We start from the raw sequence: 56140 nt of genomic DNA, 5'->3' as shown, positions 1-56140 counted from the left end.
ACGAACCTGGGACGCCACCCAGTCGACTTCCTCAGCCAACAGGTCCAGCGCCGCGCCCACCGGCACATACCCGAGTCGACGTGACGCGCTAGTGTCCAGCACGATCGGATGCTTCTGCAGCCAGGGATGCAGCCCGCGGTCCGGGACAGCATCATCAAGAAGCTTCAGTGTCCCCGTCCAGCCCAACTTGGAGCCGATCGCGCGAACAATTTGCTCGGCACCCGGACTGTCAGGGTCCGCACTGTTCAGGATCCGCGCACCCGGCTTCAGCGCAGCCGTCGCGATAAGCGCTGCTGTGTTGCCCGCAGCAGTCAGATGGTCGATCGCATGTCCAAGTGTCAACTCGATACGACCCGTTCCCGCCATCATCGCCTCCACGAACACACGCGTCCTTGGATTCCGCGCCCAACGCCCATGGACCTTGGACGGGCGGATCACCGTGACAGGAAGGCCACTTTCCAATGCCACCTGCTCAGCTGCCACCTTCGACGGCGCGTAGCCCTCCCGGCTGAACGGATCGACGTCGTCGTTCGCGGGTGCCAGCGTCGGCGCATCCTCGACAATCGGTACGTCGAAGCGCGGCGGCTCGTCACTGTTGACGTGCCGGCCCAGTCCGTCCACATACACAGCACGGCTGGAAACCAACACCGGGCTGGCTACCGACGCCATCAGGGGAAGCACCGCTCGGACATCCGAAGCCCGATACGCCAGCAAGTCGACCAACAGGTCTGCACCGTCGCCCACGAGGCCTTCGATCGCCGCGATGTCAGCACGGTCAATCGAGTGGAACCGGACGCCTAACGCGGTCAGTTCGGAAGGCATGAAAGACGCATCGCGTCCCGTGACATCCACTGACCAACCAGCCCCGGCAAGCGTCATAGCCGTAGCTCCACCGATTGCTCCGGTTCCACCAAGTACGACTGCACGCAAGTTCGCTCTCCCTTCAACCAGCTTTGCGCCGGATAGTTACAGCAAGCGGAATGGTCAGAAGTCCAGCAACAACCCCTACAGCGACGAACGTTCCCTGCAACCCGATCCCCGAAGCAACCACACCGCCCAGTAGCGCACCCACCGGCCGCCCACCTCGAGTGATGGTCCGGTACACCGCCGTGACGCGACCGAGCAGTTCCCGCGGAACCGTCGATTGCCGCAGCGTGATCGTCAGTACGTTCCACGTGACGCCCGAAAAACCGCCAATGAACAGGGCCACACCAACTAGGTAGACGTTGGCAGTGATCCCAGGGGCCACGAACCAGACCGCCCAGCCGAGAAGAGACAGAACCAGCAACGTCCGCAGGCTGACCCTCTTCCTCAACCAGCCGGTCGCCAGGGAACCAGTAACACTGCCGGCCGCAAGCACAGCGAGGAAGACACCATAGGCGGCCGGTTCCAGCCCCAGCACCCCGGGATCGACGACGGCGAGAACAAAGATCGCAGTCCAGGCGTACCAACAAACTGTTGCAGCACCACCGATCAGCGCGAGCCAGAGCAAGGACCGGTCCCGCACCAGATACCGGAATCCCTCCCTGATTTGCGGAAGGAACCGGGGCCGGACCGCAGGAACTGGAGGCGCCGACGTCGTAATGGAAAGCAGGATGAACACCCCGGCGAGGTAGCCGACAGCAGACGCGCTGACCGCCCACACCGCTGAAAGTCCAACGAGCAACCCGCCCACAGCCGGACCGATGAATCCGCCCAGGCTTGTGGTGACACCGAACAGGTGACCGTTCTTGCGGGGAAGGTCTTCCTTGTCGACGTATCGGGGCACCACCACCTGGGCGCAGATCTCGTACACGGTTCCAGCGCTTCCAAGGACAAAGGCACCGATATAGAGCAACGGCAAACCGGCCCCGCCCATCAGAACCGCGCCAATCAGCAGTCCAATTCCCGCAAAACGTGTCAGGTTGATGATGCGCATCATCGTCACGGGGTCAAAGCGGTCCACCAGCGGCCCGAACGGAATGCTCACAATCAACCACGGAAGCGAGAAGAACAGCGTGGTTGTGGCCACGGCTGCGGGATCCAGCGTGACAGCTGCCGCCAGGAGCGGCAGCACCGCCCTCAACATGCCGTCGCTCAGGCCCACAGCACCTGCCGCAGCAATGATGCGGTTGATGTAGTTCACCGTGTTCCCCCAAAACGGTCAGTTGGCCTCGAATATCGACCCTACCGGTAGCGCCCTCGGTAAGGTGTTCCCAAAGCGCGGACCGAGCACACAAGGATGCCGTCGAGAGGAAGCCACACATGACTGAAGAGGCCAGCAACCCGGTCGATCCCCGACAGCTGGGAAGAACCGGGCTGACCGCTAGCCCGGTCACGCTCGGCACCTCCTCCCTCGGCGCGGGCACCAAACCCGACGACGACGGCGAGGCCACCGTCGTCGAGCTCGCCACCGCCATGCTGCACGGCCCTTACGCGCTGATCGACACGTCCAACAACTATGCAAAGGGCAGGAGTGAAGCGGTTCTTGGGCTCGCTCTCCGCGGGAACGGCGCAGCGCCGGGCCGGTCAGTGGTCACCAAGGTGGACCAGGATCCGGGAAGCGGCGCATTCGATCGCGCCCGGGTGCGCCGTTCCTTCGAGGAGAGCTGCGAACGTCTCGGCGTAGATCGGATTGAACTGCTGCACCTGCACGATCCCTACTCGGTCACCTTCGAGGAAGCTGCCGCACCAGGGGGCGCCATTGAAGGCATGCTCGAACTGAAGGATCAGGGCCTGGTGGATGCCATCGGTATTGCCGCCGGCACGGTCAGCCTCATGCGGCGCTACGTCGGCACCGGCGTGTTCGACGTGCTGCTCACCCACAACCGGTTCACGCTCGTCGACCGCAGCGCGGCTCAGCTGATCGAAGACGCCGTGGAACGGGGGATGGGAGTCTTCAACGCTGCACCTTTCGGCGGCGGGCTGCTCGCCCGCGGGTCGGCCAGCGGTGCAACCTACGCCTATGCGGACAGCCCGCCGGAGCTCCTGGACTGGGTCGCCCGTGTGGAGAAGCTCTGCACCGAACACGGTATCGACCTCCCGACGGCGGCGCTGCACTTCTCGCTGAGGTCACCGTTGATCGACTCGACAGTGGTCGGAATCTCCTCCACCGGGCGGATCGCCGGACTGGAACGCATGCGCACAACTGAAGTGCCGCCGTCGTTCTGGGACGGACTCGACAGCCTCGGCACGCCACCGTCCACCATCTCCGACTGACCGCGGTGTCTCTAACCGTTCCGTAGACTGATCCGATGGAGTTCGCGGTAGCTGGGGATGGTGCGCGTCTGGCGTGGAAGGCCGAAGGCGCCGGCCACCCGCTGCTGCTCATTTCCGGCCAGGCTACGGATCTGGACGGTTGGGACCCTGTGGTTCCGGAACTGGCATCGAATTTCCGCGTCATCCGCTTCGACCATCGTGGAACCGGCGGCAGCGAGGAAGGCTCCGCCGAGGGCTATAGCACCCGCGGGTTCGCGAAGGATGCCCTGGCGGTGCTGGATGCCGCTGGCGTCGAAAAGGCCCATGTATACGGGCACTCCATGGGCGGGCGAGTGGCCCAGTGGCTGGCCATTGACGCACCGGACCGCGTGGGGGTGCTCATCCTTGCCGCCGCATCCCCAGGCGGTGCCCTTGGTAGCGAACGGGACAGTGAGGCTACCCGTGCGCTGACCAGCGGCGATCCGGATCAGCTCGAACCGTTATTCTTCGCCGCGGACTGGGCGGCTCGAAATCCGGACGCCGTGAAGGCCTTCTTTATCTCGCGCGCCTCGAAACGCGCCAAAGTGCTCCACTTCCGTGCGAGCAAGGAGCACGACGCGCGGGACTCGCTTTCGTCCGTGCGCGCACCGACACTCATCCTCCACGGCACAGATGACGTGCTGACGCCGCTGGAGAATGCGCTTGTCCTCCACGAACTCATTACGGGCTCCACTCTGGTGAAGATCCCGCGGGGAAAACACGGTTTCCACCTCGATCACCCTGAGACACTTGTCTGGATCAGGGACTTCATCCGGAGGAAGAAAAGATAGCCGTGGCGGGATCTTACTGTTCGTTCTAAAAACTGCCATACTGAGTCAATGATCCGCTCCGTGGCCGCCATCGTGCTTCCTCCCGTCGCAGCATTCGAATTCGGGGTCGCCTGCGAAGTTTTCGGGCTCGACCGCTCCGACCGCCAGGACGGTGTACCCAAATTCGATTTCCGGGTCTGCACACCCAAACCAGGAATTCTCCCGGGCAAAACAGGTTTCTCGTTGCAGGTCACAGAGGACCTTTCCGCCACCAAGACCGCAGACCTGGTGATCATGCTGCCCTACAATGTCAACTCACCGAGCCAGCCGGAGGTGCATCAGGCACTTCGGGCTGCCCACGAACGTGGTGCCTGGGTGCTTTCGGTGTGCAGCGGGGCCTTCGCCCTCGCCGAGGCAGGACTGCTCAACGGGCGACGGGCTGCAACGCACTGGATGTACTCCCAACAACTCGCCAGGCAGTACCCGGAAATTTCGGTCGATGAGAACGTGCTCTACGTCCAGGACGGCAACATCATCACCAGCGCCGGAACAGCTGCCGGTATCGACGCATGCCTGCACCTGATCCGAAGCGAACTCGGAGCCGCGGCGGCAACCAGCATCGCGCGGTCCATGGTGGTACCGCCACACCGCGCCGGCGGGCAGGCACAGTACATCGACCGTCCCATCTCCGTGTCCGAGTGCGACACCCTCGAAGACGTCCTCGTCTGGATCGACACCCACCTCAGCGAAGAACATTCCGTGAGCGCGCTCGCCGCACGCGCCCACATGTCCGAACGCACCTTCGCCCGGCGCTTCAAGGCTGAAACGGGTACGACGCCGGCCGCCTGGCTTGCTGCCCAACGTGTCCTACGGGCACAGGGCCTGTTGGAAGAAACCGACCTCAGCATCGAAGCGATCGCGAGGGAAACGGGGTTCGGGCAGGCAGTGCTGCTCCGTCACCACTTCCAGCGCACGCTTGGCACCAGCCCTGCAGCCTACCGGCGCACCTTCCGTGGCGTGACGCCGGCAAAACCAGAATCGACTCCCCAATACATGACCGTTTGAGCGCTCAAACGGTCACCTATTGAAGAGTCGATGCACAGAAAGGAAAGAATGTCCCACCACAATGACCCAACCACCATTCAAAGGCTCCTCACCACGCCTGGCCGGTGGGCCGTCGTCGGGCTTTCCAATAATCCGCTGCGCCCGGCAGTGGGCGTAGCGAAGTTCCTGATCGACCGGCTGGGCATGGATGTTGTCCCCGTAAGCCTGAAGGGCGATGACGTTCACGGCCGGACCGGGTACACGAAGCTGCAGGATGTGCCGGGGGAGATCGACGTCGTCGACTGCTTTGTGAACAGCCAGCGCGTTGGCGCGGTGGTGGACGACGCCATCGCCGTCGGCGCGAAGGCCGTCTGGCTGCAGCTGGGGGTTATCGACGAGGAAGCGGCGCAGCGCGCCGCTGACGCAGGCCTCGACGTCGTGATGGACGCCTGCCCCGCCATCGAGGCGCCGCGGTTAGGCCTGTAGCGGTTGGAGAGAATTTAGCAGGAGTTACATCTTCTCCAACGGCGCCCGCACAATGCTGTAGATCCCGTACGCGATCAGGCCAAGTGCAATGACTCCGAGAATCAACGCACCGAACGGTTGCTCCTGCAGGGACTTCAGCGCGCCGTCGAGCCCGGTGGAATCCTCCGGGTCCGCCCGGACCGTCGCGATAATGAACAGCAGTCCCAGCACCGCGAGCGCCACTCCCTTCGCGCAGTAGCCGACCGCGCCGACAACCTTCACGGCCGTGCCCCACGGACGCCCCGGCACCCGCTGCAGGTCCTCGAGGAACTTCCGCTTGGCACCCTTGTATACGTAGTAGCCGCCGATGCCGATGACTGCGGCACCCAGCACGATCAGCAGTACGGCACCGGCCGGATTGGTCATCATCGTCGAGGTGAACGTGCTCGTGGTTTGCCCGCTGTCGGTCGAGCCGCCGAGCGCGTAGATGCCGAAGGTAACACCGATCGCCGCATACGCGATTGCCTGACCGATCGCCTTGAGCTTCCTGCCCCACTTCTCCTTGCTCTCGCGTCCGTTCCAGGCGAACGCCGCCTCACTGAGCTGGAACAGGGCAAGCGCAACGCAGCCGATGAAACCGAACCAGAGCAGGAAGATCCCTCCGGGTTGCGCGGCCAGCTGACCCATTGCACCGGACTGGTCAGCGCTGCCGCTGCCGCCCATCGCGATCCCCACGGCTATGAATCCGATGACAAGGTGCATGAGTCCGTTGGCGGCGAATCCCAGCCGTGCGGCTGTCTCGAATGCCTTGGAATCCGCTGCTTCCTCCGCCCCGCCAGCAATCTTTCGTGCGTGCCCACCGAGGTCTGCCATTGTGTGCTCCTTGATCGTGATCCCTCTATATTGTCACTGCTTGGCGGTACGCTCGTCGTTGTGGATGCAGCTCAGCTTCGGGATACCTGCCTATCAATGCCGGGCGCTTTCGAGGACTTCCCGTTCGGGCCGGAGGCGTCGGTTTTCAAGGTACGGGCGCCGGCCGGGGCGGGAAAGATGTTCGCCCTCTCGGACCTGAATTCGCCAACCCTTTCCATCAGCCTCAAGTGCGAGCCGGCGCTCGCCGAGCAGCTGCGGTCCGCTCACCCGGAGATCACCGGCGCGTACCACATGAACAAGACCCACTGGAATGGCGTCGATTGCACCGGGAGGCTCCCCGATGACATGCTGCGGGACATGATCGAAGACTCCTATGACCTCGTGGTGGACTCCCTGCCGAAGAAGGACAGGGAGTCGCTTGGATGGACCCGCCTGGCGCGATCCGGTGAGGGCGGCAGCAATGCCTGAGATCACTCACACAGCGGTCGGGTTCACCCGGACCGCCGTGTGGCCGGCCGGGTTCCGTCCGTTCCGTCACCGCATTCAGGTCGGTTCAGGCGAGGATGCGTTCCGTCGCCTCGCTGAGGGGATTCTGGCCTTCGACCTGCACCGCCGTGCCGGACTGCAGGTGGCAGGGCCCTCCCGCGCGGGCGTCGGGGTTGTCGTGGTGCCGCGCTTCGGCGTGGGGCCGGTGCGGTTGAATGCGCCGTGTGAGGTGGTGTGGGTTGAGGACCTGCGCGGCTCCGACAACAACAACAACAACGACGACGGCGGCACCCGCGGTCAGGCGGGCACCGCCCGCCGGTCCGGCTTTGGCTACGCGACACTGCCCGGCCACCCGGAATGCGGGGAAGAGGCGTTCATCGCGGAGCTCGCGGTGGACGGCACCGTCTATTTTGATCTGCGCGCCTACAGCCGGCACTCGAATTGGTTCTATCAGTTGGGCGCACCGGCAGCCCGGTTCTGCCAATGGTGGGTCACCCGGCGATACCTGGCAGCGGCCCGCTCCCTCGCACGCGCAGGATAGCGTGGCCACATGACCCTTTCGCCCGAAGAGTACTCCGAATTCATCCGGTCACACGCTGACGGCGAAGGGCGGTTGCCCGCGCTGACGCCCAAGTGGTCAACGTTTCCGTTCGATGCGGGCATCCTTCCATTGAAACCGTGGCAGGACCCGGTGTTCCCCGAACCGGAGCGGAGCGGGCTGACACCGGACACATGTGACTCCTGCGCGGATCGAGACCAGGGCATTTGGCTGAATGATAACTGGCGGCTCTTCACCCGTGAACCAACTGGGCTGCCGGTGGCGCTGATGCTGCAACCACGGGATCACTATGACTACGCCGACCTTCCGGACGACCTGGCCGCTGAGATGGGCGTGATCCTGCGGCATCTGGCTGCGGCTGTTGAAGGTATGGAGAACATGCAGCAGGTGCATATGGACAGGTGGGGAGCCAGCCATGCGCACCTTCACTGGTTCATCACCGGCCGCCCCACCGGTCAGCTGCAACTGCGGGGCACCTTCTGCGGAATCTGGGAACTGCTTCTCCCACCCCTGCCACAGGACGTCATCGACGCCCACTCCCTCGAAGTCGCAAGACGGCTTCAGGCAAGCTTCGGCGGCTCAATCCCCTCTGAAGTGCAGGTCGAAGCCGCCGCAACAAGCTGAGCAGCTTCCCGGCGAATCACCTGCTCTGCGCCAGCCCTGTCGGCTGCCCGGTGGCCCGTCAAAGCCGATGGTCCCGATCACCGATCCCGAGCAGCGCTCGACAATGCGCCACAGGCCGAAGGGGTATCAGGTCCAGTCTGGCGCTGCGCAGACCTTTCGCGCTGCCCATCTTAGAAGGACACGACTGCCATGCCTACGAGCGCTGCCAGCGGCGGAACGCCTTGAACCAACGCGCCGATCCACAGCGCGCGGATGCTGACAAAAAGTACGACGGCGGCCAGCACCATGGATCCCAGCGCCATTACCATCATCCCGTACCCCACGAGGGTCCCAGAGAGCGCCAGGCCAATGATCACGCCGACGGCGAAGAACAGGTTGTAGAAGCCCTGATTGAAGGCCATTGGCCGGAGGATGTTGGCGTGTTCCTGGGAACGGACGTCGAACTTCCGCCACACTGACGGGTGACGCCAACGGATGGTCTCCAGGACAAAGATGTAGACGTGCAACAGAGCCGCAATCAAAGCAAACAGCGCAATGGGAAGCGGGAATGTCGTCATGAAACAACCCTATCCGCTGGCTGCCCCAAACTTGGTTCCGCCGGGTAACGATCCGATCAGCGGGGTTTAGGCGCTGCAGTCCGGGGACGTGACCGGAACAGTCAGACTCACTTCGGACTCATTATCGGCGCGCAGGCGGAACACCGCACCGTGGGAATCTTCCGACCTGATGTGCATGATTGGTCCGTCCTGTTCCACATCTCCGGGCTCCGCGAACTCGTGATTTTCCAGCACCGTGGTGACGGCGGCGAGGGTTCTCTCCCTGTTCTCCTCCACCAGCAGATGGGCGCTCACCGATGTGCTGGGCATCGCGAGGGTGCACGTGCCGTCGTCCTGCCGGGTGAGTCCGTCGAAACTGTTCGGGGCCGGCTCAAATGCGGCATCAGGGTAGGCGTCACCGAGGGCGGCCTCCACGTCCTCGAGCACCTTCTGGTACCGGACCATGCTTTCATCCACACTCAGGACATCGCGCGGCTCCTGTGCACATCCTGACAAAGCCAGAAGTCCCACCGCTAAAACCGCCGCACGCAAAGTCTTCAAAGTATTGGCCTCCCCTGATCCTGCCTTGAAGCCAGCCTATCGGTGTCCGGACACGGCGCCCGCTGCACTGAAACAGCGGGCGCCACTTCGTTAAAGGTCAGCCGAAGTGCTTCGGCAGCGTAGCCTCATGTGCTTCCTTCAGCTCCGCGAGCGGAAGGGTGAAATGGCCCTGCACATCCAGCGTCTGGTTCTCCGCGTCCACCACGCCGATACGAAGCCGCGGGTAGTTCCGTGCAGTGCACATGTCGTTGAAACGCACCTCTTCGGAGCGCGGAACAGCGACGACGGCGCGGGCCTGGCTCTCGCTGAACAGCGCAGTGAATGGGTCGATTCCGTCGCGCTCACACAGTTCATCGATCCCAATCCGGGCACCGACACCGAAACGCAGCGCCGCTTCGGCCAATGCTGCCGCAAGCCCACCCTCCGAGAGGTCGTGTGCGCCGTCGATCATTCCGTCACGCGATGAGTTCACGAGGATCGCAGCGAGCGTCTTCTCGGCGTCGAGGTCCAGAACCGGAGGCTGGCCTCCAAGGTGCCCACGCAGGTTCGCCCACTCGGATCCGTCGAGTTCGTTACGGGTGGTGCCGAGGAGGTAGATAGCCTGCCCATCTTCGCGCCAGCCCGAAGGTGTGCGGCGGGCGACGTCGTCGAACACACCCAGCACACCGACCACCGGCGTGGGATGGATGGCCACACCGCCGGTCTGGTTGTAGAGCGAAACATTGCCGCCGGTGACTGGAACTCCGAGTTCCTGGCAGGCATCAGCCAACCCGCGGACGGATTCGGCGAACTGCCACATGACCTCGGGGTCCTCGGGGGAGCCGAAGTTGAGGCAGTCGGTGACCGCCATCGGCTTCGCGCCGGAGGTGGCGACATTCCGGTACGCCTCCGCCAGGGCCAACCGGGCGCCGTCGTACGGGTTCAGGTAGGAGTAGCGGCCGTTCGCGTCCGTCGAGAGGGCGATGCCGAGGCCAGTTTCCTCATCGACCCGGACCACACCGGCGTCGTCGGGCATTGCCAGCGCGGTATTGCCCTGCACAAAGCGGTCGTACTGGTTGGTGATCCAGTCCTTGGAGCACATGTTCGGCGAGGCCATCAGCTCAAGCACGGCACCTCGAAGGTCCGCCGGGCGCTCCCCGCTGAAGGAATCAGCCTGCACACCGTCCAGCCACGCGGGGCGATTGTACGGACGCTCGTAGACCGGACCGTCGTGAGCGACCGTGCGGGGATCCACGTCGACAATCTTCTCGCCCGCCCACTCGATGATGAGGCGGCCGGTGTCGGTCACCTCACCGAGCCACGAGTACTCGACATTCCACTTCTCCATGATCGCTTCGAAGGCGGAAACGTTCTCCGGCGTCACGACCGCCATCATGCGTTCCTGCGACTCGGACATCAGGATCTCGCCCGGAGTCAGGGACGGATCACGAAGCAGGACGTTGGTGAGCTCCACATGCATGCCGCCGTCGCCGTTGGATGCGAGCTCGGACGTGGCACAGGAGATGCCGGCCGCCCCGAGATCCTGGATTCCCTCCACCACGGATGCCTTAAACAGCTCGAGGCAGCACTCGATCAGCACCTTCTCGGCGAACGGATCGCCCACCTGGACCGCGGGGCGTTTGGACGGTTTGGAGGAATCGAACGATTCCGACGCAAGCACAGACGCACCGCCAATGCCGTCACCGCCGGTCCGCGCACCGAAAAGCACCACGCGATTGCCGACGCCGGACGCGTTGGCCAGGCGGATGTCCTCGTGCCGCAGTACACCGACGGCCAGCGCATTCACCAGCGGGTTGCCCTGGTACACCGAATCGAACACCACTTCGCCGCCGATGTTCGGCAGTCCAAGGGAGTTCCCGTACCCGCCGATGCCCGCCACGATGCCGTGAACCAGACGTGCGGTGTCCGGGTGGTCGATTGCCCCGAACCGCAGTGGGTCCATGACGGCCACCGGGCGGGCACCCATCGATATGATGTCACGGACAATGCCGCCGACGCCCGTTGCAGCACCCTGGTAGGGCTCCACGAAGGACGGGTGGTTGTGGGACTCGACCTTGAAGGTCACCGCCCAGCCGTCACCGATATCGACGACGCCGGCGTTCTCGCCGATGCCGACCAGGAGATGCTCCTTCATGGGTTCGGTAACTTTGTCGCCGAACTGGCGCAGGTGCACCTTGGAGGACTTGTAGGAGCAGTGCTCGCTCCACATCACCGAGTACATGGCGAGTTCAGCGGCGGTTGGTCGGCGGCCGAGGATTTCGACCACGCGCTGGTACTCGTTTTCCTTCAGGCCCAACTCAGCCCAGGGCAGGTCCTGCTCCGGCGTCTGCTCGGCGTGCTCGACCGTGTCGATGTTGAACTTCTTGGACGTTGTTCCTGTGGTCACTTGTTAACCAGTTTCTGCAGTACCGAAGTGAAAATGCCGAGCCCGTCGACGCCCCCGCGGACATCAACCGCACCGAACGCTGAGGAATCAGGGCCGAAGCCTGCTTCCACCGCGTGTTCAGGGTGGGGCATGAGCCCTACGACGTTGCCGTGCTCGTTTGTGATGCCCGCGATGTCGCGGCGCGAGCCGTTCGGGTTGCCGCCCACGTAGCGGAACACCACGCGGCCTTCGCCCTCAAGTTCGTCCAGCGTGCGCTCATCGGCGACAAACTGCCCGTCCTGGTTCTTCATGGGGATGACAACTTCGCTGCCTTCGGAGTACGACGACGTCCACGCCGTCGTACTGTTTTCCACCGCCAGGCGCTGGTCGCGGCACAGGAAGTGCAGGTGGTTGTTCTTGATCATCGAACCGGGCAGCAGATGCGCCTCGGTGAGGACCTGGAAACCGTTGCAGATGCCCAGCACGGGAAGCGATCCACCGGAAGCTGCTGCAGTGATCTGCTCCATGAGCGGCGCAAACCGCGAAATGGCGCCTGCACGCAGGTAGTCGCCGTAGGAGAAACCACCTGGAATGATGACGGCGTCCACGTCCTTGAGGTCGTGGTCCGCATGCCAGAGCGCGACGCCGGTGCCGCCTGCCAGCCGGACGGCACGGAGCGCGTCGCGGTCATCGAGGGAACCGGGGAAAGTAACGACGCCGACGCGGATGCCGGAGAGGTTGGAATCAACAGCGTCGACGTCCGTCAGCGAACCGATCAACGGAACTTCAACGCTCACTGGGCGTCCTCAATGACCTCGACCCGGGTCACGTCCTCGATCACCGGGTTGGACAGCAGTGTGGCCGCGGCGCTGCGCGCGTGTTCAAGGACTTCCTCGGTGATGTCGCCCTCAACGGTCAATTCGAACCGCTTGCCCTGGCGGACTTCGGCGAATCCGGTGAATCCGAGCCGGGGGAGGGCGCCAGCGATGGCCTTGCCCTGCGGATCGAGGATTTCAGGTTTTGGCATGACGTCAACAACGATCCGGGGCATCCGGCAACTCCTGTTAAGTAAGAACAGCGCTTTTAATGCGGTTGCCCGACGGGTGCCGTCTCACGCTCGGAAAATGAGCGACCCAGATGGAATCCGGGGCGCGATCCAGCGCTCCGCGAGCTTGCTGTCCCATTCTACCGGCCGATCGAAGGCTCCCGTGACCCCGCATTCGGCACCGTAACATGAGCGCCTAGCGTGCTCCGGACGTTCCGAGGATGGATTCGAGTGCGTTCCACCGGCCGATCTCGCAGCCATCGGTGGCCGAGAAAGACGCCGAGACCCGCTTACCGTCCACAGTGCCTTTGACCGTTGCCGTCTGCGGGCCGCCGTATTGCTGCGTACACATCCGGTTGGGGTCGGGTTTGGCGGTGAAGAACGCTGCACCCAATTCCTTCACGGCCGCGCACGCTGCCTCCGGATTGGGCAGGGTGGTGGCTTCTCCAACGCCATCCGGGGTGCACTCCAACACGTACTGCGTAGCCTCGGAGTCCGGATTCTGCTTGATGCTTATGTTCAGCATCGCGGTACCGACGGCGGCGGGATCGCTGGGAAGCGTAGGGCTTGGTTTCGGTGAATCTGTTGGCATGGCGCTCTCTGAGTCGGTGGGGGAGCCGGACGCAGATTCTGCAGGATCCGTTGGCTCCGTGGATGAGTCGGTCGAGTCAGTGGGTGCGGGCGTCAGGTCAGCACCGGGATTGCTCCCCGGCGAGCCGCACCCCGCCAACAGCACAGCGAGTACGGCGCCTGCCAGTAGACCTGTGCTTCTGGTGGTGGCGCTGCTTGTGGCGTTGCCTATAGATCTCATGGGAAACCTCCTTGTTGCCCTCAACGTCTCGCGGCCGGTTGAGTTCCTGGCCGGATCACGGCCCGAACTGTGGGTCCGGCGTCAGTTGTTCCAAGTACTTCTTCAACTGTGCACGCAGTTGCTGGGATTCAGCCGAGAATGCGCGCTGTGCGCGCACATAGTCCACCTTCCCCGCCGCGGTTTCGATGGGGATCGGCGGATAACCCCACTCCTGGAGATCGTACGGAGAAGCCCGCATATCCATGGCCCGGATCCGCCAGGAGTGTTCGAAACAGTCCATGACGAGTTCGCTGGGCAACGCCGGCGTGAGCTTATAGGCCCACTTGTACAGGTCCATGTTGGCGTGGAGGCAGCCGGGTTGCTCCAGCTCGCGCTGGCTTTCCCGGGTGGGCTGAAGTTCATTGAGCGGTGCAGCCTGGGGCGCGTAGAACCGGAAGGCATCGAAGTGAGTGCATCTGATCCGGTTCTCCTCAACCACCTGGTCCGTTCCGCGGGCACCAAGGCGCAACTTCAAGTACTGGTGTCGCACCGGGTTCTGCACCGAGCGGTACGCCATGGCCCACTCGTGCAGCCCGAAGCAGCCGAACTGTGCCGGGCGGGCTATGGTGCGGGAAATGATGATATCCGCGAACTGTACGGCCTCTGCCCGCGTTTCAAGGAAAGCGGCATGATCGAAGGTGACGGCGCCGTCGTCGTCGGTCTTGAGGTTTTCCTGTTCCTGCGTGGTGAGCGGGCGGTAGAACTTCCAGTCCGCGCGCTCAAGGGCAGCGGGCCCGGTCAGGACGGTATGGGCCCCGGGATGCCACCGCAGAAGCTGCGCCGGTTTCTGGGTGTAGTAAGTGAACAGGAAATCCTCGACCGGATGCCTGCGCTGTTCAGCACGCCTGCGTAGATAAGGCTCGGTGTAGGTGCGAACCCGCTCAGCGTGGGCCGAGGCGCGCGGCACCCACTGGTCCTGGGTAAGTACGAGGGGAGAAGGCACGCTCCATTATCTCCTGCGCCTATCGAGCTCGCTTTCTTTACCAGGCTCGCGGAAAATGTCAATGAACGATCGTTATAAGAACTGTTTTTTGCGCGAGAACCCGGTTAAAGGGCAGGTGACGCCAAGCTCGGTCGACTAATGGTCGACGGCGCGGGGTAGCCTATTCGAGGCTCGGTTGTGATTCAGGGCACAACACCCAAAGTGCACTGGGCTACTTTCAGATCGGTCCGTCCGATCGCGTTTTCCGATGAAAGGTAACCAAAGCGTGAAAGCCCCCCATCATAAGAACCCACGGGCAGGTGGTCTGCGCAGAGCTACAGCTCTCGCCGTCGGCCTTCCGCTGGTTCTCGGTTCCATGGCCGCGACACCGTCCGTCGCCGCTCCCACCGGTCCTGCCACCCAGCAAATTCAGCCGGTCAAGAAGATCAACCCCAAGGACTACCCCGACGGCCGCTACATTGTTGTGCTCAACGAAGAGCCCGCAGCAACGTACGACGGCGGTGTAGCCGGCATTGAAGCTACCAAGCCTGAAAAGGGCGAGAAGCTCAGCGCCGAGGATCCGAACGTACAGAAGTACCAGAAGCACCTTGAGAAGCAGCAGAAAGCTGTGGCCGCCGAGGAAGATGTGGACATCAACCGCACCTACACGGCAGCCATCAACGGGTTCAGCGCAACGTTGACCACGGATCAGGCTGTAGAACTGGCCAAGGACCCTGAAGTGCTCATGGTTGCCGAAGACGTCGAATACGCTCCTGACGACTACTCCAGCGTGGACTTCCTGAACCTCCCGGGTAAGAAGGGCGCCTGGAAGACCCAGTTCGGTGGTGCGAAGAACGCAGGAGCAGGCACCGTGGTCGGCGTCATCGACACCGGTTACGCCCCCGACAACCCATTCTTCCAAGGCAAGAAGGTCAAGCCGCTCAAGGGCAATCAGAAGCCCAAGGTCGGCGAGCCGTACCTGAATGAAGACGGCAACATCGCCATGCTGAAGGCTGACGGCGAAACCTTCGTCGGCGAATGCCAGGCAGGCGAAGGCTTCACCGGCGAAGAGTGCAACTCGAAGGTGATTGCGGCGCAGTACTTCGCTGATGACTTCGTGCGCTTCGTGCCGGAGGAAAACCGCGCCCCGCAGGAACTCCTCTCGCCGATCGACATCGACAACCACGGTACCCACACTGCCAGCACCGCTGCCGGCAATGACAAGGTCACCCAGGTGGTTGACGGCCGCGACTTCGGCAAGCACTCCGGTGTTGCTCCCGCAGCCAAGCTCTCCATCTACAAGGTGTGCTGGGCTGACAATGACCCCAACACCGGTGGTTGCTACGGCTCCGCATCGATTGCAGCCATTAACCAGGCAATCCTCGACGGCGTTGACGTCCTGAACTTCTCGATCTCGGGAAGCACCACGACCACCACCGATCCCGTCTCGCTTGCGTTCCTTTCTGCGACGTCGGCAGGCGTGTTCGTAGCGGCCTCGGCCGGTAACTCCGGTCCCACTGCAAGCACCGTCAACCACGGCGGCCCGTGGATGACAACCGTTGCTGCGAGTACTTTTAGCCACGCGCTGCAGGGCACCGCCGAGTTCTCCGATGGAACCAAGTTCCGCGGTGCCAGCATCATGAGGGAAGGCGTTCCCGCCAGCCCTGTGATCCTGGCAGCAGACGCTGCTGCCGCTGGTGCTGTTGACCCGGCCCTGTGCGCTCCGGATTCGCTTGATCCGGCTGCTGTGGAAGGCAAGATTGTTGTCTGCGACCGCGGCGTCTATGACCGCGTCGCCAAGTCCGCCGAGGTTGACCGTGCAGGCGGTATCGGCATGATCCTGGTGAACCTCGTTGACTCCTCCTCGGACACCGACCAGCACGCCGTCCCGACTGTGCACGTGAACGCTCCCCAGAGCCTCGAGCTCAAGGAGAAGGTTGCTGCCAACCCGGACATCACCGTTGCACTGGTTCCTGAGGACACCACCGGCGATCCGCTGCCTCCCGTCCCGCAGATCGCAGGATTCTCCTCCCGCGGTCCGCTGCTCGCTACCGGCTCCGATCTCCTGAAGCCCGACATCGCGGCTCCCGGTGTAGCAGTTCTCGCCGGCGTTTCGAAGATCGGTTCCGACGGCGCGCAGTTCGGCTTCCTTTCCGGCACCTCGATGGCTTCACCGCACATCGCAGGTGTGGGCGCGCTGATCCTGGCCGAGCGACCCGACTGGTCGCCTGCGGCCGTCAAGTCCGCGATGATGACCACCGCGGATCCTGTGAAGAACGCTGAAGGTGGCGTGGACGGCGACGTCTTCGCAACCGGAGCTGGTCATGTTGATCCGATGAACGTCCTGAATCCGGGATTGATCTACGACGCCGATGCCCGTGACTACCTTGAATTCGTTCAGGGAACCGGACTCGACGTTGGAATCGACGGGCTTGAGGGTGTCGACGCGAAGAACTTCAACGTAGGCTCCTTCGCAATCGGCAGCCTTACCGGCAAGACAACGGTCACCCGTACGGTCACGGCACTCACGCCTGGCCTGTACAGTGCCAGCGCCAACGTGCCGGGCATGAACGTCACCGTCACGCCGTCGATCCTGAACTTCAGCGCTCCCGGCGAGACCCGCACCTTCAAGGTGACCTTCGAGCACGCCGGCGCTCCGCTGGGCGAGTTCACCAAGGGCACTCTGGCCTGGAAGGGACAGAACAAGGTCGTTTCTTCCCCGGTCGCGGTTCGTCCGCAGTCGGTGGTGGCTCCGTCCGAGGTCGCCTTCTCTTCCAATGGTCCTGACGGCAGCGGTGCTATCGAGGTCACTTCCGGAACCAACTCTCCCGTGAACATGACCCTCGAGGGCCTGTCCAAGGCGAGCACCGAGGACCTTTCGCTGGTTCCCGGCCCGGTGGCTGTCGCCAACAACGCGTCGAACTTCCTCACCGAGGTTGAGGTTCCTGAGGGAACGCCGTTCGCCAAGATGTCGGTGCTTTCGGCCGATGACACCGCGGACTTCGACCTGTTCGTGTTCGACCCCAACGGACAGCTCACCCAGGTGGCGACCGCTGCTGCGAGCGAGACCCTGACCCTGAACAACCCGATCCCGGGTACCTACACGGTTGTGGTCAACCTCTACGCCAGCCCTGATGGACGGGCAACCGCTGCTACGTTCGATGCCGCAATCCTCGGCGCCGATGAAGGTAACGCGACCCTGACCCCGAACCCGCTGCAGCTTCCGAACGGTGAAACGGGCGAGGTAACGCTGAACTGGACCGGCCTCGAGCCCGGCTCCTACGTTGGCCGCGTTACCTATGAGGGCTCCACCTCCGTCACCTTCGTGAACGTAGTAGTGAGCGGTTCCGGTACGCCGGAGCTGACACTGCCGCAGATCGACGAGGCGGACAAACAGTTCACCGGACCGCGTAAGGAAATCACTCCGATTCCGGTCATCACCAAGTAATACCCGCGGGACGTCCGCCGACTGAACGGTAGACGTACGTTCCGCACATCGCTCGCACCAGGGAAATGCCCCCGCGACCTCCACCGGGTTGCGGGGGCATTTGCGTGCAGCACTTTCCGCTGTGACGTGGAGCTTTTTGTCGCCGTCGGACCTAAAATTGAGGTACTCGAGCAGCCAAGACCTAGCGAAGAAGGCGATACCCATGGCTGAGAGAACCCGGCGCCGCAGGTTCAGGAGCCCGGCGAGCATCTTCCTCGGACCTGCTGACCGCAGCGATCCTGACGAGCCTGTGCTTCACCGGCATGATGAATTCGAAACCGCATCCGAGACTGAACTGGCGGAACTGGACATCGAGACGGACTCCGACGGACACCACTACGCGGTCCGCAAGCATCCGGATCACCCGACAGCGAAGCGGACGGATCCGGTTCAGAAGTACGCGGACTACCTCAAGGGGCCGGTTCTCCACACGGAGGACTGACCGGGTAAGCATCGAGTCAGCAGGACACGCCGAGTATGGGCATTCCTTACCGGCGTGTCCTGCTGACTCGATGAAGAGAGTTAACGGCTTAGCGCCCTGTGCCCGCGTAGACCGTGGCTACGGCATCGCCGTCGAGATCGAATGCCGCATGCACCGCTCGCACTGCGGCGTCGAGCAGATCGGCACTGGTGACCACCGAAATACGGATCTCGGAGGTGGAAATCATGTCGATGTTCACGCCGGCGTCGGAGAGCGCCCGGAAGAACTTGTAGGACACCCCGGGGTTCGAACGCATGCCGGCGCCAATGAGGGAAAGCTTGCCGATCTGCTCGTCGTATTCGATGCTTTCGTACCCGACATTCCCCTGCGCAGCTTTGAGCGCGGCGAGTGCGTCGGCGCCCTCTACGATCGGCAGCGTGAACGAGATGTCCGTGTGGCCGGACCCGTGGGTGGACACGTTCTGGACGATCATGTCGATGTTCGAGTGCGCACCGGCCACAATCCCGAAGATCTCCGCAGCCTTGCCGGGGATGTCCGGCACGCCGACAACGGTTACCTTCGCTTCGGAACGGTCATGGGCAACACCGGAGATGATGGGCTGTTCCAAGGGTTCTCCCTCTTGAATCTTGATGGTGTCATCGGGGCTGGGCAGAACCCAGGTGCCCTCGAGTTGGCTGAAGGATGAGCGGACGTGCAGTGGCACACCGAACCGGCGGGCATACTCCACGCAACGCAGATGCAGGATCTTCGCGCCGGAGGCGGCCATTTCCAGCATCTCCTCACTGGAGATTGTTGAAATTTTCTTCGCCGTAGGCACCACCCGCGGGTCGGCCGTGTAGACGCCGTCGACGTCGGTGTAGATCTCACAAACGTCCGCGTTGAGTGCCGCAGCCAGTGCCACCGCTGTGGTGTCCGAGCCGCCGCGGCCCAGGGTGGTGATGTCGTTGCTGTCCTGGCTCATGCCCTGGAAGCCTGCGACAATCGCGATATCGCCGCGCTCAATGGACGTCTTGATCCGGTGCGGGGAAACCGCGATGATGCGGGCCTTGCCGTGGATCGCGTCGGTGATCATGCCGGCCTGGCTGCCGGTGAAGGACTGTGCGCTGGAGCCTGCCTCATGGATGGCCATCGCCAGAAGAGCCATGGAGATGCGTTCACCGGCGCTGAGCAGCATGTCCATCTCGCGGGGGGTGGAAGCGCTGCTTACCTGTGCTGCGAGATCAAGCAGTTCATCCGTGCTGTCGCCCATGGCCGAGACGACGACGACAACCTGGTTGCCGGCAGCCTGCGTCTCCACCACGCGCTTCGCCACACGTTTGATGCCCTCGGCATTGGCCACGGAGGAGCCACCGAACTTCTGAACTATTAAGGCCATGCGCACGCTCGCAGAAACTTGAAAACGATGTCCGGCGGCATCCTTGGCGCCCGAAACAGGTTCATGGAATGGGACACTGTACGGCGGTAGCCGCACGGAACAGTTTAACCGTTCCGTATCAACCCGCCGAATTGTGCGTCGAATTGTGCAGTGTTCCAGCGGGAGTTTACTCGAGTCACTTGCTAGGGTCAGTCTATGACCAATGGGTATGGGGGAATCATTGCCAAAGGTATTCAAAGGAGTTTCGGCTCCGTTGCGGCTGTCCGCAATATCGACTTCGAGGCGCCGCCCGGTGAGGTGACGGCGCTCATCGGGCCAAACGGGTCCGGTAAAACAACACTGCTTCTGATGCTCGCTTCACTGCTGGCGCCCGACGCTGGCTCACTCACCGTCGGCGGCGTGGATCCGCTCGAGGACGCCGCGAGCGTCCGTCGCCGGGTCGGTTGGATGCCAGACACCCTCGGCGTGTGGGAATCATTGAAGGCGCGCGAGATCCTGACAACAGTCGGTGCCCTCTACGGCATGACGACGACGGCGGCGAGCCACCGGGCCGCTGAATTGCTCGCTGAGGTGCGGCTCACCGAATATGCGGATGCGCCGGCCAGGGTCCTTTCGCGCGGACAGCAGCAACGGCTCAGCCTGGCCCGGGCGCTTATCCACGATCCTGACGTTCTCCTCCTCGATGAACCGGCATCCGGACTGGACCCCGGGTCAAGGGTGGAGTTACGCATCATGCTCAGGCGCCTTGCTGGTGAAGGTAAGACGGTGGTTGTTTCCAGCCACGTCCTGTCCGAACTGGATGAGATTGCCGACCGCGCGGTGTTCGTGAACCGCGGGGAGTCGGTGAAGAACCAGACCCTGGATGAAGCCGGCACGCAGGTTCGCCGGTATTGCATTCAGGCCGAGCCCATGGGACCACTGGCCGACGCCCTGACCAGCCACGGTGTGACGTTCGAAGCGCGGGGAGATTCGCGGCGCGCTGAGTATCAGGTGCTCCTCAGCAGCACCGAGCAGGCGGCATGGCTGCTTCGCACCCTGGTGATGGCCGACGTCGTGGTCACCGCCTTCGCGCCCGCTGGCGGCGCCCTCGAAGAGACTTACATGAGCCTGGAAACGGAACGGCAATGAGCACACAAATTGTAGAGGAGACGCGCGCCGGGTCACTCGGCTACGTAGCAGGAATTCGCACGGTCTTCGGTCTTGAGATGCGGCAGCGGCTGCGGGGACGCGCCTGGTACATCATGCTGTTGGTGTGGTTTGTGGTCATCGGGCTGGTTTTCATGCTCGCAACGTTGACCATCTCGGCGTCTACCCCCAACAGCAGCGGACCGATCCTGTTCGAGATGATCGTCGGATTTGTACTGTTCTTCGGCTTGCTGGTTGCTCCCGGCCTGTCCGCGAACGCAATCAATGGCGACCGCGCTGCAGGAACGCTGGCGATCCTGCAGGTCACCCTCCTGACACCGGGACAAATCCTGTGGGGCAAATGGCTTGCCTCGTGGGTGGCGTCCCTTGGCTTCCTTGTGCTCAGTACGCCGTTCATCTTCTGGGCTCTCGCGCTGGGCGGGGTCAATCCGGTTGAAGCCTTCGTTTCCCTGATCATGCTGGCGATCGAACTCGGCCTGGTCTGCGCGCTCGGCGTGGGGATCTCTGCACTGGCCGGGCGGCCGCTGTTCTCGATTGTCGCAACGTACATGATGGTCGCGCTGCTGGGGCTGGGGACGCTGATCGCGTTTGCCCTGAGCTTCTCGCTTGTGGAGGAGAAGAACGTCCAGGTCACGCGGTCCTACCCCGACTACAGCAGTCAAAGTTTCGGACCTGACGGCGTCCCGGACGAGGATGAGGTGGAATGCATCACTGAGGAAGTGACAACCAGTGTCTGGCACTCCCAACGGATCGCCTGGTTGCTTGCCGCCAACCCCTTTGTGCTTGTGGCAGACGCAGTCCCGTACGACAGGGGGTCCGATGAGCCGGAGACCGGCGTGTACGGCCCTACCTACCGCATGCCCGGCGTCATGGAAAGCATCAGTCAGCAGGTCCGTGTGGCACAGGCAGGACCGGATTACAACGTGACGTGTGAGGAGTCGCAATTCTTCGGCGGCTCCGGCCGGGACATTGAGAATGAACCCTTCCCGATCTGGCCGCTCGGACTCGCCCTGCAGGGGGCACTCGCGGGCGGGCTTCTCTACCTTGGCCGCCGGAAGCTCGTAACCCCGGTGCGACGGCTCGCGCAGGGAACCCGAATCGCGTAGGTCAGGATTGCGGCTGGACGATGACTTCCCACTGGCCGAACAGCGCGAGGCCTGACGCGATAGCCAACCGAGCTGACGCCTCGTTCTCGCGTTGGCAGCGGTACTGGGTTTCATATCCCAATCGGTGTGCCTGCCGACTGATTGCGCGCACGACGTCACGGCCGTAACCCCTGCCGCGAAAGGCCGGGAGGGTAAGTACGCCGAGGTCCGCCAGCCGCGATCCGTCCCACGGGTACGTGCTCGTTGCGCTCACTAGATCGCCATCCGCGAAGGCCCCGAAGACCATCCAGTGGTCGAGCTCGACGAAGGCTTCATCCTTGTCCGGGCTAGGAGCATTCGATTGGAACCGGGTGAACGCGCCTGCATCCGCCGAACTCAGTTGCCGCACATGCGGTGGATCCGACTCCTCCAGCAAGTCGTGCAGGGCAGAGGTTGGGAAGTGGAAGTAGAGGTCAGGGCTGTGAAGCAGGATTCCTGCCGAGGCCAGTGCGTTCCTGAATATCTCTTCCGGGACTGATGGTCCTGAAAGGTGCAGGCCGGCGAATACCTCGGGCGTAACTGCGGCCCTGATGCTCCCATCCGGCGACCTAAGCACCATTACACGCAGCTTGTCGCTGAGGTCAGGATTGACGATGAGGCTGAAGCCGCCGTCGTCGTACTGTGTGTTGTCCGGCGGGAAGCGGGTCTGCCAGAAGTCGATGACTGGCTGCGGATAGTCGGGCGACATCAGGAAACGGTGCGGCGGCCCTCGAAGGCGCGGCCGAGGGTAATCTCGTCGGCGTACTCGAGGTCGCCGCCCACAGGCAGGCCCGATGCCAGGCGGGTGACCTTGATGCCGATCGTCTTCAGCATGCGGACCAGGTATGTTGCGGTTGCCTCACCTTCGAGGTTGGGGTCCGTTGCGATGATGATTTCCTGAACCTCGTCATCGGAGAGCCGGCTCAACAGTTCGCGGATGCGCAGCTGGTCGGGCCCGATTCCGGCGATGGGGTTGATGGAGCCTCCGAGCACGTGGTACTTCCCGCGGAAGGACCTGGTGCGCTCGACCGCGATGACGTCCTTCGACTCCTCGACCACACAGATGGCTGTCGGATCCCGTCGGGGGTCGCGGCAGATTCCGCAGGTTTCCTGCTCGGCGACGTTCCCGCAGATGGTGCAGAACTTCACCCGCTCTTTGACCGTCACAATGGAGTTGACGAGCCGTTTCATGTCTTCGCCGTCCGCCTCCAGGATGTGGAAGGCGATGCGCTGGGCGGACTTCGGCCCTACACCGGGCAAACGCCCCAGCTCGTCGATGAGCTCCTGAACTGCGCCTTCGTACACGGGTCTCTCTTAGCTGTTGGCGGTGCTGGACTGCGGCGGCGTCTACTGGTCGAGGCTCCGCTCTTCAATCAGACGACCGTTGAGGATCCGTTCGATGGCCCGGCGACCAACGAGCCCTGACTCTTCAAGGGTTTCATCGTCCGCACTCGGTATGTCCTCAACGTAGCTCAAGTCTACGGCCCCACGATCCGGTCGCTGAGGCCGCGCCGCTTCGGCTCGCGCGGCCTCGTCCAGCAACTGCTGGTAGCGGCTCGGGCGGGAGGGAGGCTCGTCCTCGAACGAGGGTTCCTGCGGCCCCGGGTCATCCGGATCGTGGGGTGGTTCGGAAACGCTCCAGTTGCTCGCCGGCGGGGCTTGATGCGCGGTCTTGTCCGTGGCCTCCTGCCCGGTAGCTTCAGCCGGGACCTCAGCCGGCGCTGGGGCGCGCCCTTTGGGTGCGCGGAATTCAGGGCCTGCTTGCTCTGGGGGTGTTGACCGTCCGCGGGGCGCGGTCTCGTCTCCGTCGGAGGCACCCTCGCCGGCCGGCCCGTTTTGCTTGGCTTCGGCGGGCCCTTGGTTGTTCTGCCCGGGCTCGCGCCCGGTTGTTACTTCCCTTGCGGACTCGGCACCGTTGACGACGGCGGACGGCTGGCTTGGCGTGGGCGTTTCGCTGGGTGCCCGTGTGGTGCCTGTCAGACCTGCTCCGGTGGAGGACGCTTCCCGGCGCTGCGCTGCGGGGGCGTCGGATGGAGGTGGCGCCGGGGAGGGACTGCCCGAGGAGGCAACGGAGCTGGTCGGCGGATCCGCAGGGGACGGGCGGCTCGAGGAATCGGTGTCGGACGGAGATTCGGCAGGCGAGGGACTGCCCGGGGAGGCAACGGCGCTGGTCGGAGGACCCGCAGGGGATGGGCGGCCCGAGGAATTAGGAGCGCCGGACGGCAGGCCCCAGGCCTCATCGACAGAGGAGGTAGTTTCCTTGGCTCGATCCGCCGACTGCACAGACGCAGCACCGGGACCGTCTGCCGGCTGGTCCCGGCTAGTAGGTACTTTTGGGTCGGGTTCACCCGCTGCCGCGGCGCCGTCATGGATCGCTTCGATGCTGCAGTTGAGCCCGAGCACCTTACTGATGGCTTGCTTCAGGTTGTCCATGTGCTGACCGCGCTGGAACCCGAGTGCATTGCCCTGCGACGCGAACGCCAGAGTGAGCTGGTTGCCGCTGAAGCCCCTCGGCTTGGCATCTGTGTTTACGTTGAGCCAGGTGCTGCGCTTGATGCTCGCCAACTCGTCCATGATTTCCGGCCACGCACGGCGAATCATCTCGATCTGGCCGGTGCCCTGCTGAGCGGGAGCCTGCGAATCAGTCCCCTGCGGTGCGGGAGGCTGGGATGTGGAAGCCTGAGCTGAGTTCTCTGCGTCGGGCTGCGACGGCGTAGCTTGCTGTTGCGATGCGGATCGCTGGGATGCGGACTCCTCCTGGGAGTCCCCCTGCTGCGAGACGGTTGCCGCGGGAGGAGACTGCTGCGAAGCCTGCTGTTGCACCGGCGACTGCTGCGCTGAGCGTGCATGCTCGGTGGGCAGCGGCGTTGATTCCTGTGCCGATGTCCGCTGGCTGGACCGCTGGGCATCTGGGCGCTGCTCACCGGACGATTCCGGAGGAAGGCCCCACCCGCCGCCCCAGTCGGCAGCACCTGGTTCCTGCGCCGGACCTGTTGTGCGATCCAGTTTCTCCGCCGGAACGGGTGCTTCCTGCGCATTAGGTGCCGAGGGGTCGGCGCTCTCACGCCGGGAATCCGACACCGGGGAGGGTGCTGCTCCGGCTCCCGAAGAAGGCGGCGCCGAGGATGAACCCTCATCAGGCTGTGAACCGGCTACCGGCTGGGGGGAGGCGGGCGCCGTCGTCGTACTGGTTTCAGGGAGGCCACTGGCGTAACTGAGACGGCGTTCGATGCGGTCCACCCGGGCGAGGGTGCCCTGCTCGGATTGGTCCGCCGCGGGCAACAGGATGCGGGCGCACAGCAGTTCCAGGTGGAGGCGCGGCGATGTTGCACCCGTCATCTCGGTGAGCGCGGTGTTGGTGATGTCAGCGGCACGGGAGAGCTCGGCGCGGCCCAGCTGCTGCGCCTGGGTGCGCATACGGTTCAGCTGGTCTTCCGGCACGCCGCGCAGGATGGAGGCCGCGGCGTCGGGCACCGCGTTGACGATGATCAAGTCGCGGAAACGCTCGAGCAGGTCCTCAACGAAACGTCGCGGATCATGGCCTGTCTGGATGACGCGGTCCACGGCTCCGAAAACCGTGGCGGAATCGTCAGCGGCGACGGCGTCCACCACGTCATCGAGCAATGAGGCATGGGTGTAGCCGAGCAGGGAAACAGCAAGCTCATAGTCCAGCCCGGACGAACCGGCCCCTGCCATCAACTGGTCCAGAACCGAGAGCGAGTCGCGGACCGAGCCGCCGCCGGCACGAACAACCAACGACAACACCCCGGGAGCCACCGGAATGTTCTCCTGGTTGCACAGCAGCTCCAGGTAGGCCATCAGCGGTTCGGGCGGCACCAACCGGAACGGGTAATGATGGGTGCGGGAGCGGATGGTGCCGATCACCTTGTCCGGCTCCGTGGTGGCGAAGATGAACTTGATGTGTTCCGGCGGCTCCTCGACGATCTTCAGCAGCGCGTTGAAACCCGCACTGGTGACCATGTGGGCCTCATCTATGATGAAGATCTTGTAGCGATCCCGCACCGGCGCGAAAGTTGCGCGCTCGCGGAGATCACGGGCGTCATCAACACCGCCGTGGGAAGCGGCGTCGATCTCGATGACGTCAAGGCTGCCCGACCCATTGCGTGCCAGTGCGACACAGCTGTCACAGGTGCCGCACGGAACAGGCGTGGGCCCCTGCGCGCAGTTCAGGCAGCGGGCGAGGATCCGGGCGGAGGTGGTTTTGCCGCAGCCGCGCGGGCCGGAAAAGAGATAGGCGTGGTTGACCCGATCCTTGGAAATCGCCGTCATCAAAGGTTCGGTGACGTGCTCCTGGCCGATGACGTCGGAGAAAGTTTCCGGACGGTATCGGCGGTAAAGGGCTGTACTCACAGAAGAACTCTATCGGTTGGGTGCGGCGGCCGCGTCATCGGTGGAGGAGAGGTTGGAGGGGTCCACCACCCATGGTTCCCGGGGTAGTCCGCCGGGGTCAAACGCCTCAAGCGCAGCCTCAAGTGACGTATCCGGAAGGCCCAGCGAGCGGAGAATCAACGCGCGGATCTGCGGGACTTCCCAGCCCTGGGCGGTGAGTGTTTCGAGGGTGACCGAACCATCCCGCTTGGCCAGCCGGCGCCCTTCCGGGTTCAGCGCGATCGGGACGTGTGCGTACTCCACTTCCGGCAGTTCGAGGAGGGATCCCAGGTGTGCCTGCCTCGGCGCCGAACTCAGTAGGTCCTCGCCGCGCACCACCTGGTTGATGCCCTGTTCCGCATCGTCGACGACGACGGCCAGGTTGTACGCAGGCACACCGTCATTCCGCACCACAACAAAGTCATCGACGGCGCCCGTGTAGGAACCGTGCAGGAGGTCGCGGACCTCGTAGGAGTCGACGTCGGCACGCAGCCTGAGGGCTGCAGGCCTGACCGAGCGTGCGGCTTCCCGCTCCGACTCCGAGAGATTCCGACACGTACCGGGATAGTGGCCCGGCAGGATGTGCGGTGCGGACGCAGCCTCCGCAATGTCCCGCCGTGTGCAGAAGCACTCGAAAAGGTGACCGTTACTCCGAAGGCGCGTGACGGCGTCGTCGTAATGGTGCAGCCGCTCGCTCTGGCGACTGACCTCGCCGTCCCAGGAAAGCCCGCCGGCGGTAAGCTCGGCGAGCTGGGCGGCTTCGGCTCCGGCGCGCACCCGGTCGAGGTCCTCGACGCGCAGCAGGAAACCCCTGGCGGTGGAGCGGGCGAACAGCCACGCGAGGATGGCCGTACGCAGGTTGCCCAGGTGCAGCTCGCCGCTGGGGCTTGGTGCGAATCGGCCGGCACCCACGGGTTCACCTCCTGCGAAAATGAGAAGACCCCTCATGCACCTGCCAGAGCCCGCTTACCCTTGCTACCTTCCGGTCCTGGGGGAGTTCAACAGGATGACACCACATGAGGGGCCGGGAAATAGTCTACAGGCTCTCAATCGAAGTGCCGAAATACGGGCCAGAGCTCGCTCCACGGGGCAATCGGGCCGGTACAGACGGTGATCGGCCGGCCCTGTTCCTCGTTGTCCACGCCAACTCCATTGTCGAGCGTCGCAGCAGTTTCGCACCGCTCGAACTGCTGCGCCACGATGCGGATCTGCCCGCCGACGATGACCGCCGTCGTCGTCCGGTCCGGCGGCACGCCCTCGAAGTACAGCTGGTTGTGGCCGCTGTAGGGCATCGGCAGCCCGAGCTCCGGCCCATAGCGAGCCACTGCTCCGGCCTCGCCGTAGTTACTGGTGATGATCACGGCGTCCTCCGGCTGTTGCGCGTACACGTCCGCGATCTGCTCCACATATCTCGGCCAGCCCACCTGGTCCGCGGCGAGCTGATTGATATCGGGGACAGGGCTGTTTCCAAGAACGGAAACCGGCAGCAGCGGCAGCGCGATAACCGCTGACACAACCGAATTCACGACGACGGCGACAACCGCACCCGCGCGCCAGCCCGGACGCCCCTGCAGTAACTCCGCCACCGGCACGCACCCGGCTGCGAAGAGGACCGCCAGCAGACCGTAGGGATAGTAGATCTGTCCGCCCGCAACGAAAGCGAAGGCAAGGAGGAACGGGAACGCTGCCGCCAGGAACCGTGCCTTCCGCCATTGTGGGCGTCGGAACAGGGCAACCATGCCGGCAACCCAGACGGGCACCAGCGGCGGCCCGAGCAGGAGGAACAGGAAAGGCCACATCAGAACGCGTACCTCCCCGGCGTTGTTTTCCGTGAGAGCGGCGCCCATGGCGAGCTGCGGCCAGTCGTTCAACGCCTGGTAGATGAGGTTCGGGGAGCCGATCACCAGCGCGACGACGGCGGCCACCAACGCTCCCTTAGACCAGAGCATTCGTCTTGGTCCGGCAACCAGGAGTCCCAGTGCGAGGGAGATGAGCAGTCCCGCGATGAGCAGCTTATTGTACATGCTGAGGCCCACCAGGACGCCGGCGGCGAGCCACCAACGGTCTTCGCCGCGGAGAATCGCACGGAGGATCAACAGGCAGACGGCGGGCCACACGAACAGATCGAACGAGGCTGTCAGCATCACGTGCCCCATCAGCAGGGGCATCGACGCGAAGGCGAAGGCCCACGCGCACAGGGTTTGCGCTGTGCTGTTGCCGCCGAGCTCGCGGGTGATCAAAGCGACGACGAGAACCGAGGCCGCCGCCGCGAGGGTTGCCGGTATGCGGATGAACCAGACCTCGTCCACGATTTCACTCAGGAACTGTACGAGGAGGGGACTGAGCGGCGGCTGGTCCACGTAGCCCCACGCGGGTTCGAGCATCCGGAAGTACAACTCATCGCGGTGGTAGCCGTACTCCCAGCTGGTGACAGTGAGGACCAGGGCCAGGGTTCCCGCCGCCAGGAATACCGGCACATCTGTCCTGCGCCGGTGTAGCTGCGCAGTTCTCAGAGGCGTACGGGTGCCGTCCATGCCTTGAGTATGCGGCAGCGCGGGGATCGATCCAAGGAGCGCAGTGGTTGAGCCGATGCGCACGGATTCGGCGGTTCACCGTTGTTTGGGTATTCTGGTATCTGCTCCAAATTAGGAGGATTCGCCTAGCGGCCTATGGCGCACGCCTGGAACGCGTGTTGGGTTAACGCCCTCGGGGGTTCAAATCCCCCATCCTCCGCTTTTCCATACAGGTTCACCCCGGTCCTCGGACCGGGGTGAACCTGTTTCTGGAGCGACGCACTACGGATGTATAAACGCATTCCGGCTGAATGACACCGAAAGGACCCGGTCGCTGGTCCGTAACGCGTCAGCAAAGCCGGAACGCGGTTCAGGACGTTGCGCGCGGGCACAACCCGGCCAGACACAACCTCGCCAGGCACAACCCGGCCAGACACAAGCCGCACCACTAACCCGTCACCCGCCGGATCCGCCGCAAGGCCGCCCCCTCACTTGGCCCCTGCCGTCCCAGGCCCAGCTTGAGGACGCCCAGCACCAGCATCACTGCCGGCTTCACGGGCAGCCTGACCGGCCCCAGATGGGGCAGCCTTAGCCCAAGCAGTTCGCGCTGCCGAGGTGTCAACGTGGCTACGGCGCCGGCGAACAGGATCCGATAGCCGAGCCGCTGCGACCGCGGAAGGGGCGGACGTTTGATGTAGACCAGCGCGTCCTGGACCTGGTCGCTTGAAGCGAGTTCGTCGTCGTACTTTGCCAGTTGGGCTCGCAGTTCAGCAACGCTCCGCGGCGGATCGGAAACCCCCATGAGTTCACCGGCTACCGCCCACTGTTCGACGTACTCGTCAGCGCCCCCCGGAAACCGGAGCCCATACCGTTGGTGCGCCGCGAGGAAGGCGTCCGTGAACGCCAAATGAACCCAGCGCAGCAAATGCGGATCGTTCGCGCTGTAGGGATGCTTGACGCCGTCAGCTCCCACATAAGTTCCGGTCACCTTCTCATGCAGCCGACGCACCCAGCCGGAGGCGTCGCGGGCGGCATCGGTGGATCCATAGGTCACTGTGAAGATCCAGCGGATGGTGTTGGCGAGCCGGCCCAGGGGATCGTCTCGAAAGTCGGAGTGTGCATAGACACCGGCCATCGCGCCCGGATGCAGCGCCTGCAACAGGAGCGCGCGGATGCCGCCGACAGTAGGCGTCATTGAACCGTGCACCGCCCAGACCGCGGAATCGGGGGAGAAGTAGCCGACGTCGTCGCCCTCGGCCAGTTCCTCCGTCCAGCGGGGCGGTTCAGCGCCGGCGCCGGTAAAGGTGTTCTTCAGCTCCACGCGAAGGCGGGTCAAAGGTGAAACCATGGCTCCAGTATGCGGCGTATCGCGGCGCGGGGCAGCCCATCCAATCCGGCCCCGTCAACGAACCAGTTGCGAAGTCGCACAAACACCCACGAAGGAGCCCGCGTGCCCGCCCAGAACCTGCACGACATCCCACTGACCATGATCGACGGCTCCGAAAGGAGCTTCGGCGAATTCAAGGGCAAGACCGTGCTGGTGGTAAATGTGGCCTCCCAATGCGGTTTCACGCCGCAATATAAGGCCCTCGAAAAGCTCCATCGCAAGTACGCCGGGAAGGACTTCGTTGTGCTTGGCGTACCGAGCAACCAGTTCCTCAGCCAGGAACCGGGCACGGACGAAGACATCCAGGCCTTCTGCTCAAGCACCTTCGACGTGACCTTCCCGCTGACCAGGAAGACCGACGTCCGCGGCCGCAACCAGCACCCGCTCTACGCCGAGCTCACCAAGTTCAAGAACGGCATCCTGCCGGGTTTTGTGAAATGGAACTTCGAAAAATTCCTGGTGAACGACGACGGCGCCGTGGTCGCGCGGTTCGCCCCCACCGTCGAGCCGGACTCGGAGGAAGTGGTCACCGCGATCGAGAAGGCGCTTACGTCCTGACTCCTCGCATCGAGTCAGTAGCAATGACCAGAATCCGGCGGAAAGTTAGCTATTCCTGCTGACTCGATGAGGTAAGTAGCGTGTCGGCGCAGCGAAGCAGGAAGGCGGCGCCGGCGTCGTCGTGCGTGAGATCCCCCTCCGTAAGGACGGGGTAGGGCTTCTCCGGCACACCATCCGCGGGCCGGACGTCCACGTGCGCCACACTGTAGCCGTGCTCGTGCAGGTAGTCGGCCATGGCGTAGTCGGTCCGGGAGTCGCCGACCGTGCGCCAGTGAAGCGGGATATCCTCGTCCAGCAACCCCAGCGCGCGCTCCGCACCGAGGTCCTTGCCCACCCGGACCGATTCGATGTCCGTGGAGATGATGGTGGGATCCACGCGGTAGTCGATGCTGTCATCGCTGTCCGGGAGATGGTGTGAGAGCCGGCAGACGCCCATGTCGAAATGCTGCATGATCCCCAGCACTGCTTCATCGAACGGGCCTTGCCGGTCCAGATAGTCCTCGTTGCCGACGTCCACCCGCTGCTCGATCGAAACCATGGCCCGCTTGGTCTCGTCGAAGAACATATGGTCCGCGAACTGCTCCTCCACGAGCCTCCGAACCTCATCACCGAACTCGGCGGGCAGCGCGAGGCTCTCATCGATATGAAGGTCCGTAGGCCCATCGGCGCTGAAGCTGAACCACGTAGAGCCCTTCTCGCAGATGGCATGGAACGTGATGCCGTCCGGGATACCGGCAGCGAGCATCGGCGTCATGACCTCATCGCGGATGAAGGCATCCGAGCGCCCGGTGTTGAAGATGACCGGCCATCCGGCGCCGGCCAGAGCCAGCAGCGCGTTGATGATCTCCGGACGGACCGTCCGTGAAACGGGGCTGGCCACCGGCCCATCGACGTCGAGCAGCAGGCCCATCGGAGCAGAAACAGGTACGGAGGAAGTCACCGCCCCAGTATCCGGCGAACTGCGCGCCCGCACGAAATCGGTGACGGTTCACCAAGACGGTGCTGTGCAGGGTTTCCCCAAGGTCACGAACCGACAATTACAGCCTGCAGCATCCACGCAAGACAGCAAAGGCAAGCGATGACAATCGAGGACATCGCGGCGCCCGGGCGGGATGCGGCTGACCTATTGCCTGGGGAGGCAGCCGATAATCCCAACGGGCTGACGCGGAGAGTATTTGGCATCCTGATCGGTGCCGGCACGGTAGGCGCCGTAGCGGGGTGGACCATAGTGTCCGCAACCGGCGGCACCGAGGAGGTTCCGACGTCGTTCGGTGCCGTTCGCATAGTGGCCGCCGAGCGGCAGGCTCGCCTGGCGGGAACGAACCCGGGCGCCTCCCACGCAGCACACAGCGGAGCGCCGCCAGGATCTGCACTCCAGCCCTTCAACCACACCTGGGGAGAGCATGTGGCCGTGAAGCTCGAGGTACGCAACACCTCGCCGCGGAACGTGCTCTTTGCTGCCGGGCAGCTCCGGCTGATGGTCGGGGAGTCGATCACAGTGACCAACCGCGCCGCGGACGTGCTGAAGGATGTCCTCGCCGCTGGTTCCAGCCGCAACTACTGGATCAGCTACCTGGTTCCCATCGGCGCCACGCGGCTGGCGGGACAGTTCATCGACCCCAGAGGCGGCGAGCCTCTGACCCTTGCCCTTCCGAATATTTCTTTGCGACCCGGCTCCCTGGAGGGCGACCATGCCTGAGCAAGTACCTCCCGAAATCCTCGCCCGGGGCGACCTCCTCAAACTGGGGGCCGCCGCCGGGCTGGGGTTCTCGGCACTCCCGCTGGTCCCGTCGGCACCGCCCCAGCGGACGGCGCGGACACCGCTACCGCTCGCCCTCGCCCCGATCCCCGGCGTGCTGGACCTCTACATCAACGAGGGCTACCTGAAAATGGTGGACGACACCCTCGTCTACCATCGTGGCTTCGGCAGCAGGCCCACCGACGTTGACGACCCCAACCCCAGCCTCCGCATGCCATCCACGGTCATCACTGCGGACGGTGCGGTGGTTCCGAGCCGCAGCTACCCGCTCGGCGCGCCCCTGCCGCCCCGCGGGACACCGGCTCCGTTCAGTCCGGACGCGGCCAACCCCGGCCAGTTCTTCATCTTCCGCGAGTACTGGGCGAGCTTCTTCCCGGAGCGCACCATCATTGCCGAGTGGGGAAGTACCCTTCGCTTCCGGATCCAGAACCGGTTGGGCAAACCCCACACGTTCACGCTGCACGGTGCAGGGCCCGACGGCGGCGACCTCACCACCGGGCCCATAGCCCCGGACGCCGTGGCTACCCTGGAGTTTCCGTGCCCCGAGCCCGGAACGTACATCTTCGCGGACCCCACGAACGCCCCGGTGGAGCGGGTGCTCGGCCTGTTCGGGGTGCTGGTGGTGATGGACCCGGACTGCCGGTGGGATATCGCGACGGACCGGGCCTCGTTCGAACGGCAGTGGGTGTGGATCTGTCATGCGATCGAGCCGCGCTGGGCCGCCCTGGAAGCCGCCGGCCAGACCGTAAATCCCGCACAGCAACGGGCCGTTCCGCGGTACTTCACGCTTAATGGCCGCAGCGGTTTCGAGTCCCTGGGAATCACGTTCGACGACGCCCTCAACCTCGCCAGCGAGGAAGAGACGCTGATCTCCGGTTACCCGAGGCAGCTCGACGTGCGGCAATTCGGGGAGGGATCCGAAGTCGGCACCCTCCGTGGCGGGCAGTTGGTGCGTCTGATCAATCCCGGAATCGTCTTCCACCAGATGCACTTCCACGGGAACCACATCTGGACGGTGCGACGGAACAATGTTGACTGGCCGCGCCATGAGGGCTTTGTCGACGCCGACGGTCACGTGGTGTTGCAGCAGTGGGAAGACGTCGTCGAACTCGAGCCGATGGACCGCAAGGACTGCATCATCCCCATCAAACGGCCGCCGGACGCGATTGATCCCGTGTGGTTCGCACGCACCGGCGACTGGGTCTACCCGATGCACTGCCACGCCGAGCCGACGCAGACCGCCGCCGGCGGCCTCTACCCGGGCGGCCTGGTTGCCCACTGGACCCTCAAAGGCCCCAATTCGGGAGGTGCGGAATGAGTATCTTCAACCGCGGACGCTCCGAGCGGCGATCGGACCGTGACTCCCGCCGATCCGTGCGAGCCGTCGAACGGCAGCAGGAACTCGCTGCGCGGCGCCGACGGGAGGAAGAACGACGACGGGAAGTGGAGCAGCGACGGGAAGCCGAACGTCGTCGGGAAGCCGAGCGACGGCGTGAGACGGAGCGCCGGGAGGCGGCCGAGCGGAAGCGTGAGGAGGAGCGACGGCCCGAGGCCGAGCGACGACGGCAACGGCCCACGCCGTCACCCACGCCCTCACGAAAGCCAAGCCCGACGGCGAAGCCCACAACGCGTAAACCCTCGCCGAGCCCGCGGCCCACGACGGTGAAGCCGACGGCGACCGCCATGCCGTCGCCGTCGGATGGGCCTACCGCAAGCGACAAGTCGAGCGCGACGGCCAAGCCGTCGTCGTCGGCCGCTGCCACCGCCACCGCCACAGCGACGCCGTCCGAGAGCGCCGAACCTACCGAGCCGCCAGCCCAGGCACCGGAAGGAACGCTGAGCCACCGCTTCCGCAGTCAGGTGGACTTCAGTTCGGACCAGCTCGAAGTCAACGACCCCGTCACGGAGTTTCCGCAGACGCCTGCGCTCGCCGTCGAACTCGACTTCCACAGCCGGGACCTGCGCATGGACGACGGCGCCGAATTCGAGATGTGGAGCTTCGAGGACGAACGGTATGAACGCGGTTTTCCGGCACCGTTGCTCCGCCTGGAAGAGGGCAAGGTTTTCCACGCCACGGTTCACCCGAGCAAGGGCCCGCACACCATCCACTGGCACGGCATGGAACCAGATCCCCGTAACGACGGCGTGGGGCACACTTCGTTCGAGGTGGACGGCCGCTACACGTATCAGTTCCAACCGGAGGCCGGGCGGCCAGGCGATCCCAACTACGGGGCCGCCGGCACGTATTTCTACCACTGTCACGTGAATACGCCGCTGCATGTGCAGATGGGCATGTTCGGCCCGCTGGTGATAGACCCCGTGGTGCATCCCGCCTACCCGGTAAGTCCCGGCTCGAGGCGGGCATTCGTGGACGGCCCGGAATACGATATCGATACGGAAGCGCTGCTGACCCCTTACTCGCTGGACCCGCGGTGGCATGAAATGAACCACGCCGAAGGCCTCTCGGGGGAGGACGCCGGACTCAACCGGTTTGAGCCCACACACTTCTACGTGCTTGGCGGCGAACTCGCGAGGCGTCCAGCGGGCAGGGAAAGGGTCTGGAGCCTCTCGCACCTTCGCGCGAATGTTGACGGCGGCCCACGCAAACCGACGCTGCTGCGCACGGTCAACGGCAACTACCTACCGAACACGATCTACTTCACGGATGCGACCGGAGCTGAGGTAAAGATCGCGGAACTGATCTCGCACGATGGCAGGCCCTTCCGCGACACGTCCATGCCCGGGCAGCCCTCGCCAACCTGCGCACAGTCCGGCTACCCGCTGCACACCAGCCGGCTCGCCTACGGCGCGGCCGAGCGTTACGACATGCTGCTGCACCCCAAGACGCCCGGGCAGTACTTCCTGCGGATCGAATGGGAGGACTGGATCACCGGCCGGATCATGGCTACCCGCACTATTCCGATCACGGCCTCCTGAGGCTTTCGGCGTAACCTTTTGGCCACGACAGGTGGGCGCGCGGACACGTACGTTCCCTTGCGGCAATATCTTGCCTAGGCTGTATTGGTGATCTTCAAAGCAGTCAGTGACGGACGCCCCTATCCCGACCACGGACACGTGACCCCAAAGGACTGGGCCAACGTCGCCCCACGTCAGGTTCGGCTGGATGAACTTGTCACCACCAAAACCACCCTCGACCTCGAGGCTCTGCTTGCAGAAGATTCGACGTTCTTCGGTGATCTCTTCCCGCACGTGGTGCAGTGGAATGACACCCTGTACCTGGAGGACGGCCTCCACCGCGCAGTCCGCACCGCGCTTCACCAGCGCACAATCCTGCACGCACGCGTGCTCGTGATCGATGGCTAGGAAACCGAAGCAGAAGCCTGTCCGGTCCAAGAAGAACCCGATCGAATGGCATGGCCACCGGATAGTCACCGAGAATGACCTCGACACAGTATTTGCCGACGACGGCAACGTGGAACGCCCGCACATCTACATGCGCAGGCTCAGGCACGGTGTGGTGTTGGTCCTACTGGTGGGGCTGTTAACTGCAGCAGTCCTGTTTGCGTTGGCATTGGCTCGCGGCGACATTCAGCTCACCGCCAACGAGCCCAGTTCTGAACCCGCCGCCGCTTGCCCGGGCGGCCCCTTTGACCTGGTTGACCCTGCGACTGTCACTGTGAACGTCCTGAACAGCACGAGCATTGAGGGCCTGGCCGGCAACGGCGCCGCGGCACTCGAAGAACGCGGCTTCACCGTAGGGGCCATCGGGAACCGTTCGGTTGTCCGCAGCAACATGACCGCCATTGTGATCTCCGGTCCCACAGGTTACGCACCGGCGTTCACCCTGCAGAGGATCATTCCCGGGTCGGTATACGTGGAGGACGATCGCACGGAAGCAACCGTCGACGTCGTACTCGGATCGGAATATGAGGCACTGGTGCCCGCCGAGGAAGTCAACCCCGAACCGGGTGGTTTGGTCTGTGAGTTGCCCTCTACCGCCAGCGCAACGCCGGAGGGCTAAGTCACCCCATGTATCGAGTCAGCAGAAATAGCTGATCTATCGCGAGATTTCAGCTATTTCTACTGACTCGAATGTGGAGGGCTACCGCTGCAGCGCAGGTGCAGGGAGCCTGCCGGCGCAGAGATGCCGACCGTACGCGGGAAGCGTCAGGAACTCCGGGAACTCATCGCCAAGGGCCACCTCTTCGAAGAGCCGGCGGGCGTCGTCGAACCGGTCCTCGTCGAAGCGGGGCAGCCGCCCGAACTCCTCCTCCAACAGCTCCGACACCCATTTGCGCGTAACGATCTCGCCCGTGTCCGTCACGGCGTGAACGTGGATCCACTGCCAGATCTGCGAGCGGGAGATCTCTGCGGTCGCGGCATCCTCCATCAGGTTCTTCAGCGTCACCGCACCGTTTCCGCGCAGCCACGTCTCAAGGTAGCGCACGCCGACTTCCAGGTTGGTGCGGACTCCTGCCTCAGTGATCAGTCCCTGCGTGCCGGTGAGGTCCAGGAGGGCGCGGTCATCAGGAACGACGTCGGTGCGTTGCTTCTTCAGCTGGTTCGCCCGGTCGCCAAGAACGACGTCGAACACGGCCTTCGCCGCCGGCACCAGGTCCGGATGGGCCACCCAGGAGCCATCGAAACCGTCTGAGGCCTCGCGCATCTTGTCCGTGTGCACCTTTTCGAGTGCGACGGCGTTGGCCGCTTCGTCGCGCCGGTTCGGTACGAATGCTGACATGCCTCCGATGGCATGTGCCCCGCGTCGATGGCACGCCCGTACCAGCTGCTCGGTGTAGGCGCGCATGAAGGGTGCGGTCATGGTCACCATGGTGCGGTCCGGGAGGACGAAACGCGGTCCGCGGAGGCGGAAGTTCTTGATGATGGAGAAGATGTAATCCCAGCGGCCGGCGTTCAGGCCGGAGGAGTGCTCGCGCAGTTCGTAGAGGATCTCCTCCATCTCGAACGCAGCGGTGATGGTCTCAATCAGCACCGTCGCACGGATAGTCCCGCGTGGGATGCCGAGGATTTCCTGCGCCTGGATGAAGACGTCGTTCCACAGCCGGGCCTCGAGATGGTTCTCCAGTTTGGGCAGGTAGAAGTACGGTCCGCGTCCCTGTTCGATGAGGGTGCGGGCGTTGTGGAAGAAGTGGAGCCCGAAATCTACGATGCCACCGGAGACAGGTTCGCCGTCGATCAGCAGGTGCTGCTCCGGCAGGTGCCAGCCGCGGGGGCGCAAAACTACGGTGGGCAACTTCTCGCCCAGCCGGTACTCCTTGCCCTCCTCGGTGGTGAAATCGATGCGGCGGTTCAGGGCGTCCTGCAGGTTCAGTTGTGCGTTGATGACGTTGGACCAGGTGGGCGTCAAAGAGTCCTCAAGGTCCGCGAGCCACACGTTCGCGCCCGAGTTCAGGGCGTTGACGGTCATCTTCCGGTCAACGGGGCCGGTGATCTCCACCCGGCGGTCCTCCAGGCCGGGAGCCGGCGGCGCAACCTGCCAGCCGTCGTCGTTCCTTATGTGCGCGGTATGGGGCAGGAAACCGGGATCCTCGCCGCGGGCGATGCGGCTGCGGGTTTCCCGCCTGCGCTGCAGCAGCTCCTGGCGGCGTGGCTCGGCTGCGGTGTGGAGCCGGCGGAGGAACTCAAGCGCTTCGGGGGTGAGGATCTCGTGCTGGCGGGGGATCGGCGGTGCGGTCAGTGTGATGCCGTTGATGTTCATGAGGTGCTCCTGGGTCTATGTCATCGAGTTGGCAGGACACGCCGTGAAAGGGTGCCCATAAAAGGTGTGTCCTGCCAACTCGACGGGGAAGGGTTTAGTGGAACTGCTGCGACTCGGTGGAGCCGGCCAGGGCGAGGGTGCTGCCGGTGGGATTGAGGGCGCTGGCTACCTGGTCGAAGTAGCCGGTGCCGACCTCCCGCTGGTGCCTGGTGGCGGTATAGCCGCGTGCTTCGGCGTCGAACTCGCGCTGCTGGAGGTCCACGTAGGCGCTCATGCCGTCGGTGGCGTAGCCGTGTGCGAGGTCGAACATCGAGTAGTTCAGGGCATGGAAGCCGGCGAGGGTGATGAACTGGAACGTGAAGCCCATGGCGCCGAGCTCGCGCTGGAACTTGGCGATCGTCGCGTCGTCCAGGTGCTTGCGCCAATTGAACGACGGCGAGCAGTTGTAGGCCAGCATCTGGTCCGGGAACTCGGCCTTCACGGCTTCGGCGAAGCGCCGTGCCAGGTCAAGGTCCGGCGTTCCGGTTTCCATCCAGATCAGGTCCGAGTAGGGTGCGTAGGCGTGGGCCCGGGCGATGCACGGCTCAATCCCGTTACGCACCTCGTAGAACCCTTCAGGAGTGCGGCCGCCGGTGAGGAACGGCCGGTCCCGCTCATCCACATCGGAGGTGATGAGTGTGGCGGCTTCCGCATCGGTACGGGCCACAATCACTGAGGGAACCCCGGCGACGTCAGCAGCCAGGCGAGCTGCGTTGAGGGTGCGGACGTGCTGCTGCGTGGGAATCAGGACCTTCCCGCCGAGGTGGCCGCACTTCTTCTCGGACGCGAGCTGGTCCTCCCAGTGCACGCCTGCGGCGCCGGCCGTGATCATGGACTTCATCAGTTCGTAGGCATTCAGCGGCCCGCCGAAACCTGCCTCTGCATCGGCGATGATCGGCACCAGCCAGTCCTCCACAGATTGCGTGCCCTCTGCCCATTCGATCTGGTCCGCCCGCAGCAGCGCGTTGTTGATGCGCCTCACCACCTGGGGAACCGAGTTCGCGGGGTAGAGCGACTGGTCCGGGTAGGTCTGCCCGGCAAGGTTCGCGTCGGCGGCGACCTGCCAGCCGGACAGATAGATGGCCTTCAGCCCGGCCTTGACCTGCTGAACTGCCTGGTTGCCCGTCAACGCACCAAGCGCGTGGGTGTATTCGCCGGTTTGCGACTGCGTTGTGAGTTGTTCCCACAGCTTTTCAGCACCGCGGCGGGCCAGCGTGTGTTCCTCCTGGACACGGCCGCGAAGGCGTACGACGTCGGCGGCCTGGTAGTCCCGCCGGACACCTTCCCAGCGTGGATCAGCGGCCCATTCGAGTTCGAGTTCGCGGGCTGTGGTGCCTGGATTGTTGGCTTCCTGCGTCATTGCATTTCTCCTTCCGGGAGGCTTGTCGCCTGTGTCATGTGTGCTGGTGGAATCAACAATTCTGCATTTCGGGAAGCTTCAATAGTGCTTGGGTCTGGAAAGAAACGCGATTCTTCGCGTATCGTCAAGAAATGACGACTTCCAGCTGGACCCGTACTCGCCAGCCTGAAAACGAATCAGAGCCTCAAGGCCAGGACGCCATCAGCCTCGGCCGTCGCATCCGGCATCTGCGCAAAAGCCGCCGCATGACCCTCGAGGAGCTTGGCGCCGTCGTCGGAACCGCCCCTTCCCAGCTCTCCCTGATGGAAAACGGAAAGCGGGAGCCGCGGCTTGGGATGCTGCAGTCCCTGGCCAAGGCACTGGAGGTCAGTGTTGACCAGTTGCTTGGCGCGGAACCGCCCAGCCGGCGCGCGGCGCTGGAGATTGCGCTGGAACGCGCCCAGCGGGGTCCGTTGTACGAGTCGCTTGGGCTGCCAAAGGTCCGGACGTCGGCGCGGCTGCCGATGGAGGCGCTTGAAGCGCTTGTCGGGCTGCAGGCGGAACTGGAACGCCGCATGAACGAGCAGGTGGCCACACCCGAGGAAGCGCGCCGCGCCAACGCCGAACTGCGCGCAATCATGCGGCGGCAGAACAACTACTTCCCTGACATAGAGGGCGAGGCGCAGAAGGTCCTGGCCTCTGTTGGGCACACCAGCGGGCCTCTGTCACAGCACCTCATCGCGGATATTGCTGAGCATCTCGGGTTCACGCTGCACCACGTGAGCGACCTGCCGCATTCCACCCGCTCGGTGACGGACCTGAAGAACCGGCGCATCTACCTGACCCAGTCGCAGCGGACGGACCATGACCCGCGCTCCGTACTCCTCCAGGCGCTGGGCCACTACGTGCTGCAGCACGGGACGCCCGAGAACTACCGGGAGTTCCTCCGTCAGCGCGTTGCGACCAACTACTTTGCGGCCGCGTTGCTGCTCCCCGAGAAGGCGACGGTCGAGTTCCTGCAGGCCGCCAAGGCGCGGAAGGAAATTGCCGTCGAGGACGTACGGGACGCCTTCGCCGTCTCCTACGAGACGGCTGCCCACCGCTTCACCAACCTCGCAACCGAACACCTAGGGATCCCGACGCACTTCCAGAAGACGCATCAGAGCGGCATCATCTACAAGGCCTACGAGAACGACGGCGTGACGTTCCCGCAGGATCACACCGGCGCCATTGAGGGCCAGCCGTCGTGCAGGAAATGGACGTCGCGGGTTGTCTTCGACGTACCTGACCGGTTCTCTGCGTACAGCCAGTACACCGATACACCCAGCGGCACCTACTGGTGCACGGCCCGTACCGAGCGGGCCGCCGCCGGCGAGTTCTCGCTCAGCGTCGGTGTGCCGTACGCACACGTGAAGTGGTTCCGCGGTCGCGAAACCACCATCCGTGGCGAGTCCCGCTGTCCGGACGAATCGTGTTGCAAGCTGCCGCCGTCGTCGTTGGCCGAACAATGGTCAGGCTTCGCCTGGCCCAGCGCCCGAGCCCACTCGCACCTGCTGGCGGCTATGCCGCCCGGCGCCTTCCCCGGCGTCGACGAAACCGAGGTTTACTCCTTCCTCCAGGCTCATTCAGGTTAGGGTGGGACGCGCCATGCTGTTTGCCAATGACACCGAAGAGGGCCTGCGGAGCGCTGCGGCTCTGGTGAATACCGACGACGACGACGGCGAGCTCCTCCCCGACGTCGGCGCGCTTCAGGATTTCGCGCGGGAGTGGAACTGGACCGGCAATCTCGCACTGGATGAGTCGGAGCTTGACGCTGTCCGGGCGCTGCGGCCCCGGCTGCGCTCGCTGTGGCACGGCGATGAGGATTTCGTGGTGGAGTCGGTGAACGGGTTGCTGCGGGAGTTCAACGCGCTGCCGCAGTTGGTCCGCCACGATCACTGGGATTACCACATCCATGCCACGCCGTTGGAGGCGCCGCTGTCCGCGCGGATGGCCGTCGAGGCGGCGATGGCGTTCGTGGACCTGGTGCGAAGCAATGAGCTCGGGCGGCTACGGATCTGCGCTGCGGAGGATTGCAGCGCCGTGGTGATTGACTTGTCGAAGAACCGTTCCCGGCGCTTCTGTGAGTCCGGGTGCGGTAACCGGGCAGCGGTGGCGGCGTACCGGGCGCGTCAGCGGGCTTCCGCCTAGAGCATTAACTGTTTCTGCCCACCGAGCCTTTCGACTCGGTGGGCAGAAACGCTATTCAGTTACTACGGGTGGACCGGATCAGTCGATCGAACCGGGGGCGCAACCGCCGTTGTCATCTACGTAGTCGAGCAGGCGGATCATGAACGCAGCCATCTGCTCACGGGTGACCTGGACGTACGGACGGAATTCCGTCCGGCCGTTCTCCTCCCAACCGAATGAGATACCTGCTTCAGACATCCACGAAACTTCCTTTTCGAAGACGAAACCACGAGGGATGTCGTCGAACGGGCTGTCAGTGCCGTCGTAGGCACGGGCAACCGGGATGTCGCAGTACTCACTTGCATACCGATACATGAACGCTGCCATGACATCGCGGTTGACGGCGGTCAGCGGCCGGTAGGTCGGTAGACCATTTGGCTCAACGTAACCGTTGGACAGGTCCGCCGATTCCATCCACGTCATTTCCTTGTAGAAGAACGCCGTGTCAGCACCCGGATCCGCCGGACCGTTGAGGTCGGCGAAGGGGGACTTCCCCGGAGCGGCGAAGATGCCGACGTCAGCGAAGCGGTACATGAATGCTGCCATCACGTCGCGGTTCACGGGTTCGAACGGCCGGAACGTGAAAGTTCCGTTCGCCTCAGAATAACCGTCGGTGATTGCGAGCTGCTCGAGCTGCACGATGGAATCGCGGTGATCAGCCCGTGCGATGTCGGTGAACTTCTTCTGGCCGACCTGGATCGGAACGATCTCCTCTTTCGCGCCCGATGGGTTGTGGTGGTGCAGCAGCAGGATGTTTTCCTTGGCTACCCCACGGTCACGGGTTACACCAATCGATGCTCCATCGGCGTCAATGAACGAGGTCTCGGCGCCGGTAGCTCCGGCGAACCAGAGGCTCGGATCAGTGATGTTGAAATCGATCCACTCGGTTGCGTCGACTTCGCCAATGCTGTCACCTTCGGTGTTGACGGTGAAGCTGCTGATAGTGCGCACCTTGTACTGGATGCTATTGGTGCTGCCCAGTTCCAACCCGAGGGTCGCCACCGGGATCGGGATTGTGATCACGTTGGTGTCGAACGTGTTGGTGTCCGTTGCACCGTCTACACCGTTGGCCGGGACGAGCGTGAGGCCGGTGGCGTTTCCTTCGGCGTCAAGAGCGGAAACCAGGAACAGGTCCAAATCCACGGGCGGTTCACGGAAAGACTGCACCAGGAAGTCCGGCACCTCGTCATTGTTCGTGTCGAGCTCCACCGTGAAGTTAAGAGTTCCTGTAGGTACAGACCAGTTGTCCCAGGTGCTGATTCCGATGTTGAGAATGCCATCAGCGGGGTCCCCACCTGCTGCCAGAATTCCCGGCACGGTGGATGCAGCGCCAACTGCCTTCAGGTCCAGCGCGTTCAGCGAATCCAGCGGCAGGCCGGTGAGGCGTCCACTTTCCTCACCCAGAACGAACGGTGAAACGAGCGACGTGTAGGACGTCATCTCGCCCGGAGCGCCACCCTGTGACAGGCCACGGCCTGAAAGAGTCAGCAGTTCCTCAAGGTCAGAGCCATTCAGGTACTGGACCCGGGGCTCGGCCGACATATCGGAAGCAGGCTTGGGCGCAGCGTGAACCGGAACGCGCAGGGTGTTGGTGGTTGCACTGGTGAGCTCCACGCGACCGGAAGCCTGTGCAATGTATTGCCGGGTCACATCCAGGTCCGGTTCAAGGGACGTGATGGTGTGCGTGACTTCGGCTGCAGGATCGATTGCCTTCACCATCGCGGCCGGGTCAGCGATCGTCATGGTGATGTCGAACTCGACGGTTTCACCACCGTTGACGGTGATCGGCTGGTCTGGAACATCAATGACCACCCCCGGGATTTCCGTTGCGGCCAGGTACTCCGCGGTGTAGGTATGCGGCTGATCCGAGTAGTTCCGGACGCTGATCTTGCGGGTAGCGCTGTAAGCATCTGCGCCGATCTCAACGACACCGAAGTTCACTGTCACCAGGGCGGCATCCTCGGAATCGTAGGCGATAGCATCAGTGCCGACGGCGTTCAGCGCGTTGACCCGTCCCGAACCTGTGCGGTTCGGTGCGTACGCCACGTCGCCCCCAGCCTCCACCGTGACGTCCGCGGTCGCCGTGTTCATGATGGCGTTCTTGACCTCGTAGGCATTGAACTCGGTGGCTGCGTAAACGAGGGCAGCAATGCCGGCCACGTTCGGGGCTGACATTGACGTTCCGGTCTTCACCGAGCCGCCGTTACCGGTGCCAACCGCGACGGAACCAATCTGTGTGCCGGGTGCAGCGACGTCGGGCTTAACCACACCGTATGAACCGTGGACTCCACGTGACGAGCTGGGGTTCAGCGTATCGAGAGCGTTGGATGGCCCAGAGGAAGCGGCGATGTATTCCGGGTTGAGCTGAACCTGCAGCTCACCCGTGGCAGCTTCAGCGCGGAGGCGCTCAGAAGACTCGCGGTTGAACTGGGCGCCCGGGATGCTGTCGTTGCCTGCGATACCGGCGTCGAACACGTCGCGGGGCGAATCGAGGATTACGCCCGCGCCGCCACCTGCCTCAACGTTGTCGAAGCGGACACCGGAGCCACACGGGAACGCGCCGTCCTCTTCCCACTGCAGCCAAACCCATTCACCGTCGAAGGTGCCGGGAGCGAACGCCTCGCAACCAAACCTGTTGGCTTCCGGCGCCAGCACAACGGTCCCGTTGAGCTGATCTTCGGTAGCTGCCTGGTAGTCGAAGTTGACGCTGTACTGGCCGGATGCGGGACCTTCTGTGGCCTCTGCGGGCGGGGCCAGGATGTCAATGCGATCCAGCGTGATCTGTGAGCCGATGCTGTTGGCAACGGTCAGCGCAGACTTGGCGCTACCAGGGGTGCCGCCGATGTCGTAGATGTCGCCGTCGTTGCCGGAGGAGACCACGGAGAGCACGCCCTGCGCGGTCAGGTTGTTGAGGATGTCAACTTCGGGATCATCGGGGATAGGGAAGTTCGAGCCCAGCGACATGTTTACAACATTCGAACGGTCCTCGAAGTTTCCGTCACCGTTGGGATCGAGCACCAAGTCGAGTGCTTCACCGACAACAAGGCTGGAGCCGGCGCAACCGAAGACGCGCAGGCTGACAATCTGGGCCTCAGGGGCCGTGCCTGGGCCGATGCGCATGTCGTTGACGGCGTCTTCCGTCAGGGTCGAGTAATCGCCCTCGAAGGTGTTGCCTTCGGAGTCGACGCCATAGCCGGCGGCGGTGCCGGCAACGTGGGAGCCATGGCTCTGGCAGTCGATCGGGTTGGCATCGGGCATCGGGGTGGGCTGGTAAGGGAACGGCTCGGCGCCGCCGGGGTCTGCGTTGTAGGTGTCGCCAACAAGATCCCAACCGCCTACGTACTTGGCTTCGTCGTACCAATCGGTATTAGGCGGCGTCTCGGGCGTGTTCGCGACAGCAGCGCTCGCGGCGTCAAACGTCGCGATGTCGCCAGGGCCGCCAAAGCCGGCGTGGGTGTAGTCGACGCCGGTGTCGATGATCGCGATGGTTACGCCGTCGCCGGTTTCGCCCAGGTCGCCTGCCCAGGTGTTGAGGGCCTCGGTGTCGATGACGCCACCCTTGTTGGTGGGCACCTTCGGCGTGAGGCGGCTGATCTTGACGACGTCGGGCCGTGCGGCAAGCGCGCGGATTGCCTCAACATCGCCCTGCACTGCAACACCGGGAATGGTGTTGGAGGTCACGTACAGTTCCTTGCCGGAAACCGCAGCAACAACCTCCTTGGCTTTGGCTTGCGTGGCTTCGCGGATCTTCTTCACGTCGGCGCTGCGGTCTTCCGGAGCCTTCCGGCCACTCTGGACCGCGTCCGACTGCGTGCGTGCAAAGGCACCTTCGCCTTCGAACTGCACGAAGACCGCAACATCACCGGCAGCCTTGTTCAAATTTTCACTGATTTTGAGACCAGGCGGGAGCGTCTTCAGCTCAATGCCCTCAGCAGTCGGTGCGCCGTCCGGCGCTTCAACCGCTGAAGCCGGCGCCCACATGCTGGAAGCCAGGACAAGACCGGTCAGCGAAGCCAACACAGCCTTTCCTGAATTCCGGCGGTATGACTTGCTCATGCTTCTCCTTAGTAAGGATGAGTCAAGGCCGCCCCGCCGAGTTCTATGTTTAGCCCCCCGCAGCGCTGCTGACACGGCCGAGACGCGTGTGAGTGAGGTTCCCTGGTTTAGATTGGGTGCCAGCAGCTGTGCAGGACCCTTCGCGAGTTCTGCACGATTACCAGCTTTCTGTGTTACGTGTCACAAGTCAACGAATTGGACATAGTTTCCTCAGCGAAGCATGAGATTTCACTGCGAGAAGTGTGTGTCCGTGGGCCGGAGGGTTGAGCTGAAGCTAGGCGCCGGCTCGTGCGCTACCCTGCCAAACGGCGTCGAACGGGGCATGCGAACTGACCCGGTTACGGATGCTTATCGTCACGAATTCCTTTGCCGTGCGGGCCGCTGCCAAGGGAGCGGCGCCCTTCGCCAGTTCAGCGGCGATGGCTGCCGCCAGCGTGCAGCCTGCGCCACTTACCGCAACGTCGCCCACCTTCGGTGCGCTGAGAATGTCCATGGTCTCGCCGTCGTAATAGACGTCGAGCGCGTGCTCCCCTTCCAGCCGCACGCCACCCTTGGCGAGTACGACGGCGCCGCTCGCCTCGTGAATGCGCCGCGCCGCTTCCTTCAGATCCTCAAGTGAACGGATCTGAATGCCGGAGAGGGACTCGGCTTCAAAATGGTTCGGCGTGACGAAGGTGGCAAGCGGCAGGATGTTTGCCTTCAGGGCCTGATCGGTGTCGAGGGCCGCTCCCGGTTCCTGGCCCTTGCAGATCAGCACCGGGTCCAGCACCACGTTTTCCCACTCCTGGGACTTCAGGGCGGCCGCCACTGTGTCGATGGTCTGGGGTGTGCCGAGCATGCCGATCTTGACGGTGCGGATGTCGTGGCAGGACTGGATGGCCTCAAGCTGGTCAGCGATGACTTGAGCGTCGACGGGCACAAAACGGTGGTTCCAACTGTCCTTCGGGTCGAAGGAGACGATGCACGTCAGCGCCGCGATGCCATAGGTGCCCAGTTCCTGGAACGTCTTCAGGTCCACCTGTGCGCCGGCACCTCCGGTAGCCTCGGAGCCCGCGATGGTCAGGGTGATAGCTGGTGAGTCAGTAGCCATGGCACCAGTCTGCCCGACGCTTCGCGGGTGGCGCCAACGGGTTTTATCTTGCCCGGCCCTCGCGCAGCATCGCGACGGACTTCCCGATCCGGGCAGCACGGGTCTCCGGCTTCTTCGCGCCCGTGACCTGCAGGGTGTGCCAGCTCTTGTTGCTGTAGGAGAGGGTCTCCCAGAACGCTTTCGCTGCCGGGTCGTTGTTCAGTGCATCAGCGAAGTCTTCCGGAACGTCTACTTCGCGGGGTGCGGTGTCGAGTTCAAGGTCGACGTCGTACACCTCACCTACCGTGACTCCCGACTCCTTACGCCGGTCTGCGCTCATCCCAAACAAGTATCGACCGCCCATCGACGCTATGGATGTACGGAACACGTACCCGTTGACCTTGGCCTCGATCTTGGGATGCTTTCCGCCGCCAAGTTCCTCGACCACGTCCTCCGGGACCTCGAAGCCGGCTGTGTTCTTGCCGGAAGATTCGAGTTCAGCGCGAAATCTCATGGGTACCCCTGGATCCTGTTTCTTCGTTCTACCCGTTGATGGATGCAGGCTACTCCGCGGGATGCTTGATTGTCGCGGGTTTCGCCGGGTGAACGGTGACAAACCGGCACACGCTGACGCGTCCGATGGCGGCGGCCGCCCCAACGATCAGACCGGTCCCAACAGCCGCAATCCCAAGACCCGCCAAGAGCAGGATGAGCGCAGTGATCAACGTGAAAGCGGCGAGGAAAACGAGCACGTGGAGTCCCTGACTTGCGACCGGGCGAAGGGCAAGTCCGAGTGCCAGCGCAATGAAGCACCCAAGTGCAGCAATTGGAAGGCCTAAGAGGCCGCTCAGCAGGAACATCATGAAGGCTGCGTAGGGGTGTCCGTCTCCGAGCAAGGCTCCCATTAGTACCGCCAGTTGAAGGTGAGTTAGCGCTGTTCCGACGATGAGCGCCTTCGGGGTGAAAGTCACGCGGTGCGCACCGCCGGCTCCGGTGTAGCGCGCGGCCAGCCGCGCGTCGTCGTCGTACTGGTTCTGGGAAGCGCTCATGCCTTGGCGTTCTTGATGAGTTGGACGACGTCGTCGACTATTTTCCGCACCACCGGCAGACGCGACAGGATGACCAGTTTGGCGATGAGTGGCGCCGCGTTGTCGATGAGGCGGCGGGTGCGTTGCTGGTTGGGGGAGCGGTCGTAGACCCAGAAGAGCGTCACGCCCATGTAGACGAGCCAGAGGAGTTCGGGAAGGTCCGCACGGATGGCCATGGGTGGCTGCGGACGGGCGGTGGTAACTGCCTGGTTGAAGAGGGCGATCGACTTGGCCCGTGCGACGGCCGAATCGCTGCTGAATGGGCTGAGGTTCGACGACGGCTGGATGGCGACGCTGATGAAGTTCGAACCGAAGTCGTGGTACGGACCCATGACGTCGACTCCGGTCTGCAGGATGACGCGGAGATGTTCACCCAGGTTCTGTCCCTCGCGCAGGAGGGGGAGGGATTTGCTGCGGTGCTCGTCCTGGAGGGATTGGTAGAGCTCCTGGACGAGGTCGTCTTTCGAGGTGAAGTAGTAATAGGCGTTTCCGGTGGATACGCCGGCTTCCTTCGCGATGGTGCGCATGGTGGTTTTGTCGTAGCCCTGTTCGCGAAACAGCTTGAGGGCGGTGGCGACAAGCCTGCTGCGGGTCGCTTCGCTCTTCTTCTGGGGCATCACGGGCTCCTTTTTGAACGTGTTCAGTTTAGTGTAGTCCTAGTTTCTGAACGTGTTCAAAATTGACTCTCCAATAGGTGACCGTTTCGGGGCTCAAAGAGTCACATATTGAAGAATCGATGCGGGATGGCCCTGCGTGGGATAATGGATGGCGCCCGGGGGCAGCCGGGCGCCAGTGCTAATACAGCGGGCCTTTCGATGAGGCTGCGCGAACCACTTCAATGAATGAGAACCTCATGACTCAACTGCAGGAACATGCCCGCGCCCGTTACGCGACCGTAGGCAGCGCAAACTTTTCGATCATGCTGGCGGTGCTTGCCGTCGTCGTCATCCTGTCCAATATCGGTGCGTCCAAGGGCGTGGTGATCGGTCCGATCATCGGAGACTTCAGCATCATCACCGACGGCGGTTTCTTCCTGTTCCCGCTGGCGTACGTTCTTGGCGACGTGATCAGTGAGGTGTACGGGTTCAAGGCGGCGCGGCTCGGGATCATCGTGACGTTCGTGCTCTCGGTGTTCGCCTCGCTGGTGTTCGGGATCATCATCGCCTTGCCCGGGTTCGATGACGATTTCGGCCTGGCCAAACAGGAAGCGCTCGAATTGGCGCTGGGGCCGGTGCCGTTGATCGTGCTGGCGTCGCTGCTCGGTTTCCTGGTTGGGCAGACGCTGAACTCCCTGGTGCTCGTGCGGATGAAGTCCAGGTTCGGCGAGCGGAGCCTGTGGGCACGGCTGATGGCCTCGACGGGTGTGGGCGAGTTCGCGGATACCCTCATTTTCTGCGCAATCGCTGCGTCCGTCATCGGCATCACCGACTTCCCGACGTTCCTGAACTACCTCTTCTTCGGGTTCGTGTACAAGACGCTGGTCGAGGTGCTCCTACTGCCGGTAACGACGACGGCGATCCGCTGGGTGAAGCGGCGCGAGCCGTCCTACGCGCGGTAGCGCCGCACCGTCCCAACGGATCCGTTGTCTCCCCGCAGGTTCAGGTGTTTCGATGAGCCTCCGTTTGCGGTTAGGCAGCGGATTCGTTGGTTCTGTGCTGTGCCCGATGGAGTGCTCGGACGATGCGAGGCTTCAACTCCCGTTCGTTTGCCAGATCCCCCCACTCGATACGCAGAATGGTCCAGCCCTCTTCCATCAGTGCCTTCTCCCGGCGTCGTTCCTGGAAGATGGCCTCGTCTGTAGGGCGGTAATCGAAGTATTTGATCTTCCCGTCGAACTCGAGGGCGAGTTTCCACTCCTTCTACGCAAAATCGAGTCGGTGCTCACCGTTGCGGGTGAGCACTTTCTCCTGCTGCGTAGGGAGGGGAAGGCGCATGCGGCGAATGAAGTGGAGTGTGCGCGTCTCGCCGGGTGATTCCGAGAGGGGTGAAGCGTTCTCGAATACGTGCCGCGCGTTCGCGACGTTCTTATGACCGGCGAGAGTATTCACTGTGGAGAGCATGGCAGCGTGGCTCGCGCCCTTGCTAAGGGCATGTTCTGCAACGATCAATGCTGGCTCGTAAGGCAGTATGCGAGAACAGTCGACTGCCGTCTGCTCAAGAGTTGTGACCGGCAGGCCGTAGCGCTCAGTGGTCGATCCTTCCGGAAGCAGGGCAGTGTGAGGCACGACGTCGACGGCGTTGCCTCTGCGGGAGGCCTTGAACCGTTGCGTGAGATGGATCAGCGAATCTGCCCTCCACAGACTGAGTCCGTGCAACCGAGCCGCTGTCGTGTGGCTGTAGGTGAGCATCCCGGAAGCACTGGGAAGTGAAGTATGGTGATGGACGAATATCCGCAGCAACTCCTGGCGCGAAGGAGAGAGAACGTTCCAGAATTCAGCAGGAACGTAGCCGCCGCGTCTCACGCGAATAAGCTTGCCGTCAGCGACCAGACGGGCGATCTTGCGTGAATCCATTCCGTCGCGTTGCAGATCGGCGGCACGCCACAGGGGGATGGTGGGCAAGCTCAGCGGAGATTCTTCGTTCATGAGAAACAGGATGACCTGCACACCCGGTCGAGGAAGTTCTTTCACGGCGTATGTGGAGAACTCGCCGGAAACAGCTACTTGGTGGAGGAGAGGTGACCTGCAGCTAACCCGCGGATCCGTTGAATCTACGCGGGCGGGGTTGCATCGATGGCACTCCGTACGCGCAGAGGGAACGGATCCGCGGTTTAGGTGCGCCGGGCGACCGCCGGACTGTACCGGGAGGCCCGGGAGGTAGCGGCTCTACCGGGAACTCGCGTAGTAGCGCCCCAGCACCTCCGCCTTCAGGTCGAAGTACGTGCCGTCCTCGATGGCGGCGCGGGCGTCGTCGACCATCCGGATAACGAACCGCTCGTTGTGGATCGAGATCAGCGTCGCCGAGATCATCTCCTTCGCCTTGAACAGGTGGTGAATGTAGGCCCGCGTGTAGTGGGTGCAGGTGTAGCAGTCGCAGCCCTCCATGAGAGGCGTGAAATCGCGCTTGAACCGGGCGTTGGACAGGTTCCACCGTCCATCCGGCACATAAAACGCGGAGTTACGGGCCACACGCGTGGGGGAAACGCAATCGAACGTATCCGCACCGTTTTCGATCCCGGTGAACAGGTCATCCGGCTCCGAGATACCGAGCAGATGCCGGGGCTTGGCCTCAGGCAATTCATCAGCGCACCACCCTAGGATTGTCCCCAGATTTTCTTTCTCCAATGCCCCGCCAACCCCGAAGCCGTCGAAGTTCATCGCCCCAAGATCCCGCGAAGCCTTGCGTCGCAGATCCTCATACTGGGCGCCCTGGATCACGCCGAACAGCGCCTGGTAAGGCTTTCCGGCGCGGGAAACCGTCAACCGCTCGTGTTCAGCGATGCACCGCTCCGCCCACAGCCGGGTCCGCTCAAGCGATTCCTCCTGGTACCCGCGCGAGTTCATCAGGGTGGTGAGTTCGTCGAACGCGAACATGACGTCCGCCCCGAGCTGATGCTGTACCTGCATGGAGATCTCGGGTGTGAACCTGTGCCGATCACCGTTGAGGTGCGAGACGAACCACACGCCGTCGTCGTCGATGTGTGCCAGCCGCTCTTTGCCGGCCGCCACGCGGTCGTCGGCCCCCGCGTGCTCGGAAGCCGCAGCCGAGTCCATGGTGATGACCTTTTTGAACCCGGACCCCAGGCTCATCACCTGGAACCCGCCCGAGTCCGTGAACGTAGGCCCATCCCAGTTCATGAATTTGCCCAGGCCGCCGGCCTCGTCCAACACGTCCGCTCCGGGCTGCAGGTAGAGGTGGTAGGCGTTGGCGAGCAGCGCCTGCGCACCTGCCTCTTTCATCGACTCAGGCAGCACCGCCTTGACGGTGGCCTTGGTCCCGACGGCGATGAATGCCGGCGTCCGGATCTCGCCGTGCGGCGTACGGATGGTCCCGGTACGCCCGTGAAGCCCGGCGGCAGCGGGCACCGTTTCGCCTAGCCGCTTACCGATGGAGAAGGAAAAATCTGATTGTGGCACCCGCTCATTCTGCCAGCCCTCCACGCGGGCACTCACCAAGCCAACGACGACGACGGCGCGCGCAGGCTTGGCGCTCGGCGCGCAGCCCCGCCCAGCCCGCAGGGCCTACAGCTCGGACGTCAGCAACGGCTCCGATGACGCGTAGGAGGCTTGCCGGAAGTCTTCCCAGCCGTCCCAGATGTCCCGAAGAGCCCGTGCGCCCAGGCCGTAGGTCGTGACGGTCACCATGCTGGAGCCGCCCTGGTCAGCGACGATCACCAGGCCCTCGCCGTGGTCGGCATACTCGGACACCGTCAGGCCCAGTTGGTTCTCTGTGCGAAACCACACGGTTCCGTTCAGCTCATGACCGTTGGGCAGTGTCAGTGAGTAGGAGTCGCCGGGCTGCTGCAATTGCTCGGCATTCAGCTTCCCGATGATCGACTCATCGGAGGCAGGCTCGCCCGAGAAGTATGCGGTGCGCCGGGTCGCCGAGGGGTGGCGTTCCAGGGCGAACCGGAGCTGCTGCAGGAACGTGACCCAACCTTCGGTGATCGCCTCCTCCGAATCGGCGCGCTCGAGAGTTATCAGCGTGCCGTCCTGGACGGGCTCAATGCGGAAGGTGTCGCCGCCGTCGACAGTCAGGGACTTGTGATCCGGACCCTCAACCACGGACGGCGCGAAGTAGATGGAACGGATCTCCTCATCGAGCCCTTCCGCCTCCCAGCCGAACCATTGCCCAACCAGGCGGGGCTCCCGAAGCATCAGCCAAACCTGGCGGGCGTCTGCATTCAGGTGCACACTGAGCGGATTAGCCCCCTGAACGGGTACGTCACGGGCGGGATGCCGCTCGGTGCTGGACTGTCGGAGGGAATCTGCCGAGTCGCTCATGCGCGCCACTCTACTCCTGGGCCCGGTTCCTAACCAGAGGCGGAAAGTTGATTGTTCAGCGTCCTGATCGCAACGAGTTCATGGCCGATCCGCCGGTCCAGCGCTTCCGCCCCCAGCGTCTCGGACCCGCCGTGCGCCCGAAGGTAGAGCAGCACCGACAACCGCAGTCCGCGCCAATCCTTTTCGACGGCCGGATTACCAGCGGACCGGGCAATCTCCCGGTCGTACAAATTCGGTTCGTTCAGCTGCCGCTGCCTGACCGCTGCTGCAAGTTTGGCCTTCAGCGGGTCAGTCTCGGCGTCGTCGGCGGTTCGCAGGGAGGCGGCGTAGGTCGCGGCGCGGTCGCCGTCGTCGTCGTAAGTCAGATGCGCGGCGAGGGCCAGGCAGCCCTCGATAAGATTCCAGCGGCCGAAGTTGCCGTCAAAGGGCTGGTCCGTCAGGAGATCGCAGACCTTGAGCGCGCTCGGCGCATCCGCGAGATCCACGTAGAGGGTCATGGCGAGGTCGCGGATGTCCTGGAGGTTGCTGCCTGACTTGAAGTTCACGCCCCGGCCCAGGCGCTCGGCCAGCTCGTGGACCCGCGGGCTCTCCGGATGCACGGCAGCGACATGCGCGATCAGGGCCTCCGGCGAACCCTCATCGGCTGTCACCACTTCCTCGCGAGCTTCCGCCTGAATCGTGGATCCGGCTGCTATCCGAAGGGTTTCGCCGCCCTCCAGGGTGGCCAGCACAACGGCCGGCACTCCGAAATCGTCCGGCTCGACGGCGACATCCACCACTTCGCGCGTGCGCTCGCCGTCCGGGAGGAGCAGCCTGCGGCCCGCGCTCACTGCCTCTGCGGCAAGCGGTTGAACCCGTACGGCCACATGGCTGTCGATCATCGAAGAATTCCTACCTCACTGCAGCTAAGACCCCCCGAGTATATAAAGAAACGGTAACGGGTCAGCGGGCCCAGCCGGCGTAGGCCAGCGCCTGCCGGAGCAGGCTGTCCCGGCCGCCGGAGAATTCCGCACTCACTTCCGGGCTCAACGCCTCTTCGGGCGTGAGCCAGGTCAGCTCGAGGGCATCCTGGCGGGGGTTGCACTCGCCGGTAACCGGGATCAGGTAGGCGAGCGCGACGGCGTGCTGCCGGTCATCGGTGAGCCCGGTTTCCGAAGGCGACGGGAAGTACTCGGCGATCGTGAAGGGGACCGGACACGGCGGCAGCTGAGGGAGTGCGAAGGGCCCAAGGTCCTTCTCCAGATGGCGCAACAGTGCAGCGCGGATAGTCTCGCGGTACATGACACGGCCTGATACGAACGTGCGCACCATTTCGCCCTGGTCACTGGCCTGCAGCAGCAGCCCTACCTCGGTGACGTAGCCCAGGGAATCGCACCGGACAGGGATCGCCTCCACGTACACCATGGGAAGCCGGCGGCGGGCCTCGTACAGGTCATCCTCATTGAGCCACCCGGGGTTGGGGTCTGGAGTGCGCAGGTTCATATCTCCAGTTTTATAGCAGACGCGCGCCTACGCCGTCCTGACGCGCTGCACTTCGGCCATCGGCTGAATCTACGGTGCATGCTCAGGATGCGGCGTGATCCTTGTAGCCGTAGAGATCTTCCTGCCACTCGTTGACCCAGATCTCGCCACCATCCGGGTTGGGCAGGCGGAGCGAACGCCCGTAGCTTTCATCGATCAGCGTCGCTGGAACGCCTCCGCTCCGCAGCCGCTGCTGAATCACCTCAACGTTGCCGGCGAATTCGAATGCCAGCTCCGCGCCGTCGTCGTCCGCTGCGTGAACAGCCAGCAGGCCGCCGTTCTTTGCAGTGAAGTCGAGCCACGCTCCGGCGTCCGAACTGCGGCGCTTCTTCGCGCCGATGTCCGTGAACACCTTCTCCGCCGCGGCGGTGTCCGGGGTGTACCAGATGGGCATCACCGTAAGGCCCGTTGCTGCCGGCTGTTCGCCAGTGAGGGTTTCGTAGGCAAGGAACACCCGCCCGTTCGGCGCTGTCACCTGGGCGGCCGGGCCGTCGTTGGTGTAAACGACGACGGCGTCAGTGCCGGCTTGCGCCGTGCGCCGGGCGAACTCGCTCACGGAGCCGACTTCGAAGTTGAGCTGGATCGACGGCTGGTCCGCGATATGCAGTGCGACCCTCCCGCTGCCCGCCTCGAAGACCTGCCATCCGTCGGCGTCCTCGACCAGTTCAAGGCCGAGGGCGGTGAAGAGTTTGCCGAAGCCGTCGTGGTTCGGTGTGAAAATGATCGGCCGTACCCTGAGCATTACTTCTCCTCCACATAGTTGCGAAGCACCTTCTCGACGAGGGCGGAGAGGCTCTGCCCCTCGTCGATGCTTCTGTGCTTGACCGCACGGACGAGGTCCGCCGGAAGGTAGACATTGAACTGGACCTTCGCTTCCGCTGCCATATTTAGAATGCTAGCAATCTAGAGTGTTGACGTCCAGTACTCTCAGGGGATGGCCGTCGAACTCCCCGAACTCCTGTTGCCCGACGCCCCTGCGTGGCGGGCGTGGCTCGAAGCCAGCCACGCGACGTCGTCGGGCGTGTGGCTTGTCCTCCACAAGAAGGGTGGAGCCACCACTTCCTTGACCTATGCGCAGGCGTTGGACGAGGCCCTGTGTTTCGGCTGGATAGATGGACAGGCGAAACGGCGCGACGACGGCAGCACCTTCCAGCGCTTCACCCCGCGCGGACCCCGCAGCATGTGGTCGCTTCGAAATGTCGGCTACATTGATCGGCTTGAGGCTGAGGGCAAGATGCGCGACGCCGGTCGTGTCGCCGTCGAGCACGCCAAGGCCGATGGGCGGTGGGAGCGGGCCTACGCAGGGCCGGCAACCGCGGTTGTGCCGGATGGTCTGGCGGCCGCCATAGCGGCGAACGCGGATGCGCAGGCGATGTTCGAGGTGCTGACATCCCAGAACCGGTTTGCGCTGATCTTCCGGCTCAATCAGCTCAAGACCGAGGTTGCACGCCAGCGCAAGATCGCCGGGTTCGTGGAGATGCTGGCACGACACGAGGCGCCGTATCCGCAGAAGCGGATGCCATGAGTTCAGGTCGCCCGATTCAGGTTGATCACTGTCAGGCCGCATTGAAGGGTCAAGTCCCGTGGAGTGGTGTAGCCGTTCTGTGGCTTTTCGAGGTTGTTGAGGTTTAGAAGTTGTGGTTCTCGGATGGTGTGGCGGGTTCGGGTTCCTCCTCTCGT

Annotated in this window: 53 protein-coding genes, 1 tRNA gene and 1 other RNA gene (1 of these 55 cut by a window edge); 22 read left to right on the top strand and 33 right to left on the bottom strand. The window is 63.7% G+C overall.

Annotation, left to right across the window (positions count from 1 at the left end; genetic code table 11):
- Together ACX80C_RS16500 and ACX80C_RS16495 are read right to left on the bottom strand one after the other, a co-directional pair.
- Positions 1-930: the 5' portion of an NAD-dependent epimerase/dehydratase family protein gene (locus ACX80C_RS16500; RefSeq protein WP_459327548.1), read on the bottom strand. The gene continues 6 nt to the left of window position 1, outside the view; only the first 930 of its 936 coding nucleotides appear in the window; its start codon is at positions 928-930; its stop codon lies off the left edge, out of view.
- Between the two features lie 13 nt (positions 931-943).
- Positions 944-2125, bottom strand: coding sequence for an MFS transporter (locus tag ACX80C_RS16495; protein WP_459327547.1), 1182 nt, complete (start codon positions 2123-2125; stop codon positions 944-946).
- 119 nt (positions 2126-2244) lie between these two features.
- Between ACX80C_RS16495 and ACX80C_RS16490 the strand changes: the two genes are divergently transcribed.
- The 4 genes from ACX80C_RS16490 to ACX80C_RS16475 are packed head-to-tail and all read left to right on the top strand — an operon-like array spanning position 2245 to position 5516.
- The gene (locus ACX80C_RS16490) at positions 2245-3198 is read left to right on the top strand and encodes an aldo/keto reductase (protein ID WP_459327546.1); all 954 of its coding nucleotides are present in this window, start codon (positions 2245-2247) and stop codon (positions 3196-3198) included.
- A gap of 35 nt (positions 3199-3233) precedes the next feature.
- The gene (locus ACX80C_RS16485) at positions 3234-4007 is read left to right on the top strand and encodes an alpha/beta fold hydrolase (protein ID WP_459327545.1); all 774 of its coding nucleotides are present in this window, start codon (positions 3234-3236) and stop codon (positions 4005-4007) included.
- A gap of 48 nt (positions 4008-4055) precedes the next feature.
- Positions 4056-5051 (top strand): GlxA family transcriptional regulator, encoded by a 996-nt coding sequence (locus ACX80C_RS16480; RefSeq protein WP_459327544.1) that lies wholly within the window; start codon positions 4056-4058, stop codon positions 5049-5051.
- A gap of 48 nt (positions 5052-5099) precedes the next feature.
- On the top strand, positions 5100-5516 hold the full coding sequence (locus ACX80C_RS16475; protein ID WP_459327543.1) for a CoA-binding protein: 417 nt from the start codon (positions 5100-5102) through the stop codon (positions 5514-5516).
- A 24-nt stretch (positions 5517-5540) separates the two neighbouring features.
- Here ACX80C_RS16475 and ACX80C_RS16470 read toward each other — a convergent pair whose 3' ends face one another.
- Complete coding sequence (locus ACX80C_RS16470; RefSeq protein ID WP_459327542.1) at positions 5541-6368, bottom strand: DUF1206 domain-containing protein; 828 nt, start codon at positions 6366-6368, stop codon at positions 5541-5543.
- Between the two features lie 60 nt (positions 6369-6428).
- Here ACX80C_RS16470 and ACX80C_RS16465 point away from each other — a divergent pair, with 60 nt between their 5' ends.
- The 3 genes from ACX80C_RS16465 to ACX80C_RS16455 are packed head-to-tail and all read left to right on the top strand — an operon-like array spanning position 6429 to position 8037.
- Complete coding sequence (locus tag ACX80C_RS16465; RefSeq protein WP_459327541.1) at positions 6429-6836, top strand: MmcQ/YjbR family DNA-binding protein; 408 nt, start codon at positions 6429-6431, stop codon at positions 6834-6836.
- Positions 6829-7395 (top strand): DUF1990 family protein, encoded by a 567-nt coding sequence (locus ACX80C_RS16460; protein WP_459327540.1) that lies wholly within the window; start codon positions 6829-6831, stop codon positions 7393-7395. The genes ACX80C_RS16465 and ACX80C_RS16460 overlap by 8 nt, the downstream gene beginning before the upstream one ends.
- A 9-nt stretch (positions 7396-7404) precedes the next feature.
- The gene (locus tag ACX80C_RS16455) at positions 7405-8037 is read left to right on the top strand and encodes a hypothetical protein (protein ID WP_459327539.1); all 633 of its coding nucleotides are present in this window, start codon (positions 7405-7407) and stop codon (positions 8035-8037) included.
- Between the two features lie 170 nt (positions 8038-8207).
- Here ACX80C_RS16455 and ACX80C_RS16450 read toward each other — a convergent pair whose 3' ends face one another.
- The 7 genes from ACX80C_RS16450 to ACX80C_RS16420 all read right to left on the bottom strand — a co-directional run bounded on the left by ACX80C_RS16450 (position 8208) and on the right by ACX80C_RS16420 (position 14337).
- Positions 8208-8594: a DUF1304 domain-containing protein gene (locus tag ACX80C_RS16450; protein WP_459327538.1), complete on the bottom strand. Its 387-nt coding sequence runs from the start codon at positions 8592-8594 to the stop codon at positions 8208-8210.
- Between the two features lie 66 nt (positions 8595-8660).
- Positions 8661-9038: a hypothetical protein gene (locus ACX80C_RS16445; protein ID WP_459327537.1), complete on the bottom strand. Its 378-nt coding sequence runs from the start codon at positions 9036-9038 to the stop codon at positions 8661-8663.
- A gap of 193 nt (positions 9039-9231) precedes the next feature.
- The gene (gene purL / locus ACX80C_RS16440; protein ID WP_459327536.1) at positions 9232-11520 is read right to left on the bottom strand and encodes a phosphoribosylformylglycinamidine synthase subunit PurL; all 2289 of its coding nucleotides are present in this window, start codon (positions 11518-11520) and stop codon (positions 9232-9234) included.
- Positions 11517-12296 (bottom strand): phosphoribosylformylglycinamidine synthase subunit PurQ, encoded by a 780-nt coding sequence (purQ, locus tag ACX80C_RS16435; protein WP_459327535.1) that lies wholly within the window; start codon positions 12294-12296, stop codon positions 11517-11519. Before purQ ends, purL begins: the two co-directional genes overlap by 4 nt.
- Entirely contained in the window at positions 12293-12550 is a 258-nt protein-coding gene (gene purS, locus ACX80C_RS16430) for a phosphoribosylformylglycinamidine synthase subunit PurS (RefSeq protein WP_459327534.1), read from the bottom strand. Before purS ends, purQ begins: the two co-directional genes overlap by 4 nt.
- Before the next feature lie 190 nt (positions 12551-12740).
- The gene (locus tag ACX80C_RS16425; RefSeq protein ID WP_459327533.1) at positions 12741-13355 is read right to left on the bottom strand and encodes an SSI family serine proteinase inhibitor; all 615 of its coding nucleotides are present in this window, start codon (positions 13353-13355) and stop codon (positions 12741-12743) included.
- A 55-nt stretch (positions 13356-13410) separates the two neighbouring features.
- Positions 13411-14337, bottom strand: a complete 927-nt coding sequence (locus ACX80C_RS16420) for a 3-methyladenine DNA glycosylase (RefSeq protein WP_459327532.1) — start codon at positions 14335-14337, stop codon at positions 13411-13413.
- A gap of 355 nt (positions 14338-14692) precedes the next feature.
- Between ACX80C_RS16420 and ACX80C_RS16415 the strand changes: the two genes are divergently transcribed.
- Complete coding sequence (locus ACX80C_RS16415; RefSeq protein ID WP_459327564.1) at positions 14693-17764, top strand: S8 family serine peptidase; 3072 nt, start codon at positions 14693-14695, stop codon at positions 17762-17764.
- 202 nt (positions 17765-17966) lie between these two features.
- On the top strand, positions 17967-18245 hold the full coding sequence (locus tag ACX80C_RS16410) for a hypothetical protein (protein ID WP_459327531.1): 279 nt from the start codon (positions 17967-17969) through the stop codon (positions 18243-18245).
- 88 nt (positions 18246-18333) lie between these two features.
- Here ACX80C_RS16410 and ACX80C_RS16405 read toward each other — a convergent pair whose 3' ends face one another.
- Positions 18334-19620, bottom strand: a complete 1287-nt coding sequence (locus tag ACX80C_RS16405) for an aspartate kinase (RefSeq protein WP_459327530.1) — start codon at positions 19618-19620, stop codon at positions 18334-18336.
- Between the two features lie 195 nt (positions 19621-19815).
- On the opposite strand from ACX80C_RS16405, the gene ACX80C_RS16400 reads away from it, so the two are divergent.
- Entirely contained in the window at positions 19816-20748 is a 933-nt protein-coding gene (locus ACX80C_RS16400; RefSeq protein WP_459327529.1) for an ABC transporter ATP-binding protein, read from the top strand.
- The gene (locus ACX80C_RS16395) at positions 20745-21872 is read left to right on the top strand and encodes an ABC transporter permease (protein WP_459327528.1); all 1128 of its coding nucleotides are present in this window, start codon (positions 20745-20747) and stop codon (positions 21870-21872) included. The genes ACX80C_RS16400 and ACX80C_RS16395 overlap by 4 nt, the downstream gene beginning before the upstream one ends.
- 1 nt (position 21873) lies before the next feature.
- Here the strand turns inward: ACX80C_RS16395 and ACX80C_RS16390 are convergent, their stop codons facing one another.
- The 6 genes from ACX80C_RS16390 to ACX80C_RS16365 all read right to left on the bottom strand — a co-directional run bounded on the left by ACX80C_RS16390 (position 21874) and on the right by ACX80C_RS16365 (position 28813).
- Positions 21874-22599 (bottom strand): GNAT family N-acetyltransferase, encoded by a 726-nt coding sequence (locus ACX80C_RS16390; RefSeq protein ID WP_459327527.1) that lies wholly within the window; start codon positions 22597-22599, stop codon positions 21874-21876.
- A complete protein-coding gene (recR, locus tag ACX80C_RS16385; RefSeq protein ID WP_167990465.1) occupies positions 22599-23195 on the bottom strand; it encodes a recombination mediator RecR in 597 nt (198 codons plus the stop codon). Before recR ends, ACX80C_RS16390 begins: the two co-directional genes overlap by 1 nt.
- Positions 23196-23237: 42 nt before the next feature.
- Positions 23238-26261 (bottom strand): DNA polymerase III subunit gamma and tau, encoded by a 3024-nt coding sequence (locus ACX80C_RS16380; protein ID WP_459327526.1) that lies wholly within the window; start codon positions 26259-26261, stop codon positions 23238-23240.
- Positions 26262-26270: 9 nt separating this feature from the next.
- The gene (gene gluQRS, locus ACX80C_RS16375; protein WP_459327525.1) at positions 26271-27191 is read right to left on the bottom strand and encodes a tRNA glutamyl-Q(34) synthetase GluQRS; all 921 of its coding nucleotides are present in this window, start codon (positions 27189-27191) and stop codon (positions 26271-26273) included.
- A 20-nt stretch (positions 27192-27211) separates the two neighbouring features.
- Positions 27212-27308, bottom strand: an RNA gene (gene ffs / locus ACX80C_RS16370) — signal recognition particle sRNA small type.
- Between the two features lie 17 nt (positions 27309-27325).
- Positions 27326-28813 carry a glycosyltransferase family 39 protein gene (locus ACX80C_RS16365; protein ID WP_459327524.1) on the bottom strand — a complete coding sequence of 496 codons (1488 nt, stop codon included), beginning with the start codon at positions 28811-28813 and terminating at the stop codon, positions 27326-27328.
- Positions 28814-28927: 114 nt separating this feature from the next.
- Here ACX80C_RS16365 and ACX80C_RS16360 point away from each other — a divergent pair.
- Positions 28928-29012: transfer RNA gene (locus ACX80C_RS16360), tRNA-Ser, on the top strand.
- Positions 29013-29240: 228 nt separating this feature from the next.
- On the opposite strand, the gene ACX80C_RS16355 is transcribed toward ACX80C_RS16360, so the two are convergent.
- Positions 29241-30140: an oxygenase MpaB family protein gene (locus ACX80C_RS16355; RefSeq protein WP_459327523.1), complete on the bottom strand. Its 900-nt coding sequence runs from the start codon at positions 30138-30140 to the stop codon at positions 29241-29243.
- 138 nt (positions 30141-30278) lie between these two features.
- Here ACX80C_RS16355 and ACX80C_RS16350 point away from each other — a divergent pair, with 138 nt between their 5' ends.
- A complete protein-coding gene (locus ACX80C_RS16350; RefSeq protein WP_459327563.1) occupies positions 30279-30737 on the top strand; it encodes a glutathione peroxidase in 459 nt (152 codons plus the stop codon).
- Between the two features lie 49 nt (positions 30738-30786).
- On the opposite strand, the gene ACX80C_RS16345 is transcribed toward ACX80C_RS16350, so the two are convergent.
- Positions 30787-31647 (bottom strand): hypothetical protein, encoded by an 861-nt coding sequence (locus tag ACX80C_RS16345; protein ID WP_459327562.1) that lies wholly within the window; start codon positions 31645-31647, stop codon positions 30787-30789.
- Positions 31648-31815: 168 nt separating this feature from the next.
- Between ACX80C_RS16345 and ACX80C_RS16340 the strand changes: the two genes are divergently transcribed.
- From ACX80C_RS16340 to ACX80C_RS16320, 5 genes are all read left to right on the top strand, one after another.
- Positions 31816-32436 carry a hypothetical protein gene (locus ACX80C_RS16340; RefSeq protein WP_459327522.1) on the top strand — a complete coding sequence of 207 codons (621 nt, stop codon included), beginning with the start codon at positions 31816-31818 and terminating at the stop codon, positions 32434-32436.
- Positions 32429-33814 carry a multicopper oxidase domain-containing protein gene (locus ACX80C_RS16335; protein WP_459327520.1) on the top strand — a complete coding sequence of 462 codons (1386 nt, stop codon included), beginning with the start codon at positions 32429-32431 and terminating at the stop codon, positions 33812-33814. The genes ACX80C_RS16340 and ACX80C_RS16335 overlap by 8 nt, the downstream gene beginning before the upstream one ends.
- On the top strand, positions 33811-35433 hold the full coding sequence (locus ACX80C_RS16330) for a multicopper oxidase domain-containing protein (RefSeq protein WP_459327519.1): 1623 nt from the start codon (positions 33811-33813) through the stop codon (positions 35431-35433). The genes ACX80C_RS16335 and ACX80C_RS16330 overlap by 4 nt, the downstream gene beginning before the upstream one ends.
- A gap of 87 nt (positions 35434-35520) precedes the next feature.
- Complete coding sequence (locus tag ACX80C_RS16325) at positions 35521-35820, top strand: type II toxin-antitoxin system VapB family antitoxin (protein WP_167990481.1); 300 nt, start codon at positions 35521-35523, stop codon at positions 35818-35820.
- Positions 35813-36478 (top strand): LytR C-terminal domain-containing protein, encoded by a 666-nt coding sequence (locus ACX80C_RS16320; RefSeq protein WP_459327517.1) that lies wholly within the window; start codon positions 35813-35815, stop codon positions 36476-36478. The genes ACX80C_RS16325 and ACX80C_RS16320 overlap by 8 nt, the downstream gene beginning before the upstream one ends.
- An 81-nt stretch (positions 36479-36559) precedes the next feature.
- On the opposite strand, the gene aceB is transcribed toward ACX80C_RS16320, so the two are convergent.
- Positions 36560-38176 carry a malate synthase A gene (aceB, locus tag ACX80C_RS16315; protein ID WP_459327516.1) on the bottom strand — a complete coding sequence of 539 codons (1617 nt, stop codon included), beginning with the start codon at positions 38174-38176 and terminating at the stop codon, positions 36560-36562.
- 94 nt (positions 38177-38270) lie between these two features.
- Entirely contained in the window at positions 38271-39575 is a 1305-nt protein-coding gene (gene aceA / locus ACX80C_RS16310; protein ID WP_459327515.1) for an isocitrate lyase, read from the bottom strand.
- A 131-nt stretch (positions 39576-39706) separates the two neighbouring features.
- Between aceA and ACX80C_RS16305 the strand changes: the two genes are divergently transcribed.
- Both ACX80C_RS16305 and ACX80C_RS16300 read left to right on the top strand, forming a co-directional pair.
- A complete protein-coding gene (locus ACX80C_RS16305; RefSeq protein ID WP_459327513.1) occupies positions 39707-41188 on the top strand; it encodes a helix-turn-helix domain-containing protein in 1482 nt (493 codons plus the stop codon).
- A 13-nt stretch (positions 41189-41201) separates the two neighbouring features.
- Positions 41202-41744 (top strand): CGNR zinc finger domain-containing protein, encoded by a 543-nt coding sequence (locus ACX80C_RS16300; RefSeq protein ID WP_459327511.1) that lies wholly within the window; start codon positions 41202-41204, stop codon positions 41742-41744.
- A gap of 78 nt (positions 41745-41822) precedes the next feature.
- Here ACX80C_RS16300 and ACX80C_RS16295 read toward each other — a convergent pair whose 3' ends face one another.
- The 5 genes from ACX80C_RS16295 to ACX80C_RS16275 form a co-directional block, all read right to left on the bottom strand.
- On the bottom strand, positions 41823-45839 hold the full coding sequence (locus ACX80C_RS16295) for a S8 family serine peptidase (RefSeq protein WP_459327509.1): 4017 nt from the start codon (positions 45837-45839) through the stop codon (positions 41823-41825).
- 274 nt (positions 45840-46113) lie between these two features.
- On the bottom strand, positions 46114-46929 hold the full coding sequence (gene thiD, locus ACX80C_RS16290) for a bifunctional hydroxymethylpyrimidine kinase/phosphomethylpyrimidine kinase (protein WP_459327508.1): 816 nt from the start codon (positions 46927-46929) through the stop codon (positions 46114-46116).
- Positions 46930-46972: 43 nt separating this feature from the next.
- The gene (locus ACX80C_RS16285) at positions 46973-47422 is read right to left on the bottom strand and encodes a YdeI/OmpD-associated family protein (protein ID WP_459327507.1); all 450 of its coding nucleotides are present in this window, start codon (positions 47420-47422) and stop codon (positions 46973-46975) included.
- Positions 47423-47471: 49 nt separating this feature from the next.
- The gene (locus ACX80C_RS16280) at positions 47472-47957 is read right to left on the bottom strand and encodes a hypothetical protein (protein ID WP_459327505.1); all 486 of its coding nucleotides are present in this window, start codon (positions 47955-47957) and stop codon (positions 47472-47474) included.
- Positions 47954-48613 carry a TetR family transcriptional regulator gene (locus ACX80C_RS16275; protein WP_459327504.1) on the bottom strand — a complete coding sequence of 220 codons (660 nt, stop codon included), beginning with the start codon at positions 48611-48613 and terminating at the stop codon, positions 47954-47956. The genes ACX80C_RS16280 and ACX80C_RS16275 overlap by 4 nt, the downstream gene beginning before the upstream one ends.
- A gap of 236 nt (positions 48614-48849) precedes the next feature.
- On the opposite strand from ACX80C_RS16275, the gene ACX80C_RS16270 reads away from it, so the two are divergent.
- Positions 48850-49554 carry a queuosine precursor transporter gene (locus ACX80C_RS16270; RefSeq protein ID WP_459327503.1) on the top strand — a complete coding sequence of 235 codons (705 nt, stop codon included), beginning with the start codon at positions 48850-48852 and terminating at the stop codon, positions 49552-49554.
- Between the two features lie 301 nt (positions 49555-49855).
- Here ACX80C_RS16270 and ACX80C_RS16265 read toward each other — a convergent pair whose 3' ends face one another.
- The 7 genes from ACX80C_RS16265 to ACX80C_RS16235 all read right to left on the bottom strand — a co-directional run bounded on the left by ACX80C_RS16265 (position 49856) and on the right by ACX80C_RS16235 (position 55345).
- Complete coding sequence (locus tag ACX80C_RS16265; RefSeq protein WP_459327502.1) at positions 49856-50581, bottom strand: type IV toxin-antitoxin system AbiEi family antitoxin domain-containing protein; 726 nt, start codon at positions 50579-50581, stop codon at positions 49856-49858.
- A 240-nt stretch (positions 50582-50821) separates the two neighbouring features.
- Positions 50822-52072: a tRNA guanosine(34) transglycosylase Tgt gene (gene tgt / locus ACX80C_RS16260; RefSeq protein WP_459327501.1), complete on the bottom strand. Its 1251-nt coding sequence runs from the start codon at positions 52070-52072 to the stop codon at positions 50822-50824.
- 105 nt (positions 52073-52177) lie between these two features.
- On the bottom strand, positions 52178-52939 hold the full coding sequence (locus ACX80C_RS16255) for an SRPBCC family protein (protein WP_459327499.1): 762 nt from the start codon (positions 52937-52939) through the stop codon (positions 52178-52180).
- Between the two features lie 29 nt (positions 52940-52968).
- The gene (locus ACX80C_RS16250; RefSeq protein WP_459327498.1) at positions 52969-53820 is read right to left on the bottom strand and encodes a DUF6707 family protein; all 852 of its coding nucleotides are present in this window, start codon (positions 53818-53820) and stop codon (positions 52969-52971) included.
- Positions 53821-53881: 61 nt separating this feature from the next.
- Positions 53882-54421, bottom strand: coding sequence for an NUDIX hydrolase family protein (locus tag ACX80C_RS16245; RefSeq protein WP_459327497.1), 540 nt, complete (start codon positions 54419-54421; stop codon positions 53882-53884).
- 82 nt (positions 54422-54503) lie between these two features.
- Positions 54504-55202, bottom strand: a complete 699-nt coding sequence (locus ACX80C_RS16240; protein ID WP_459327496.1) for a VOC family protein — start codon at positions 55200-55202, stop codon at positions 54504-54506.
- The gene (locus tag ACX80C_RS16235; RefSeq protein ID WP_459327495.1) at positions 55202-55345 is read right to left on the bottom strand and encodes a ribbon-helix-helix domain-containing protein; all 144 of its coding nucleotides are present in this window, start codon (positions 55343-55345) and stop codon (positions 55202-55204) included. The genes ACX80C_RS16240 and ACX80C_RS16235 overlap by 1 nt, the downstream gene beginning before the upstream one ends.
- Before the next feature lie 49 nt (positions 55346-55394).
- On the opposite strand from ACX80C_RS16235, the gene ACX80C_RS16230 reads away from it, so the two are divergent.
- The gene (locus tag ACX80C_RS16230; protein WP_459327494.1) at positions 55395-55985 is read left to right on the top strand and encodes a YdeI/OmpD-associated family protein; all 591 of its coding nucleotides are present in this window, start codon (positions 55395-55397) and stop codon (positions 55983-55985) included.
- Positions 55986-56140: the final 155 nt, after the last annotated feature.

This window comes from Arthrobacter tecti, assembly GCF_054511355.1.
The sequence above is the reverse complement of the archived record's forward strand: the minus strand, read 5'-3'. Positions and strand labels throughout refer to the sequence as shown.

Excerpts from the sequence above, each read along its gene's own strand:
- ACX80C_RS16365 (WP_459327524.1), bottom strand. The coding sequence starts at position 28,813 with ATGGACGGCACCCGTACGCCTCTGAGAACTGCGCAGCTACACCGGCGC.
- ACX80C_RS16485 (WP_459327545.1), top strand. The coding sequence starts at position 3,234 with ATGGAGTTCGCGGTAGCTGGGGATGGTGCGCGTCTGGCGTGGAAGGCC.
- ACX80C_RS16425 (WP_459327533.1), bottom strand. The coding sequence starts at position 13,355 with ATGAGATCTATAGGCAACGCCACAAGCAGCGCCACCACCAGAAGCACA.
- ACX80C_RS16340 (WP_459327522.1), top strand. The coding sequence starts at position 31,816 with ATGACAATCGAGGACATCGCGGCGCCCGGGCGGGATGCGGCTGACCTA.
- ACX80C_RS16305 (WP_459327513.1), top strand. The coding sequence starts at position 39,707 with ATGACGACTTCCAGCTGGACCCGTACTCGCCAGCCTGAAAACGAATCA.
- ACX80C_RS16270 (WP_459327503.1), top strand. The coding sequence starts at position 48,850 with ATGACTCAACTGCAGGAACATGCCCGCGCCCGTTACGCGACCGTAGGC.
- ACX80C_RS16320 (WP_459327517.1), top strand. The coding sequence starts at position 35,813 with ATGGCTAGGAAACCGAAGCAGAAGCCTGTCCGGTCCAAGAAGAACCCG.
- ACX80C_RS16455 (WP_459327539.1), top strand. The coding sequence starts at position 7,405 with ATGACCCTTTCGCCCGAAGAGTACTCCGAATTCATCCGGTCACACGCT.
- ACX80C_RS16285 (WP_459327507.1), bottom strand. The coding sequence starts at position 47,422 with ATGAGATTTCGCGCTGAACTCGAATCTTCCGGCAAGAACACAGCCGGC.
- ACX80C_RS16295 (WP_459327509.1), bottom strand. The coding sequence starts at position 45,839 with ATGAGCAAGTCATACCGCCGGAATTCAGGAAAGGCTGTGTTGGCTTCG.
- ACX80C_RS16355 (WP_459327523.1), bottom strand. The coding sequence starts at position 30,140 with ATGGTTTCACCTTTGACCCGCCTTCGCGTGGAGCTGAAGAACACCTTT.
- ACX80C_RS16390 (WP_459327527.1), bottom strand. The coding sequence starts at position 22,599 with ATGTCGCCCGACTATCCGCAGCCAGTCATCGACTTCTGGCAGACCCGC.
- ACX80C_RS16255 (WP_459327499.1), bottom strand. The coding sequence starts at position 52,939 with ATGAGCGACTCGGCAGATTCCCTCCGACAGTCCAGCACCGAGCGGCAT.
- ACX80C_RS16300 (WP_459327511.1), top strand. The coding sequence starts at position 41,202 with ATGCTGTTTGCCAATGACACCGAAGAGGGCCTGCGGAGCGCTGCGGCT.
- ACX80C_RS16410 (WP_459327531.1), top strand. The coding sequence starts at position 17,967 with ATGGCTGAGAGAACCCGGCGCCGCAGGTTCAGGAGCCCGGCGAGCATC.
- ACX80C_RS16405 (WP_459327530.1), bottom strand. The coding sequence starts at position 19,620 with ATGGCCTTAATAGTTCAGAAGTTCGGTGGCTCCTCCGTGGCCAATGCC.
- ACX80C_RS16235 (WP_459327495.1), bottom strand. The coding sequence starts at position 55,345 with ATGGCAGCGGAAGCGAAGGTCCAGTTCAATGTCTACCTTCCGGCGGAC.
- ACX80C_RS16265 (WP_459327502.1), bottom strand. The coding sequence starts at position 50,581 with ATGAACGAAGAATCTCCGCTGAGCTTGCCCACCATCCCCCTGTGGCGT.
- thiD (WP_459327508.1), bottom strand. The coding sequence starts at position 46,929 with ATGGCTACTGACTCACCAGCTATCACCCTGACCATCGCGGGCTCCGAG.
- ACX80C_RS16250 (WP_459327498.1), bottom strand. The coding sequence starts at position 53,820 with ATGATCGACAGCCATGTGGCCGTACGGGTTCAACCGCTTGCCGCAGAG.
- ACX80C_RS16395 (WP_459327528.1), top strand. The coding sequence starts at position 20,745 with ATGAGCACACAAATTGTAGAGGAGACGCGCGCCGGGTCACTCGGCTAC.
- aceB (WP_459327516.1), bottom strand. The coding sequence starts at position 38,176 with ATGAACATCAACGGCATCACACTGACCGCACCGCCGATCCCCCGCCAG.
- ACX80C_RS16350 (WP_459327563.1), top strand. The coding sequence starts at position 30,279 with ATGATCGACGGCTCCGAAAGGAGCTTCGGCGAATTCAAGGGCAAGACC.
- ACX80C_RS16460 (WP_459327540.1), top strand. The coding sequence starts at position 6,829 with ATGCCTGAGATCACTCACACAGCGGTCGGGTTCACCCGGACCGCCGTG.
- ACX80C_RS16450 (WP_459327538.1), bottom strand. The coding sequence starts at position 8,594 with ATGACGACATTCCCGCTTCCCATTGCGCTGTTTGCTTTGATTGCGGCT.
- ACX80C_RS16470 (WP_459327542.1), bottom strand. The coding sequence starts at position 6,368 with ATGGCAGACCTCGGTGGGCACGCACGAAAGATTGCTGGCGGGGCGGAG.
- aceA (WP_459327515.1), bottom strand. The coding sequence starts at position 39,575 with ATGACGCAGGAAGCCAACAATCCAGGCACCACAGCCCGCGAACTCGAA.
- ACX80C_RS16240 (WP_459327496.1), bottom strand. The coding sequence starts at position 55,202 with ATGCTCAGGGTACGGCCGATCATTTTCACACCGAACCACGACGGCTTC.
- ACX80C_RS16490 (WP_459327546.1), top strand. The coding sequence starts at position 2,245 with ATGACTGAAGAGGCCAGCAACCCGGTCGATCCCCGACAGCTGGGAAGA.
- ACX80C_RS16445 (WP_459327537.1), bottom strand. The coding sequence starts at position 9,038 with ATGGTCCGGTACCAGAAGGTGCTCGAGGACGTGGAGGCCGCCCTCGGT.
- ACX80C_RS16280 (WP_459327505.1), bottom strand. The coding sequence starts at position 47,957 with ATGAGCGCTTCCCAGAACCAGTACGACGACGACGCGCGGCTGGCCGCG.
- ACX80C_RS16400 (WP_459327529.1), top strand. The coding sequence starts at position 19,816 with ATGACCAATGGGTATGGGGGAATCATTGCCAAAGGTATTCAAAGGAGT.
- ACX80C_RS16475 (WP_459327543.1), top strand. The coding sequence starts at position 5,100 with ATGTCCCACCACAATGACCCAACCACCATTCAAAGGCTCCTCACCACG.
- ACX80C_RS16480 (WP_459327544.1), top strand. The coding sequence starts at position 4,056 with ATGATCCGCTCCGTGGCCGCCATCGTGCTTCCTCCCGTCGCAGCATTC.
- ACX80C_RS16330 (WP_459327519.1), top strand. The coding sequence starts at position 33,811 with ATGAGTATCTTCAACCGCGGACGCTCCGAGCGGCGATCGGACCGTGAC.
- ACX80C_RS16230 (WP_459327494.1), top strand. The coding sequence starts at position 55,395 with ATGGCCGTCGAACTCCCCGAACTCCTGTTGCCCGACGCCCCTGCGTGG.
- ACX80C_RS16245 (WP_459327497.1), bottom strand. The coding sequence starts at position 54,421 with ATGAACCTGCGCACTCCAGACCCCAACCCCGGGTGGCTCAATGAGGAT.
- ACX80C_RS16275 (WP_459327504.1), bottom strand. The coding sequence starts at position 48,613 with ATGCCCCAGAAGAAGAGCGAAGCGACCCGCAGCAGGCTTGTCGCCACC.
- purS (WP_459327534.1), bottom strand. The coding sequence starts at position 12,550 with ATGCCCCGGATCGTTGTTGACGTCATGCCAAAACCTGAAATCCTCGAT.
- ACX80C_RS16335 (WP_459327520.1), top strand. The coding sequence starts at position 32,429 with ATGCCTGAGCAAGTACCTCCCGAAATCCTCGCCCGGGGCGACCTCCTC.
- ACX80C_RS16345 (WP_459327562.1), bottom strand. The coding sequence starts at position 31,647 with ATGGGCCTGCTGCTCGACGTCGATGGGCCGGTGGCCAGCCCCGTTTCA.
- ACX80C_RS16415 (WP_459327564.1), top strand. The coding sequence starts at position 14,693 with ATGGCCGCGACACCGTCCGTCGCCGCTCCCACCGGTCCTGCCACCCAG.